The 41,001-nt window shown below is 63.9% G+C and carries 45 protein-coding genes and 1 pseudogene; 22 read left to right on the forward strand and 24 right to left on the reverse strand.

The genetic code is table 11. The features are described from left to right. From ACQR35_RS14145 to ACQR35_RS14160, 4 genes and pseudogenes are all read left to right on the forward strand, one after another. A pseudogene (locus tag ACQR35_RS14145) lies at nucleotides 1–157 on the forward strand (integrase core domain-containing protein); the annotation flags it as partial. Nucleotides 158–305: 148 nt separating this feature from the next. After that, the gene (locus tag ACQR35_RS14150; RefSeq protein ID WP_430270396.1) at nucleotides 306–1,094 is read left to right on the forward strand and encodes a hypothetical protein; all 789 of its coding nucleotides are present in this window, start codon (nucleotides 306–308) and stop codon (nucleotides 1,092–1,094) included. Between the two features lie 25 nt (nucleotides 1,095–1,119). After that, nucleotides 1,120–1,848, forward strand: a complete 729-nt coding sequence (locus tag ACQR35_RS14155; RefSeq protein WP_430270397.1) for a hypothetical protein — start codon at nucleotides 1,120–1,122, stop codon at nucleotides 1,846–1,848. After that, nucleotides 1,848–2,948, forward strand: coding sequence for a C40 family peptidase (locus ACQR35_RS14160; RefSeq protein WP_430270398.1), 1,101 nt, complete (start codon nucleotides 1,848–1,850; stop codon nucleotides 2,946–2,948). Before ACQR35_RS14155 ends, ACQR35_RS14160 begins: the two co-directional genes overlap by 1 nt. Before the next feature lie 405 nt (nucleotides 2,949–3,353). Here the strand turns inward: ACQR35_RS14160 and ACQR35_RS14165 are convergent, their stop codons facing one another. The 8 genes from ACQR35_RS14165 to ACQR35_RS14200 all read right to left on the reverse strand — a co-directional run bounded on the left by ACQR35_RS14165 (nucleotide 3,354) and on the right by ACQR35_RS14200 (nucleotide 9,143). Then, nucleotides 3,354–3,821, reverse strand: coding sequence for a recombinase family protein (locus ACQR35_RS14165; protein ID WP_430270399.1), 468 nt, complete (start codon nucleotides 3,819–3,821; stop codon nucleotides 3,354–3,356). Between the two features lie 59 nt (nucleotides 3,822–3,880). Continuing rightward, on the reverse strand, nucleotides 3,881–4,492 hold the full coding sequence (locus ACQR35_RS14170; RefSeq protein WP_430270400.1) for a copper resistance CopC family protein: 612 nt from the start codon (nucleotides 4,490–4,492) through the stop codon (nucleotides 3,881–3,883). Nucleotides 4,493–4,583: 91 nt separating this feature from the next. Next, nucleotides 4,584–5,222, reverse strand: coding sequence for a hypothetical protein (locus ACQR35_RS14175; RefSeq protein WP_430270401.1), 639 nt, complete (start codon nucleotides 5,220–5,222; stop codon nucleotides 4,584–4,586). A gap of 52 nt (nucleotides 5,223–5,274) precedes the next feature. Then, entirely contained in the window at nucleotides 5,275–5,652 is a 378-nt protein-coding gene (locus ACQR35_RS14180; protein ID WP_430270402.1) for an ArsR/SmtB family transcription factor, read from the reverse strand. Beyond that, a complete protein-coding gene (locus tag ACQR35_RS14185; RefSeq protein ID WP_430270403.1) occupies nucleotides 5,636–6,898 on the reverse strand; it encodes an MFS transporter in 1,263 nt (420 codons plus the stop codon). Before ACQR35_RS14185 ends, ACQR35_RS14180 begins: the two co-directional genes overlap by 17 nt. A gap of 79 nt (nucleotides 6,899–6,977) precedes the next feature. After that, complete coding sequence (locus tag ACQR35_RS14190) at nucleotides 6,978–8,219, reverse strand: cation diffusion facilitator family transporter (protein WP_430270404.1); 1,242 nt, start codon at nucleotides 8,217–8,219, stop codon at nucleotides 6,978–6,980. Continuing rightward, nucleotides 8,216–8,581 (reverse strand): ArsR/SmtB family transcription factor, encoded by a 366-nt coding sequence (locus ACQR35_RS14195; protein ID WP_430270405.1) that lies wholly within the window; start codon nucleotides 8,579–8,581, stop codon nucleotides 8,216–8,218. The genes ACQR35_RS14190 and ACQR35_RS14195 overlap by 4 nt, the downstream gene beginning before the upstream one ends. Nucleotides 8,582–8,684: 103 nt before the next feature. Then, nucleotides 8,685–9,143, reverse strand: a complete 459-nt coding sequence (locus ACQR35_RS14200; protein WP_430270406.1) for a peptidase — start codon at nucleotides 9,141–9,143, stop codon at nucleotides 8,685–8,687. A gap of 340 nt (nucleotides 9,144–9,483) precedes the next feature. Here ACQR35_RS14200 and ACQR35_RS14205 point away from each other — a divergent pair, with 340 nt between their 5' ends. Genes ACQR35_RS14205 through ACQR35_RS14215 form a run of 3 tightly spaced genes read left to right on the forward strand, consistent with a single transcriptional unit; the run spans nucleotide 9,484 to nucleotide 11,302 of the window. Next, on the forward strand, nucleotides 9,484–9,810 hold the full coding sequence (locus ACQR35_RS14205; protein WP_430270407.1) for an ArsR/SmtB family transcription factor: 327 nt from the start codon (nucleotides 9,484–9,486) through the stop codon (nucleotides 9,808–9,810). Beyond that, the gene (locus tag ACQR35_RS14210) at nucleotides 9,807–10,568 is read left to right on the forward strand and encodes a cation diffusion facilitator family transporter (protein WP_430270408.1); all 762 of its coding nucleotides are present in this window, start codon (nucleotides 9,807–9,809) and stop codon (nucleotides 10,566–10,568) included. The genes ACQR35_RS14205 and ACQR35_RS14210 overlap by 4 nt, the downstream gene beginning before the upstream one ends. Further along, a complete protein-coding gene (locus ACQR35_RS14215) occupies nucleotides 10,568–11,302 on the forward strand; it encodes a ZIP family metal transporter (RefSeq protein WP_430270409.1) in 735 nt (244 codons plus the stop codon). The genes ACQR35_RS14210 and ACQR35_RS14215 overlap by 1 nt, the downstream gene beginning before the upstream one ends. Before the next feature lie 409 nt (nucleotides 11,303–11,711). Here the strand turns inward: ACQR35_RS14215 and ACQR35_RS14220 are convergent, their stop codons facing one another. Both ACQR35_RS14220 and ACQR35_RS14225 read right to left on the reverse strand, forming a co-directional pair. Beyond that, entirely contained in the window at nucleotides 11,712–12,680 is a 969-nt protein-coding gene (locus ACQR35_RS14220; RefSeq protein WP_430270433.1) for a cytochrome c oxidase assembly protein, read from the reverse strand. Nucleotides 12,681–12,711: 31 nt separating this feature from the next. Beyond that, nucleotides 12,712–13,131, reverse strand: coding sequence for an ArsR/SmtB family transcription factor (locus ACQR35_RS14225; protein ID WP_430270410.1), 420 nt, complete (start codon nucleotides 13,129–13,131; stop codon nucleotides 12,712–12,714). A 402-nt stretch (nucleotides 13,132–13,533) separates the two neighbouring features. Here ACQR35_RS14225 and ACQR35_RS14230 point away from each other — a divergent pair, with 402 nt between their 5' ends. The 4 genes from ACQR35_RS14230 (at nucleotide 13,534) to ACQR35_RS14245 (ending at nucleotide 16,592) form a co-directional block, all read left to right on the forward strand. Then, complete coding sequence (locus ACQR35_RS14230) at nucleotides 13,534–14,451, forward strand: cation diffusion facilitator family transporter (protein ID WP_430270411.1); 918 nt, start codon at nucleotides 13,534–13,536, stop codon at nucleotides 14,449–14,451. Beyond that, a complete protein-coding gene (locus ACQR35_RS14235; protein ID WP_430270412.1) occupies nucleotides 14,451–15,140 on the forward strand; it encodes a DsbA family protein in 690 nt (229 codons plus the stop codon). The genes ACQR35_RS14230 and ACQR35_RS14235 overlap by 1 nt, the downstream gene beginning before the upstream one ends. A 90-nt stretch (nucleotides 15,141–15,230) precedes the next feature. Continuing rightward, nucleotides 15,231–15,839, forward strand: coding sequence for a hypothetical protein (locus tag ACQR35_RS14240; RefSeq protein ID WP_430270413.1), 609 nt, complete (start codon nucleotides 15,231–15,233; stop codon nucleotides 15,837–15,839). Nucleotides 15,840–15,989: 150 nt separating this feature from the next. Next, a complete protein-coding gene (locus ACQR35_RS14245; protein WP_430270414.1) occupies nucleotides 15,990–16,592 on the forward strand; it encodes a copper resistance CopC family protein in 603 nt (200 codons plus the stop codon). 85 nt (nucleotides 16,593–16,677) lie between these two features. Here the strand turns inward: ACQR35_RS14245 and ACQR35_RS14250 are convergent, their stop codons facing one another. The 6 genes from ACQR35_RS14250 to ACQR35_RS14275 form a co-directional block, all read right to left on the reverse strand. Next, complete coding sequence (locus tag ACQR35_RS14250) at nucleotides 16,678–17,136, reverse strand: hypothetical protein (protein WP_430270415.1); 459 nt, start codon at nucleotides 17,134–17,136, stop codon at nucleotides 16,678–16,680. Between the two features lie 165 nt (nucleotides 17,137–17,301). Continuing rightward, complete coding sequence (locus ACQR35_RS14255; RefSeq protein ID WP_430270416.1) at nucleotides 17,302–17,913, reverse strand: recombinase family protein; 612 nt, start codon at nucleotides 17,911–17,913, stop codon at nucleotides 17,302–17,304. A gap of 106 nt (nucleotides 17,914–18,019) precedes the next feature. Further along, complete coding sequence (locus ACQR35_RS14260) at nucleotides 18,020–18,832, reverse strand: AAA family ATPase (protein ID WP_193594591.1); 813 nt, start codon at nucleotides 18,830–18,832, stop codon at nucleotides 18,020–18,022. Beyond that, on the reverse strand, nucleotides 18,829–20,256 hold the full coding sequence (locus ACQR35_RS14265) for a Mu transposase C-terminal domain-containing protein (protein WP_430270417.1): 1,428 nt from the start codon (nucleotides 20,254–20,256) through the stop codon (nucleotides 18,829–18,831). The genes ACQR35_RS14260 and ACQR35_RS14265 overlap by 4 nt, the downstream gene beginning before the upstream one ends. A 41-nt stretch (nucleotides 20,257–20,297) precedes the next feature. Further along, nucleotides 20,298–20,903: a recombinase family protein gene (locus ACQR35_RS14270; protein WP_193594589.1), complete on the reverse strand. Its 606-nt coding sequence runs from the start codon at nucleotides 20,901–20,903 to the stop codon at nucleotides 20,298–20,300. A gap of 177 nt (nucleotides 20,904–21,080) precedes the next feature. Next, the gene (locus ACQR35_RS14275) at nucleotides 21,081–22,034 is read right to left on the reverse strand and encodes a LysR family transcriptional regulator (RefSeq protein WP_430270418.1); all 954 of its coding nucleotides are present in this window, start codon (nucleotides 22,032–22,034) and stop codon (nucleotides 21,081–21,083) included. 106 nt (nucleotides 22,035–22,140) lie between these two features. Here ACQR35_RS14275 and ACQR35_RS14280 point away from each other — a divergent pair, with 106 nt between their 5' ends. Together ACQR35_RS14280 and ACQR35_RS14285 are read left to right on the forward strand one after the other, a co-directional pair. Continuing rightward, nucleotides 22,141–23,328 carry a TDT family transporter gene (locus tag ACQR35_RS14280; RefSeq protein ID WP_346958967.1) on the forward strand — a complete coding sequence of 396 codons (1,188 nt, stop codon included), beginning with the start codon at nucleotides 22,141–22,143 and terminating at the stop codon, nucleotides 23,326–23,328. 69 nt (nucleotides 23,329–23,397) lie between these two features. Then, nucleotides 23,398–24,024 (forward strand): DUF3105 domain-containing protein, encoded by a 627-nt coding sequence (locus ACQR35_RS14285; protein ID WP_316963966.1) that lies wholly within the window; start codon nucleotides 23,398–23,400, stop codon nucleotides 24,022–24,024. Nucleotides 24,025–24,233: 209 nt separating this feature from the next. On the opposite strand, the gene ACQR35_RS14290 is transcribed toward ACQR35_RS14285, so the two are convergent. From ACQR35_RS14290 to ACQR35_RS14325, 8 genes are all read right to left on the reverse strand, one after another. Next, a complete protein-coding gene (locus ACQR35_RS14290; RefSeq protein WP_430270419.1) occupies nucleotides 24,234–25,418 on the reverse strand; it encodes a TniQ family protein in 1,185 nt (394 codons plus the stop codon). After that, the gene (locus ACQR35_RS14295) at nucleotides 25,415–26,329 is read right to left on the reverse strand and encodes a TniB family NTP-binding protein (protein ID WP_430270420.1); all 915 of its coding nucleotides are present in this window, start codon (nucleotides 26,327–26,329) and stop codon (nucleotides 25,415–25,417) included. Before ACQR35_RS14295 ends, ACQR35_RS14290 begins: the two co-directional genes overlap by 4 nt. Further along, nucleotides 26,326–27,999 (reverse strand): transposase, encoded by a 1,674-nt coding sequence (locus ACQR35_RS14300; protein ID WP_430270421.1) that lies wholly within the window; start codon nucleotides 27,997–27,999, stop codon nucleotides 26,326–26,328. The genes ACQR35_RS14295 and ACQR35_RS14300 overlap by 4 nt, the downstream gene beginning before the upstream one ends. A 260-nt stretch (nucleotides 28,000–28,259) precedes the next feature. Continuing rightward, complete coding sequence (lspA, locus tag ACQR35_RS14305; protein WP_430270422.1) at nucleotides 28,260–28,769, reverse strand: signal peptidase II; 510 nt, start codon at nucleotides 28,767–28,769, stop codon at nucleotides 28,260–28,262. After that, a complete protein-coding gene (locus tag ACQR35_RS14310) occupies nucleotides 28,766–30,712 on the reverse strand; it encodes a heavy metal translocating P-type ATPase (protein ID WP_430270423.1) in 1,947 nt (648 codons plus the stop codon). Before ACQR35_RS14310 ends, lspA begins: the two co-directional genes overlap by 4 nt. Further along, nucleotides 30,709–31,119, reverse strand: a complete 411-nt coding sequence (locus ACQR35_RS14315) for an ArsR/SmtB family transcription factor (protein WP_430270424.1) — start codon at nucleotides 31,117–31,119, stop codon at nucleotides 30,709–30,711. Before ACQR35_RS14315 ends, ACQR35_RS14310 begins: the two co-directional genes overlap by 4 nt. Nucleotides 31,120–31,741: 622 nt before the next feature. After that, the gene (locus ACQR35_RS14320) at nucleotides 31,742–32,257 is read right to left on the reverse strand and encodes an N-acetyltransferase family protein (protein WP_430270425.1); all 516 of its coding nucleotides are present in this window, start codon (nucleotides 32,255–32,257) and stop codon (nucleotides 31,742–31,744) included. Continuing rightward, the gene (locus ACQR35_RS14325; RefSeq protein WP_430270426.1) at nucleotides 32,254–32,604 is read right to left on the reverse strand and encodes an ArsR/SmtB family transcription factor; all 351 of its coding nucleotides are present in this window, start codon (nucleotides 32,602–32,604) and stop codon (nucleotides 32,254–32,256) included. The genes ACQR35_RS14320 and ACQR35_RS14325 overlap by 4 nt, the downstream gene beginning before the upstream one ends. 146 nt (nucleotides 32,605–32,750) lie before the next feature. Between ACQR35_RS14325 and arsB the strand changes: the two genes are divergently transcribed. The 9 genes from arsB to ACQR35_RS14370 form a co-directional block, all read left to right on the forward strand. Then, the gene (arsB, locus tag ACQR35_RS14330) at nucleotides 32,751–33,782 is read left to right on the forward strand and encodes an ACR3 family arsenite efflux transporter (RefSeq protein WP_104109122.1); all 1,032 of its coding nucleotides are present in this window, start codon (nucleotides 32,751–32,753) and stop codon (nucleotides 33,780–33,782) included. A gap of 54 nt (nucleotides 33,783–33,836) precedes the next feature. After that, a complete protein-coding gene (locus ACQR35_RS14335; protein WP_430270427.1) occupies nucleotides 33,837–34,259 on the forward strand; it encodes an arsenate reductase ArsC in 423 nt (140 codons plus the stop codon). A 14-nt stretch (nucleotides 34,260–34,273) separates the two neighbouring features. Further along, nucleotides 34,274–35,245 carry a thioredoxin-disulfide reductase gene (gene trxB / locus ACQR35_RS14340; RefSeq protein ID WP_430270428.1) on the forward strand — a complete coding sequence of 324 codons (972 nt, stop codon included), beginning with the start codon at nucleotides 34,274–34,276 and terminating at the stop codon, nucleotides 35,243–35,245. Nucleotides 35,246–35,316: 71 nt separating this feature from the next. Beyond that, nucleotides 35,317–36,825: an FAD-dependent oxidoreductase gene (locus ACQR35_RS14345; protein ID WP_430270429.1), complete on the forward strand. Its 1,509-nt coding sequence runs from the start codon at nucleotides 35,317–35,319 to the stop codon at nucleotides 36,823–36,825. A gap of 16 nt (nucleotides 36,826–36,841) precedes the next feature. Next, entirely contained in the window at nucleotides 36,842–37,504 is a 663-nt protein-coding gene (locus ACQR35_RS14350; protein WP_430270430.1) for an arsenate reductase ArsC, read from the forward strand. Nucleotides 37,505–37,513: 9 nt separating this feature from the next. After that, on the forward strand, nucleotides 37,514–38,035 hold the full coding sequence (locus ACQR35_RS14355; protein ID WP_430270431.1) for a universal stress protein: 522 nt from the start codon (nucleotides 37,514–37,516) through the stop codon (nucleotides 38,033–38,035). Nucleotides 38,036–38,050: 15 nt separating this feature from the next. After that, nucleotides 38,051–38,470 carry a low molecular weight phosphatase family protein gene (locus ACQR35_RS14360; protein ID WP_430270432.1) on the forward strand — a complete coding sequence of 140 codons (420 nt, stop codon included), beginning with the start codon at nucleotides 38,051–38,053 and terminating at the stop codon, nucleotides 38,468–38,470. Nucleotides 38,471–38,770: 300 nt separating this feature from the next. Further along, complete coding sequence (locus ACQR35_RS14365; protein ID WP_104108478.1) at nucleotides 38,771–39,493, forward strand: hypothetical protein; 723 nt, start codon at nucleotides 38,771–38,773, stop codon at nucleotides 39,491–39,493. A 586-nt stretch (nucleotides 39,494–40,079) separates the two neighbouring features. Then, on the forward strand, nucleotides 40,080–41,001 hold a 922-nt coding region (locus ACQR35_RS14370), incomplete at its 3' end, for an ISL3 family transposase (protein WP_430269863.1).

Consider the following 41,001-nt stretch of genomic DNA (forward strand, 5'->3'; position numbering starts at 1 on the left):
CAAAGGAGTGTGCTGGGACAATTCCGTGGCCGAGTCTGTCTTTTCGTCACTGAAGAACGAGTTCTACCACCACTACAGCTTCCCCACCCGGCAAGACGCACGGCGGGCAACGATGCGTTACATCGAGGTCTTCTACAATCGGCACAGACCCCACACCCACAATGACGGCTTGCCACCAGCTGCGGCCATGGCCAAATTCATGACCCAAAACCAGCAGCTACCCGCTGCTGCCTAACCAAAAAGAAACTAACGAACTGTCCCGGATCCTTGACACACCTCAGGCTGTCGAGGGGGTTCGTCCCTATGTGAAGATTCACCTGGCTAGGTATGGGTTCTTCCAGGATGTAAATGACGTCTTGCAGGATATCCGTATTGCAGCGTGGGAGGGGACGGTGAGCAGCAGCTACCGGGTCTTTCCCGGGGTCAAGTTTGATGCCTGGGTTCAGGGGATCGCCTGCAACCTGTGCGCCGACCATATCCGCCGGAGTATAGCCAGGTCGACTCTGCCGCTGTTTGACCAATGCGAGTCTGGGTTCCAGAGCCAGATTGATGTCCAATTGGCACGCCTCGATGACCAAGTCACGAATCATGTCTGGGCCACGGATGTTTTGCAGTTCGTCAAGGCACACGTGCCCGAGCGCACTTGGGAGCTGGCGGTTGCCAGTCTTGCTGACGAGAAGGCGCAATTCACGGCAACCAACAATGATGCGTCCGCCGGCATGAGGTGGCAGGCCGTTTTCGTAGTTCGGCAGATGGCTCTGACGACGAGTCGGGCCCTGGATGTCGATCCACAACTGGTTGTTGACCTGGCCTCACTGCGTAAGGCTACCGTCGCATCGCTTTCAAATCCGATGCTCCAACTCATCGCGGAGCGCATCGTCCTGCCGTCGGTACTGGGCGAGGAACGTGCTGCGGTGGTCGCTGAGGTCGCGCAAGAGGCTGGTGTCAGCGTGCGCTACGTCAAGGTGCAGGTTGGCCTGGCACGCAAGCTGGTTCAAGCAGCCGAGGAAATTTTGCGGGCAGGGACAGGGATCGAAGGTGCTGTCATTGAAGCGGCAATCAGCCCGACGGCCCATGCCGTGTCCAAGGCTTAACTCCTCAAACAAATGAGGTGTGACCATGAAATTGAAATGGCTGGCACATAGGAACGGGACAGGCCGACACCGGCCATGGATCCTGCTGTTGGTGACTGCTGTGGTTATCGCCGGGATTGCGGCGGTGCTCTCAATCCGCCCCCCGGAGGTCGCCCCCGTTGCAAGTACCCCGGTGTCATCGGTTCCGGCTGCGGTCGCAAGCCCCACGGCCACAGCAACCGCGGTGGAACCGTCGACCATGACAAGCTCGCCCCCGGATCAATCAGCTGTCCCAGCTGGCGAGCCTTCAACTTTGGACTATCGTGTGCTGGCCAACATTGCTGCCCGCACCATCTACACATGGGATACACGAACGGCCACGTATTCTGAGACGTACGGGAGGCTTCGCAGTTGGTGGCAGGTGCTGCCGGATGGTTCAAACCCCCTGACCATCTTCGCGCAGCAGTTCGAAGCCACGGGGACTAATGCAGCAGCCTATGCGTCGTTGACTGGAGCGAAGGGGTATCGGACCGCGCAGCCTGTGAACTCATCGTGCGACGAGCAGCTGGCACAATATGTCCAGCAACCTCCACCCTGGGTGGGATTGCACGTGTGCACCGTGACCTTGAGCGTCGTGGAGCATGCGACATCTGGAGTTAACAAATACACTGCACCGATCAGCATCGTCGTCAATTGTCCGCCTGCCGTATCTGCCACGGCGGACCGCTGCGAGATGGTGGCTTTCTACGCTGCGCCTGAGCGAATTGTTTACTGATGCCAGCCCCGGCGCTCCTCCTCGGCATGGTCAAGAAGCGTGCTGCCCTCAAATTAGCCGGTGCGGCGTTCTCTGCGATGGTGCTGTGCTGCGGTATGGCGCTTTGCGGGTCCATTGCCCTGATAGCTTTCGGCGCTCAAAGCTCGACGGCGGCATGTACAACGGTCGCAGCTGGCGGCGCGGGCCAGGCAGTGACGATCTCTGTGCCAGACCTGGCGCCCATCAGATTGAGCCAGTCGCAGGCGACTGTGGCCCAGGCTTACATAGCAGTGGGCCGCGCCCGGTCAGTCCCAGAAAACGGGATCGTGATTGCGTTGATGATGGCGTTGCAAGAGTCCAATATGCAAATGCTGGCCAACTCATCCGTCCCTGAATCATTGCAATATCCGCATGACGGCGTGGGCAGTGACCACGATTCGGTCGGTAGTGCCCAACAGCGCCCGTCGGCAGGATGGGGGAGTGTCGCGGAGCTCATGCAACCCGCCTACAACGCTGAAGCCTTCTATGGCGGGCCACAGGGGCCCAACCAAGGATCTCCTCGAGGGCTTCTTGATGTCCAGGGCTGGGATCAAATGGACAAGGGTGCAGCAGCTCAAGCGGTTCAAGGGTCTGCTTTCCCAGAAAGATACGCCCAGTGGCAGTCAAGCGCGGAAGCCATTGTGAAAGGCCTTGGATCGTCAACCGCGCCGGCGGACTGCCCTGCAGACACAACGCGGCCGTCACAACCAACTATGCCAGCCGACTTGAGTCAGCTTCGGCGCGAGATCATTGCGTACGCCCAGGAGGGGGTCGGTGGCACATATGTCTGGGGCGGCACTGCCTATAAAGCGTGGGACTGCTCCGGCTATGTGCAGTGGATCTATGGGAAGGCGGGGATCCAGCTGCCGCGCACGGAACAGTGGACAGCTGGCGCGGCCACTAGGAGTCCACTGCCGGGTGACCTCGTCGTACAGAACCCCGACGGACCAAACCACTGGGGCCACGTCGGCATCTACGCCGGGAACGGCATGATGTACAGCGCACTGAATCCTGCCGTTGGCACGTTGCTACACCCCGTGGCGTGGAACAGTGGGAGTGAATACTTTAGGTTGGTGCCCTAGAAATGGCTTGCATCTATGGAAAAGACGAAGCCGCCGTGACCACTAGGGACTACGACGGCTCCCCAAACCACCAATCGGCATTCTGCCGGGGGACTATGCCTCCACAATAGTGTTGTTGTCACGATTGGACGAGACGCTTTATAGCGGGATGACTTTTTGAGACGTATCGCGCCCCGCAGGTCATTTTTAGAAGTCGCTGGCACAAATTTCAGTACTCGCCTGCACTGCGTTCCCGTGTCCGCAGAGGCATCGGTACGGAAGTTCACGTTTAGTTTGTGTCGATGCTGATTCTGGCTTTGAACGGTGGAACTGTCCGCCGGGATCCGTGGGATCGCGGATGGCGCCGCCGATGTTGATTCTGGCTTCGTGTTGGGTGGGCTCCGTCAGAAGTCGACTGCACATTTCTCAGGAGCGTAGTGGTTCGGCTGCCCTGCGTTGTCCGCGTTCAACGGCCCGGTAGATGGTTGACCGGCTGATGGAGAATAGTTCGGCCATTTCAGTCATGGCGTATTTCCCCGCATCGTGCAGTTCCAGGAGATGGGCTTCTTCTTTCACGCTGAGTTTTGGCTGTTTTCCCCGAAGACGGCCGTTAGCCTTAGCGAGCTCCATTCCTTCGCGGGTGCGCATCCTGATGAGGTCGGCTTCGAACTCGGCGATCATCGCCAGGACGTTGAATAGCAGTTTGCCCATGGGGCCGGTGGGGTCATGGACGGAACCACCACTGCTGAGTTTGATGTCGCGGCTGGCAAGGTCGCCGGCTATTTCGTGGGCGTCCCGGACCGACCGGGCCAGACAATCAAGTTTGGTACGACGAAGATATCTCCAGCCCGGTGTCAGTTTCAGAAGTCGTCTGCACGGGATGTCAGAAGTCATCTGCACTCTGCGGGGCCGGGCGCGGTGCCTGGCCGTGGCACCACGCCCGTGCGTGTCAGCTATTTTTCGGGGTTCGGCTTCTTCCGGCTGGTCATGACATACACCAGGGCGCCGGCGAGTCCGATGATGAGGGCGCCGGCCGCGATCAGCCATCCGGTCATGTCCGCGGCGGCTTTCTGGGCCGCGGGTTCGGCGGGCTGCGCCGCTGCGCCGGGGCCGGCTGGTTCCGGGGTTCCTGTTGCCGGGGTGGCGAGGGCTGATGGGGCCGTCGTTCCGGTTTCGGCGGGGGCGTAGGTGAAGCTGAAGGTCCCTTCGATGGGGTGTCCGTCGGCGGATACTGCGCGCCAGTCCACGGTGTGTTTGCCGGGGTGGTCGATGTCGGCGGCGGTGCTGATGGTGGCCCCGTCCACGGTGATGTCTCCGCTGCTGGCGGTGTGGCCGTCGGGGGCGGTTACCTTGATGATGTTGGCCCCGGCGATTCCGGTGGTGGGCGGTTTGGTCAGGGTGATGGTCACTTTGCCGGGGTTGGTGGTGACCGTCTGACCGTCGGCGGGGCTGGTGGAGGCCAGGGAATCGTGGGCCTGGGCCGGGACTGCGCCCAGGAACGCGGTGAACGCCAGGGCCGTGGTGAGCGCACCGGCGATGCGGGCGCGGCGGAAGGAAGAAATCACGGGGGTGTCCTTTCGGGACAGCCTGGACCGCAGGAAAGCGGCAGGCAAAAGGTATGGGGTGAAGGCGGTTCGGGTCCGGCAGCCGCAGGATTCAGAACGTCTGGAGGGGCCGGGCCGTCCGGAACGGCGGGCCACGTGGCTGGGCCGGCGATGTACTGGCGGCGGGTATCGGGGCGGTTGCGGACCGCAGCGCAGGGATCCGCGGGGTGGGCGGCATGGAGACCGGGTGCAGGATGCCGGCCAGGGGCCGGAGCCAGGCGCGCAGTTGCCAGAGTGCCGCCTCGCCGCGGGCCAGGATCAGCGCCGTTACCGCCGTGGCGAGGACGTGTGCCGCGGTCATGGCCGCCCCTGCGCCGGCAGCCATGTCATCTCCGGCCGCGGCCGCAGCGGTGCTGGCTGCGAGGGCGCAGTCCGGGATGGCGAACGTCTGGTGGTGGGTGTGTGCGGCGACACCGGCAGGGGCGCAGTGTCCGTCGAGGCTGGAAAGGCCGGTGAAGGCCAGGTGCAGGAGGCCCTGGCCCGCGGCGAGGATTCCGCCGATGGCGGGCAGAGACAGCCGGTAGCGGGACAGGGCCATAACCGGTGCCATGACCAGGACGGTCAGCAGGGTCATCACTGCCGCCGGCGGCAGGTGGCCGCCGGCGGCGGCGTGGGCCCCCGCCGCGAGGCCGAGGACCGCCGCGGTGATCACGCAGGTGCGCAGAAACCGCAGGGGCGCAGTGGCGCTCATGGGTGTGCTCCTGGGGTACCTGGGGTGAATTTGGCCGGCATGGGGAGAGGCGTCAGTCGTGGGCCGGTTCTCCGGTGATCAGGTGGTCGGCGTGGTTGATGGTTTCGCGGATGAGCCGGACCAGGTGCCCGTCGTGGAGGGAATAGATGACGTGCCGGCCGTCCTTGCGGGTGTCCACGAGGCCGCTGAGCCGGAGTTTGGCTAGGTGCTGACTGACCACGGTCCGGGGCGCCCCGGACGCGTCGGCGAGTTCGGTGACGGTTTTCGGTCCGGTGGAGAGCTGCCAGAGCAGGTGCAGGCGGGTGGGTTCGGCGAGCATCCGCAGCGTGCCTGCGGCTGTTTCGAGCAGCTCCGTGCCCGGGGTGACCGGGTGGGCCAGGGAGGGTTCCCCTGGGACGGTGTTCAACGCGCTGCTAGGCCTGCTGCTCAACGGTCTGCTCCTCAGTGGCTGGTTCCTGGGATGCCGCGGCGGTGTGCCGTGGCCAGGACAGGAATGCACCTGCACTTCCTATCATCGCAACAATTGTCAAAGCCAGCGCGGCCCAGCCCAGTCCCGCGGCAGCCCCGATCCAGCCGGCCAGCGGGTAGGTCAGGATGTAGCAGGCGTGGGAGAGGGAGAACTGCGCGGTGAAGACGTACGGCCGGGTTTCCTCGGTGGAGGCATCGCGCAGCAGCCGGGACGAGGGCGTGAGGATCGTGGAGTTCGCCGCCCCGAGCAGGAACCACAGCCCCAGCAGCAGCCACCACCCCGCGCCACCGACGCCCAGGAAGGTCAGGAGTGTGGCACCGGCCAGCACGGCAGGGATCACGGCGGCGCCGGTGAGCATCACGGCACGGTCACCGAACCGGTCCAGGACCCGGGGTGCTGACAAAGCGACGATCATGGACCCGACACCGAAGCAGGCCAGTGCGAGGGCCAGGTCGGTGTCGGGGCGGTGCAGGACGTCGCGGACGTAGACCACGGTGTTGACGAGCACCAGAGCCGTCGGGGCTGCGACCACGAGGTTCAGTGCCAGCAGGGAACGCAGACGCCGGTTGCGCCAGAAGATCCGTGTACCCAGGGTGGTCCGATGCCACAGGGACGTCTGCGGCCCGGCCAGCGCGGAAAGCCGCGGCAGGACCGTGATCGTGACCATGAAGGCCGAGAACAGGAAACCGGCAACTGTGCCGATGAACAGGTTGTTGTAGCTGATCAGCGTCAGCAGCAAGGCCGCAAGGGCCGGGCTGACCAGGGCTTCCATGTCATAGGCCAGCCGGGAGAGGGACAACGCGCGCGTGTAATCCCGCTCCTCCTTCAAAATGGTCGGGATCAGCGACTGGAAGGCCGGGGTGAAGGTTGCGGAGGCGGACTGCAGCAGGAAGATCACCACGTAGATCTGCCAGGTCTCTGTAATGAACGGCAAAGACAGTGCCATCGCCGCCCGGATCAGGTCAGCCCCGATCAGCACCGGCTTTTTGGGCAGCCGCGCCACCAGCGCGTTGATCACCGGGGCGAGACCCACGTAGGCGAGCATCTTGATCGTCAGGGCCGTTCCCAGTACCGCGCCGGCGTTCCGGCCGGCCAGGTCGTAGGCCAGCAGCCCGAGGGCCACCGTGAGCAGGCCGGTGCCGATCAGGGCCACGATCTGGGCGGCGAACAGCCGCCGGTAGGTCACATTCCGCAGAACCGCTAACATTCGGCCAACTCCTTTAAGTGCATACGTGCGTGTCTATGCACCCATCCTAACCGACTTTCGTCCCGGCACTGTTCCGCGGTCAGAGCCGGCGCTCCCACCCGTGACTGCCCTGGCCGGGATGCGGGTGCAGCGGCGGCGTTTGGGGAAGCACACCTGAGGCGGCGGGGGTGCTGCTGACGGTGCGGATGGGCATGTCGTCAAGGTTGGGCAGCGCGACGCCCAGGCCGGTTTCGGCCTGGGCGACGACCTTTTCCGCCTCGGCCAGTGAGGTGTTGGCAACCATGATGGTGGCCGCGCCCTGGAGGCGGTGTCCGACCCACCGCAGCTGCAGCCTGGGCACGGCGAGAACGCCGGGTGTTTTTTCCAGGGCGGTCTGGGCGCGGTCCAGCAGTTCGGGTTCGATGCCGTCCATGAGCCGGCGGCCGATGCTGCGGACGGTGCCCCAGAGCAGGATGATGATGGCGACGGAGATCAGCAGTCCAACGATCGGGTCGGCCAGGGGGAATCCCAGCATGACGCCGCCGGCTCCGACGACAACGGCGAGGGAGGTGAACCCGTCGGTGCGCGCATGCACGCCGTCCGCGACGAGTGCGGCGGAGCCGATCTTCTGGCCGACCCGGATGCGGTAAACCGCAACCGCCTCGTTTCCGATAAATCCGACGACGCCGGCGGCCAGCACCCACCCCAGATTGTGCAGGGGCTGCGGATTGAAAAGCCGGTCGATGGATTGCCATGCGGCAACGACCGCGGACAAGGCGACCACGGCGACGATGAAGAGCCCGGCCAGGTCTTCGGACTTGCCGTAGCCGTAGGTGTGGCGGCGGCTGGCGGCCCGTCGGCCGAGAATGAACGCAACCCACAAGGGCAGTGCTGTCAGGGCATCGGAGAAGTTGTGGATGGTGTCGGCGAGCAACGCGACCGAACCGCTCATAAGGACAACAATCAGCTGCAGAATCGTTGTGCCGAGCAGGATAAAGAGGCTGATTTTCAGGGCCCGGATGCCCTCCGTACTGGCCTCCAGGGCGTCGTCGATCGAATCCGAGGCGTCATGGCTGTGCGGGACGAAGAGTCCGTAGAAGAATCCCTTGATCCCGGTGGGGTGGGCATGGCCGTGGTCGCCGTCGGCGTGATCGTGCCCGTCGTGGGGGTGGGCATGGCCGTGGTCGCCGTCGGCGTGATCGTGCCCGTCGTGGGGGTGGGCATTCTCAGCGTGGCGAGGATCATGGCCGTCGTGGGGCTCCCCGGGGCGGCGGTTTTCGTGCACCGGCTGGTCGCCGTGGTTGTGTGTAACTGGGTCTGGGTGCTCATGCGGGGCGTTCATGGTGTCGTCCTGCTTCCGGAGTGGTGGTGGCGCGGCGTCCCGTCGAGGGAATGTTCGGCCTGAAGAATCGCTTCGGTCACGAGGTGGCGGGCATGGTCATCCTCGAGCTGGTAGAACACACGGGTGCCGTCCTGGCGTGTGGCGACCAGCCGGGCCAGGCGCATCTTGGCCAGGTGCTGGGAGACCCCTGCGGGGGTCTTGTCGACGATGTCGGCGAGGTGGTTGACCGACAGTTCGCCGTCGCGCAGGGCCATGATGATGCGCACACGCGTTGCGTCGGCGAGCATGGCAAAGACTTCGGCGGCCAGTCCGACGAGCCGGCTGTCAGGATCCCGACCGCATACTTTCATATCTGCATCCATGCGCACATTATGGCATATCCTGCACCGTGAGTCACCGCCCTCGCGGACTCTTCCGCGAAGCCGAGCGGTCCGGGTTGCCCGCTCCGCTGGGGGCCGGGCGTTTCTATAGGTCGGTCAGACCGATGCGCCGGTCATCCAGGCACGGTGACCGCTTTCCGGCCGGCGGGCCGACGGACCGCAGGCAGGTGCAGGAGGGCCCCTTGACCCCGGGCAGCGTGGTCCAGACGAAGCGTTGAACGCCGTTGTAGTTGCCGAAGTCCAGGACGGCACCGTCGAGCGCGGACGCGAGGTCGGCACTGACGCTGACCGCTATTTCCTGCCGCTCTCTGGCACCCGGGGCAGCCGAACCCTGATCGCTGTCCGGGTCTGCGGGCAGGAGCCGGCAGTCCAGCGCCTTTTTGGGACGTGTCCGGGAAAAGTACAGGCCCTGCTTGCGGCAGCCTCCGGCCCCTCGGTAGCAGTGGAGTGTCCCGCCGAAGACCTGGATCATTTCCAGGGCGTCGGCGGTGAGCAGGAATCGGGCACCGGAAGGTGTGACGGCACTGACCGGCGATGTCTTCACGGCGTCGGCACTCCTCTCCCGCCGCTCAGACCTCACTGCGGCCGGCATCGGGTATGCGGGCAAGGACGGCTTCCCCGTGCGTCCGCGGGGCAGGAACAGCCAAGACTTCTTGCAAAACGACTCCTCGGAATTATCGTGGATACGCTTATACGTGCGTATATGCGCACTTATTAGTGTAGTGGAAGGCGCCCCGGTTTGGAAACCGCGCCCGATCTGCACCCAGTGCGCTCGGGTCCCGGGGGCGTTGGCCATGGCAGCGCTTGGGGCTCTGCTGACGATGGCGACCCGGGGGTGGTGGGGGCAAAATTGCCTCGATACATCGGGGCTGTACTTTGAAGTCATGGAAACACTCACCCATGCCCCGGTGCTGGCACGGTTCGGCTACGCCGTCTCGGACCCGACCCGGGCCCGGATCCTGCTGGCACTGGCCGCCGCGCCGGCCCACCCGTCCGATCTGGCCGACACCCTTGGCGTCTCTCAGCAGAGCATGTCCAACCACTTGACGTGCCTGCGCGGCTGCGGACTGGTGGTGGCAGTTCCCGACGGGCGCCGGAGCCGGTACGAGCTCGCCGACGAGCGGCTGGGCCACGCGATCGGCGACCTGCTCGGCGTCGTCCTGGCCGTGGACCCGGCCTGCTGTGCACCCGACGGGACGTGCCTGAAATGACCGCCCTCAAGCTCGGACCCAGTCCCGTCCGCCGTGCGGTACTGGGCCGGCGGATCAGGTTTTTTGCCGCGGCCACCATCAGCTACAACGTCATCGAGGCCGTCGTCGCCCTCTGGGCCGGCGGCGTCGCGGAGTCCTCAGCCCTGATCGGCTTCGGCCTGGATTCCGTAATCGAAGTGGCATCTGCCGTCGCCCTGTCCTGGCAGTTTGCCGCCGGGGATCCGGAACGGCGGGAGCACCTGACCCTGCGGCTCATCGCGATCTCCTTTTTCGCCCTCGCAGCCTTCGTCACCGTGGATTCCGTCAGCTCGCTGGCCGGCGGCGGCGAAGCGCGGCACTCCACGCCCGGCATCATCATCGCCGCCCTCAGCCTGGCCATCATGCCAATGTTGTCCTGGCTGCAGCGCCGCGCCGGACGGGAGCTCGGATCCCGGTCGGCGGTGGCCGATTCCAAGCAGACCCTGCTCTGCACCTACCTGTCCGCCGTCCTGCTCCTCGGGCTGGTCTTGAACAGCACGCTGGGCTGGTGGTGGGCCGACGCCGGCGCCGCACTGGTCATCGCCGTGATCGCCGTCCGCGAAGGCATCAACGCCTGGAAGGGTGACGTCTGCTGCACCCTCCCGCAGGCCGTTGAGGGACCCCGCGCCGAAGCAGCCGGCCCGGCGGCGGCTTCCGTCGACGGCTGCTGCGAGGGGTCCGAGTCTGGGCCCGGACCGCAGAGCGTCACGTCCGCGGCTAAGTTCCAGAACACGGCATAGTGACAGGAGCACCGTCGGCTGTCGTCGACGCGGCATTTTTGGTGGCCTTTCCGATCGCTGCCTCGATCGTTGGCTCCATCATCGCCGTTCTGCGTCCCCCGGGGCCGAAGACCACCAGTGCTGTCCAGCATTTCGCCGCCGGGGTCGTGATGGCAGCACTGGCCGGCGAGGTGCTCCCGGACCTGCGCAACGAAGGAAGCCTGATCTGGGCTGTAGCCGGATTCATCGCCGGCACTTCTGTCATGCTGGCCCTTGGCGCCCTCGGAAGGCGACTCGAGGAGAGACAGAAATCGCCCGGATCCGGGATACCGGTGGGCTTGCTCATGGCTGTGGGAATCGATCTGCTCCTGGACGGCATCCTGGTAGGGCTGGGGGCCTCGCTCGGTGCGCGGCAGGGCCTGATCCTGACGATTGCCCTGACCATCGAGATCCTCTTCTTAGGCCTCTCAGTCACCATCAACCTGACCCGGAACGGGCTTTCTCGGACCCGGGCGGTGGCCACGACCAGCAGCTTGGGCCTGCTCACGGGCCTTGGTGCTGTTGGAGGAGCCGCTGTCATCGGCGGGGCCAGTCACCAAAGTCTGGCACTGATCCTCGCCTTCGGTGCCGCCGCTCTTCTCTACCTGGTGGTCGAGGAACTTCTGACTGAAGCCCACGAGCACGCCGAGACCGCCTTTCTTGGCGCTATGTTCTTCGTGGGCTTCCTCACCATCTACGTCCTGGCCGCCTTGTGAGACGAGAAGTCCGTGCCCGCTCGGAGTTCGGAACCGTGAGGCAATGAGGCCGCGGCGGTCGGTCTTTGCGTCGTGACGCTCCCGCGACGGTCAGCGCGACCTGCCGGGTCGCGATGGCCGCCGCCGTCACCGAACTGCCCATCGATAAGTACAGCCGTGGCGCTACGGAGAAGACCGGTAGCCTGTTGCCGTGACGTAAGGCAGATCATCCGGGGCAGCAGAAGGAAATTGGCCTGTCGTCGCACTGGGCGCACCAATGTCGCGGCCGACTCCGCGGCGTTTTGTCAGGGTCCTCGACGGCACCGCCTTCCGGAGCGGCCGGGCCGCCCCGGCAGCCGACCCCGGCCGAATGCGTCCAGGAAGTGTTCGCCGTTCGCCGCTGTCTTCGGCACGCCGCGGCGGGAGGAGGTCACCGCTGACGTTCGGGGCGGCTGGCTAACTGCTGCAGGTAGTCGTTATATGCATCCAGCTCCGGGGTTCCCTCGGTCGCTGCGGATCGGTCGGCCCGGGCCCAACCTTTAGCTTCATCACGCTGCCAGCGGACCAGGATGAACATGAGCATCAGGACTCCGGGCAGTTCCCCGTATGACCAAGCCAGCCCGCCGGCGACTCCTTGGTCGGTCAGGGCATTGATATTCCATTGCCGGGGAGGTGTGGAGAAGAAGTCGATCATCGGCGCGGTGGCCATCATGAGGACGACGCCGAAGAACGCGTGCAGGGGCATTTCGGCGAACATGTCGATCATCCGGCCGAAATGACTTTGGCGCGTCGGCAGCGGGTCCGCTGAGATCAGCGGAATCGTAAACAGGATGCCGGATGCCAGGAACAACAATTCGAGTCCGACGTGCCCGTACCAGCTGGGCAGGAGGAGATCGGCGGCACCGGAGAAGTACACGCCGTAGAAGCTGAGCAGAAACACCGGCACCATGAATGCAGGGTGGATTGCCAGCCGGCCCCAGCGGGAGCGGAGACCCCAAATGGCCGCACGCAAGGCAGCCCGTCCCGGTCCCCTGTGTGGTGTGGCCCGCAGCAACAGCGTCCCGGGTGAACCTATGACCAGCAGTGGCGGCACGGCCATCATCAGTGTCAGCTGCTGGAACATGAAGATTGAGAACATCCGGAGCCCGTACCCTTCGATCCCTGCGCCCATTACCACGATGATGGCCAGGGAGCCGGTCAGGAACGATGCTGTGCGGACCGGCGACCAGCGCCGACCCTGCCGCCAGAGACTTATGGCACCGGCGAGATACAGCAGCGCACCGATCACGGCCAGGGCCGGTATCAGCGGAATGGGCTGCAGGTTGGGGGCGAGATACTCCGCCATGGAAGGAGGCAGCGTCGGAATCCAGACAGGGCCATCAATTTCGGGTTCCGGCATCATGCCACCAAGATCCCGCACGACGGCCACATCAGCGACCGGCGACCAGTTCCAGACTGTCCCGGCCGGTATGTCCGACGTGCGTGAGTCCAAGGTCCAGAAGCATCCGGACGTGGGCATCCGCCAACGAGTAATAAGCCATCCTCCCCGATCGGCGGACAGTTACCACTCGGGGACCCCTCAGCAGCCTCAGCGCGTGTGAGACGCCTGATTCGCTCAAGCCCGTGGTTGCTGCCAAATCGCAGACGCACATCTCGCCCTCGAGCAAGGCGATCAGAATCCGTACACGGCCCGGATCCGAGAGCAAGCCAAAGACGACGGCGAGGTCCGCCACGTCGGACTCCGCCGGCATCCGGGAGCGGACCTGTTCGACCTTGTCGGCATCCACCAGGCGTAGGGAGCATTCGCTGTCTCGGGCCGCAAGCACCGGTGGATGTGGGCTTCGGGTCATATTTCAAGATTACCTCTACCTGCTAATGCTTCGCATTTACCTTCATGGCGGAGAACCGTCCACTGCGCTCTTCCGTTTAACGTGTGAACAACTCTACATATATTCTTGTGATGTGGATCGGCCATAGGCCGGAACGTTCTGTTTCCTGACCGGGGGCAGGGGCGGAAAACGAGATGAAAAGGGCCCAGTCATGACTCCCCGTGACCCCACCCCGGCCAACCGACGGGGAACCACCGCGCAGCATGAGCCCCGACCCGCAGCTGACGCCTCTATAGTGCCGGGCATAGCGTCGCGGGCCCTCCCTTCTTCGAGTTCCTCTGCTCTGCGGTCCCCAGCCACGATTCTCAAATATGACCAGCAAAATACCCTTCCCGCAGAACCACACAACCTGGAGACGCACGCATGAGCGGACACGATCACGACCACGGCGCGGCCGCTGCGGGTAACCGGAGCAAGCTGATTCTGGTCTTCGCCATAACGTTCACCGTGATGATCGCGGAGATCATCGGCTCGGTCCTGACCGGCAGCCTGGCGCTCCTGGCGGACGCCGGCCATATGTTTACCGACTCGACCGGGCTGCTGATTGCCCTGATCGCCGCTTCACTGGCCCTGAAACCAGCCACGGCAAAGCGGACCTGGGGGTACAAACGCGCCGAGATCATTGCCGCGGCAGGGCAGGCTGCCCTGTTGCTGGGTGTCGGCGGCTTCGTCATCATTGAGGGCATCCGCCGCCTCATCGAGCCTCCCGAAATCGGCGGCTCAACGATGCTGTGGTTCGGTATTATCGGCTTGGCCGGCAACGCCGTCGGGTTGGTTGTTCTGGCCTCGGGACGGAACCATAACTTCAACATGAAGGCCGCCTTCCTGGAGGTGCTCAATGATGCCCTCGGCTCCGTGGCCGTCATCGCGGCCGCCATCATCATCGCCGTCACCGGCTGGGTCCAGGCCGACGCCGTCGTGTCCCTGCTGATCGGCGTGCTGATCATTCCCCGCACCCTGAAGCTGCTCCGCGATACCGTCAACGTGCTGATGGAAAACGCCCCCCAGGGTCTGGACATGGACGAGGTCCGTAAGCACATCCTTGGGGTTCCGCACGTCCTTGACGTCCATGATCTGCACGCCTCACTGGTCGCCTCGGGCACCGCCGTCCTCTCCGCCCACGTCACCGTCGAAGACACCTGCATGACGGACGGACACGCCGCCGCGATCCTGGCCGATCTGCAGAAATGCGTGGCCGAGCACTTCGACGTCAGCGTCGAGCACTCCACCTTCCAGATCGAACCTGCCGCCCACCGCGACTTGGAAAGCATCCACCACTGATGACACGCACAACAACCGCCCCCGCACCGCCGGACCCCGCGAAGAAGATCCGCCTGGTCCTCTGGATCCTCCTGGGCGTCATCGTTGCAGCCGGCGTGATCTGGTACGCGGTCTTCACCGCAGCCAAGCCGGCGCCGCCGGCAGCGCAGCCGGTGGCCGACGCGCAACTGGTTCGCGAGGACAGCCACCGCGTCACCACCCCGACCACGGAGAAAGCGCAGCTGGTCGAGTTCCTGGACTTCGAATGTGAGTCCTGCCGGGCGGCGCAGCCGCTCGTGGAGGACCTGAAGAAAGAATTCGGTGACCGGATAACCTTCGTCAACCGGTACTTCCCGCTTCCCGGACACAGGAACTCCGGAACCGCGGCCCTGGCCGTGGAGGCCGCGGCGCAGCAGGGCAAGTACGAGCAGATGTACACCAAAATGTTCGACACCCAGCCGCAATGGGGCGAAAAGCAGGACTCCCAGGCACCCCAGTTCAGAACTTACGCGCAGGAACTGGGCCTGGACCTGGTCAAGTACGATGCCGCCGTAGCGGACGAAAAAACCATCGACCGGATCCGCAAAGACGTCGCCGACGGCAAAGCCCTGGGAGTCACCGGCACCCCGACCTTTTTCCTCAACGGCCAGCAGCTGACCCTCAGCACCGAGGCGGACTTCCGGCAGAAACTCAACGACGCCGCCAAATAGGCACCCCCGCCCCGGGCGGAATCCCTGCCGAGAGCCCGCGGCGGACCTGCGCGAGCAGCGCCCCTGGAAGAAGGAAAGGAACGGCGCGCCATGACCCGACAACCCGCGCCGTTCCGGCTGCCGCGCAGCGCCGCCGTCACGGCGGTCATCCTCGCCCTGGCCGCCGGGGCCCACACGGGAGCCGGCGGGCAGCTCCCGCCCGCGCCCGTGATGGCCGCCTGCACGGCCCTGGTTCTGCTCGGCGTCGTTATGGTGACCCGGTGGAAACTGACGACCCCGGCACTGGCCGGGATACTTTCAGCCGGGCAGTGGATGCTGCACGCGGCATTCTCCGTACTGTCCGGTCCAGCCTCTGCCGTGCCGGCACCGGGACCTCATCTGCACACGGCCGCGGCAGCCGGGGTCCGCATGGCCGCGGTGCATGACCTGCCGCATAGCCACCTGCCGGCGGACCTTGACCCGCCCATGCTCGGCGCGCACATCCTGGCCACGCTGGTCACGGCGGCACTCCTGGCCCGGGGCGAAGCGGCGCTGTGGGCCCTGGCAGCCTGGCTGCGGCCGCTCGCCGGGATACCGGCTGTCCCGATCCTGCGCACGTCACCGACGATCCCGCCAGCTCCCCGCCACGCCCCGATCCGCCCGTGGCGGACCCTCCGCCGGCATCCCCTGCGGGGCCCGCCGGCAGCCGACCGCCCCTGACGACACCGCCAATTCCCCGCGGGCCGCGGGCCCCGCAGCCGTTCCCCGGGCATCCCCGGGGCCACTGCCTACCCCGCCAGAGCCGCCCCACCGGTGCACGTTATGCGGATCTGGAGCCCAGACCCACCCCTCCGAAAGAAAAACACCCTTATGCGCGCACGATTCTCCTTCACGACCCGCCTCCGGCTGGCCGCCATCGCAGCGATCCTGATCCCCGCCGCCACGGCCGCCTCCCCGGCGCTGGCCCATGACTCACTCTCATCGACCAACCCGACCCCGGACGCCGCCATCACTCACGCCCCGGCAACCGTGTCCCTGACACTGTCCGAGCCGCCGGCCGACTCCAAGAACCTGAACCTCAGCACCATCACCGTCACGGACGGCGCCGGCAAGACCGTCAGCGACGGCAACGTGACCGTCTACGGCCCGACGCTGTCCACTAAACTCTCCGAGGGAGACCCCGGAACCTACAAGGTCCTGTGGCGGGCCGTCTCCTCCGACGGGCACCCGATCGAAGGAAGCTACACATTCACCGTCCAGGCGCAGGCAGGACAAACGGCTACACCAGCGGCCACAACCGCGCCGGCAGCTGCGCCTTCAGCATCCCCGGCCACGTCCGTGGCCGCGGAACGCGCCGAGGGCCCCAATAACGACGGCGCCCCGCTGGTCCTGGGGATCGCGGCAGTAATTCTCGCTGCGGCGATCGGCACAGTACTTTTCCTGCGGAACAGGCGGAAGAACACCGGCGTCTGACCCCGGCACCCGGCAGCCTGGCCCGCCCAGGCCAGGCTGCTGGGCACTCGGTTCGTTAATTTCCGACCGGAAGGGCAGTCAACGGCTAGCCCGCGGCGGCCCGCCGGCTCCTGGCACGAACCGAGCGCAGACCCATGCCAACGACCGTCGCGACGGCCATCGCGCCAACGCACACCAGTCCCACCGTGAACAACACCGGAGCGAACGCCGGCGACGGGGCTGCCGCGTCCACGGCAGCGATGACCGAGCCCCAGTAAGCCGCCGTGGCGGCCAGCCAGAGCGCACCCGCGGTCGCGACAATCCGGGGCCAGCGACCGAACCAGGGATTCTCACCACTGTAGGAAAGTGCCGCGGCAACCATGACGACACCCGCGACGGCCAGGAGCTGGCCCCCCAGAATATAAGGACCGGCGACAAGACCGACGGGAACGCACAGGCCTCCGATCATGAACAGTCGACGGGCACCAAGAGGCATCCCGCCCGCCGGCACCGGTTCAGCGGGTGCCTGTCCATTTACTCTCGGGGTGTCCTGTTCGGCTGTCATGGCGTTCCCTGTTCCTCGTGTGAGCCTGTTTTGGACTGCCACGATGCTTACTTTGAGGTTCCCGGTGTCCCGGAAGATGTCTCGGGCCGCCGCTGGCGGCCCCCGAAAACAGTACAGGAACCGATGGATCCTGCCCGTCGCTGGCGGGGTCGAAAACGTTGATCTCTAGCGGGAAAGCAGCTTCTGGCCGTCCGGGCGCAGTTCACCCGCCGGCGACACGTGACGGTAGAGAGTCTGGCGGGTGACGCCGAGTTCGGCACAGAGCTCGCCGACTTTGGTGTCCGACTTTCCCATGGAGGCCAGGGCCAGCCGGAGTTTCGCGGGGGTCATCTTGTAAGGTCGTCCGCCGTTGCGGCCACGGGCCCGGGCGGAGGCAAGGCCCGCGAGAGTGCGTTCGGAAATGAGTTCGCGTTCGAACTCGGCCAAGGCGGCGAAGATCCCGAAGATCAGCTTCCCGGAGGCCGTGGTGGTGTCGATCGCAGCGCCCTGCCCGGTGATGACCTTGAGGCCGATGCCGCGATCAGTCAGATCGTGGACGATATTGACCAGGTGGCGCAGATCCCGTCCCAGCCGGTCGAGTTTCCAGACGACCAGGGTGTCGCCGTAGCGCAGGGCCTTGATGCAGGCGGCCAAGTGCGGGCGGTCATCCTTCTTGCCGGAGGCCCTGTCTTCGTAGAGGGAGCCCGCATCGACGCCGGCGGCCAGGAGTGCGTCGCGCTGCAGGTCGGTGCTCTGGGAGCCGTCGGCTTTGGAGACGCGCATGTATCCGACGAGCACGGTCTACTCCTTCGTCATATATACGTTCGTTTAAGTGACAGCGTGATTCCAAATCGTGTGACTGTTAGTTCGGAATGGCGGCTTTTCTGCAGGTCGGTTTGGCGGTTTAGGTGATTCCGATGACGAGTGTTGAGCGTGCAGCTTCGATGACGTCGTCGGTGATGGTGTTGAGCTCGTTGATTTTCATGACGCGCTCGACCTGTATGAAGAGCCGGTCGATGAGGCGGAAGTTTCCCCTGGTTATGCGGGCGACGGCGGCAATGGCCTGGGCGTCAGTGAAGTCGTCAGGGTCCAAGGCTTGCCCTAGCTTGTGCCAGCGGCGCTGCAGGACGAAATGCAGTTCTTCCTGTTCGAGGGGCCGGTATTCGTGGGCGAATCCGACACGGCTGTAGAGCTGGGGGTAGCGGCTGAACCATTTTTCGATCCCGGGCATGCCGATGAGGATCAGGGCTACGTTGTCGCGGTCATAGCGGTCGCGCAACAGTTCAAGGGCTGTGGCGTTGAGGCGTTCTGATTCGTCAATAATGAGCAGCTCGACATATTTATTGACGCGGGTGTGGGGCCCTGTCCCCTTGCCGATGTCTGACAGGTGTTGGTCCACGCAGATCGACACGCGTGTGCTGGTGTGCTCGATGTCCGCGTGTATCTGTTTGGGGGTGGTGAGCACGGCGGGGGTGTAGAAGACGGTGCGGGAGCGGGAGAGTGCGGCGTAGACCTGGTGATCGGATTCTTCCCGGGGTCCCCACTCCTCCAGTAGCTTCTGTGCCTTGTGCCAGTTGGCATAGCGTCTGGCGGAGAGGGTCTTTCCGATTCCGGCCTGCCCGTAGCAGATGCCGATCGTGTGCTGGCGGCGCACCGCGTCCGCGAACTCCACAAACCGGCGGTGCTCTTTGGTGGCGATGAAGCTTTGCGTGGTCACAGGTCATCCTCCAGGTATGTGCGTAGCTTTGGGCGCTTCGTGGGTTGCTCGACAGAGGGCGGCGCCGAAGCTGGCTTCGGTGACGCTAAATCCGGTAAGTGCCGGGCCACGACGGCGATGCGCTGGTTTATTTGTCCGCGCAGTTCGCGGCGTCTGGCCGAGCGTGCGGCCTGGATGTCCTTGAGGGTGAGGGTTGAGGTTTCGTGGTCGGGGTCTACGGCTTTGCAAATGAACTGGTTCTTGTGGAAGATGCGGATCTCTGTGATGTCCCGGGGGTCGTAGCGGACAATGACGGGTTCGCGGACGTAGGCGGCCAGCAGTGGGGAGACGTACCTGAGTCCTTGGAAGTGCACGCCGTCGCGGTGGACGATCCGCGGTTTGGCAACGGTCAACAGGAGCAGGTTCAGTTCGTCCATGGTTGCCGGGAGCCGGGGCAGCCAGCCGTCCCCTACCCAGGCTTGGTGCGGGGTCGCCTTGATCTCTGGATGCTTCCGCTGGTGATAGTCCTCGATGATGAAGCGGCCGATGGCGGCATCCAGCTCTTTGAGGGTCAGCACCGGCGCGGGCGGCGTGTAGCCGCGGGTCAGGTGTCCGGGCAGTTCGGCCAGCAGCTCCGTATTGACGGTGCCGAAGAAGCGTTCAATTTTTCCGCGTCCCTGGGGTCTTGCGACTGTTGAGTAGGTGATTTCGAAGTGGAGGTCCTTCGCCGTCTGGGTGAGGTGGTGGCTGGTGAAGTCTGAGCCGTGGTCGACGTAGAGGACGTCGGGGATCCCGCACATCGGCCACCCTGTGCCGGCTTTGGGCCAGATGGCCTGCCGCAGTGCCAATGCGGTGTTCAGGGCCGATGGCGCCCCGAGGAAGATGGTGTAGCCGCAGATCGCTCGGGAGTAATCGTCCACGATGGTGGTGAGCCAAGGGCGCGCCGGTTTCATGTTCGCGTTCAGCACGAGGATGTCCAGTTCGGTGTGGTCGGCCTGCCAGATCGCGTTCGGCCCCTCGGCCCGGTGCCGCCATGCCAATTCATAGGTGTCACGGTAAGCGGCCGTTCCCAGCTGGGCGAGTGTCTTCATGCCTGGGTCAAGGCCCGCGGTGATGGAGCGGACGGTGCTGTAGGAGAGGGGTGGCCAGCCGTGGTCGGCGGCGACGCGGTTGGCTTTGCGGGCGATGGCAGCCACAGATAGGGGCGGGTTCACCAAAGCCAGCCCTTCGACGAGTGCGACCAGCTCGGAGGTGCTCCTGCGTCGGGTGGTCCCTCGGTTTGCACTAGCCAGTCCGGCGATGCCGTTGCGTTTGTGGGCCGCGTGCCAGCGCTGCAGTGTCCGAAGTCCGATGCCTTCGTGCTCAGCAAGGGCAGTAAGGGGCACGCCGTCTTCGATATGCCGGCGAAGGATTCGCCAGCGCACCAACGCTGTCTGGTCAGGCATGGAGGCAGTGTTACCGGTGAGGGTACCGCTGCCTCCGGCCGTCACCGGACTGTTTTCTGCCCTGAACGGCGCCGCGGCACGGCAGGGGCCGGTTCGCGCCGGAGTGCCCGGTAGACGGTGGTCCGGCTGACGCCCAGAACCTCGCCGATCTTCTCGACCGTCATGTCCTTTTGCTCATACATCCGGCGGGCGGTCCGGAGCTTGTCCTTGGTCAGCAACGGGGGCCGGCCGCCAACGCGCCCGCGCGCCCGTGCCGCCTGAAGCCCTGCGCTAGTCCGCTCACGGATCAGGTCCCGTTCGAACTCCGCCAGCGCCGCGAACACATGGAAGACGAGACGTCCGCCCGAGGAAGTTGTATCGATCGCCTCCTGCAGGGACCGGAACCCGATGCCACGCTCCTGGAGATCGGCGAGCTGGTCAATCAGATGTCGGATAGACCGGCCAAGCCGGTCCAGCCGCCACACAACCAAAGTGTCCCCGGGCCGCAGCTGATCCAGAACCTTGGTCAGTTCCGGCCGGGACTCCAGAGACCCGGAAGCCGTGTCCGTGAAGATGCGGTAGCAGCCGGCCGCCTTCAACGCGTCCTGCTGCAGAGCCGCGTCTTGGTCCCCGGTCGATACCCGGGCGTAGCCCAACAGATGTCCCATGCGCCCAAATGTACCAATACCCGTCAACCAGCAGAAGAACCGGCACATAGAATTCGGCACTAAGTTCCGCTACAAAATTCGGGGGTGCATTGAACCTCTTCAATGAGTCGGCTGGGTTGTAGCAAATACGGTCGTTTTAGGCAGCCGAACCTCCCTACTTCGCGAAGTCGCCTGGTTTCATGACTTACGGCGGGTGCCGGCTCCCGGGACAGCTCCGGCGGCGATGGCTGCCAGGTCACGGGCCGGTCCGGGCGGTGGTGTGGGGCCGGTCTGCCAAAGGGCGGTCAGGGTGCGGCGCAGGGGTAGCCCGCGGACGGGAACGGCGATGAGCCGTTGCAGGGCGAGGTCGTCGCGGACGGCCAGTGCGCTGAGTACTCCGGGGGCTGTGCCGGCTGCGATGGCGGAGCGGACGGCAGCTGTCGTGGAGAGTTCCACCAGCGGATCTGCCAGGGGCGGGGCCCCTGCGGTGGTAAGCAGGTGTTCGAGGGCGTCCCGGGTTCCGCTGCCGTGTTCCCGGGTGACCAGCGCGGTTGTAGCCAGTTCGGCTGCTGTGACGGGGGTCCGGCGCCGGGCCCAGGGGTGGTCCGGGGCGACGACCACGACCATGTCATCGTTCTGTACCGCCGCTGCGCTCAGGTCCGGGGGAAGGTGCGGGCTTTCGATGAAGCCGATGGCTGCCTGACCGGATCGGACCAGGGCTACGGTGGCTTCACTGTTGTTCACCGTCAGCTCCACGACGGTGGGGACGAGTCCGAGGCTCTCCTGCTGGCGGCGCAGCGCGACCAGCCAGAGCGGCAGCAGGTGTTCGGCGATGGTCTGGCTGGCCGCGACCTTTAGTTGCCGGGCGGTGTCGGATCGGAGCGAGGCGATTCCGGCGTCCAGGCGTTCCGCGGCTGCGAGGACCTCCGCCGCCCACCCTGCGACCAGTGCACCTGATTCTGTCAGGGTGGATCCCCGCGGTGTCCGGGTCACCAGGGCGGATCCGATCTGGGACTCCAGGGAACGCATCCGGGAGGAGACAGCCTGCTGGGACAGTCCAAGGCGTTTCCCGGCGGCGGAGAGGGATCCCAGATCATGGACCGCGGCGAGCATTTCCAGGGCGGAGAGATCCGGTATCCGGGGGCTGAGCATCGGGGAATCTCCTTCAGAAACGTCACATGTGGTACAAGTCCGGCTTGTACCCTGACAAGTGTATGCCCCCTACTGCGGCAGGTCCCGGTCCGGGAGCATGGAAGGTATGGAATCTCTGCTGCTGACCGCCGACGAACACCACTCCACACCACCGGCACAGACCCGGGGCGGCCGCACCGGGGGCCGGCGCGTCCTGCGCCGTCTGGATAGGCCCTCGGAGCTGTTCGCGAACCTGACCCCGAACTGGTTCGCCTCCATCATGGGTACCGGGATCGTCGCGACCGCCGCCGCGACGCTGCCCCTGCAGTTTCCCGGCCTGCGCACTGGCGCCACCGTCGTCTGGGCTCTGGCGTCCCTGCTGCTGATCCTGCTGAGTGCCGCGACCGGGGTGCACTGGATCCGGCACCGGGAAACCGCCCGAAGCCACCACAGCCATCCGGTGATGGCGCACTTCTACGGCGCACCGCCCATGGCGCTGCTCACCGTCGGCGCCGGTACCCTGCTGCTGGGCAAAGACGTCCTGGGCGAACAGCTGGCACTCGGCATCGATACGGTGCTCTGGATCGCCGGGACCCTGCTGGGGCTGGCCAGCGCCGTCGCTGTCCCGTACCTGCAGTTCAGCCGGCACCAGGTCACACAGGACAGTGCGTTCGGCGGCTGGCTTATGCCCGTCGTCCCGCCCATGGTTTCGGCCTCCACCGGGGCCCTGCTGCTGCCCTACGTCCCGGCCGGGCAAGCACGCCTGACCCTGCTGATGGGCTGCTACGCGATGTTCGGACTGAGCCTGCTGGCCTCCATCATCATCACCACACTGATCTGGAACCGCCTCGCCGGGCATAAGATCGGGGCCGCCGCGGCAGTGCCCACCTTGTGGATCGTGCTGGGCCCGCTGGGCCAATCCATCACCGCCGCGAACCTCCTGGGCGGGAACGCCCACCTCGCCGTGTCCGGGACCCTGGCCCGGGCGATGGAAGCCTTCGGCGTCTTGTACGGGGTGCCGGTTCTGGGCTTCGCGCTCATGTGGGCCGCCCTCGCAACCGCCATCACGATCCGCACCGCCCGTCAGGGCCTGCCGTTCTCCCTGACCTGGTGGTCCTTCACCTTCCCCATCGGAACCTGCGTCACCGGCCTGACCGGCCTCGCCGCCCACACCCACCTCGCCGTGTTCGACGCAATGGCCGTCGCAGGCTACACCCTGCTGGTCGCCGCGTGGATCATCGTCGTCGCGCGGACCTTCCACGGCAGCATCCTCGAAGGCACCCTCTTCCAGAAGCCCGCAACGACCGCACCGTAGGCGGGCCGCAGCGGACCAGCAACCCGTCACGCAAACAAGCAACCGTTAACAGCGCCCGAAGGTGGCCTCATGAAACCCCGGACAACACCCGGTTCACAGCAACGCTCACCCACCAACACAAAAGGGTCCAGGTCGCCCGCCCGATTGCAGCGGCCATTGATCGCCGTCGGCGTGCCACTCCTCCTCGCAGCCGGCGCGCTCACCTACGGGCTCACCGCAAACGGCAGCGGTCAACCGACCCCGTCAGCAGAGAAGGGCCCGACCATGATCGAAGGAGTCATCAGCTATGCCGGCCTGAGCAGGAACCACGTCCAGACCGCGGTGACCTATCCGCAACGTCCCGGCGTCGGCGGAGACCACTCACCGGTGTGGACGAACTGCGGAGCCTACGACCGGCCCGTGCAGGAAACCCGGGCAGTGCACTCCCTTGAACACGGTGCCGTCTGGATCAGCTACCAACCCGGGCTTCCCGCCGATGACATCGCCAAACTCGCCCGGCTTGCAACCAACCAGAGCCACGTGTTGGTCAGTCCCTTTCCCGGACAGGGATCCCTCATCGAAGCAACCGCCTGGGGAAAACAACTAAGCGTCACAGACCCGGCAGATCCGCGGCTGTTCGCATTCATCAAAGCATTTCAGCAGGGTCCGCAGACACCCGAACCCGGCGAGACCTGCAGCGGCGGAGTCAACGGATAAATCAGGAGACATACCGCCGCTCGACCGGTCAGCCCCCAACGCGCGCTGTCCCATGATCTGCCGCTCACCCGTTGATGGCTCCCGGGCGGGACGACAAACCGCCAATCTAAACTGCGATTTAACCGCCAACTCCGACTAAAAGTCACAAAATCGAAGTGGAATCGGAATATGTCACTTAACCCGTTATTTATTCTACGTCAGGCAAAGGGTCATTGATTCTCTGTTTGTGACAAAAAGTCCAGGGGTATCTGAAGCTCGGCGAAGGTTTCCCGGAGACTGCCCACGGATTCTTCACTCCGGCATCCGTACCGTGCGAAGTCGTAGAGCTGCTGCGCGACGAGCGGGTCTACTTTGGCTGCTGCGATGCAGACTTCCAGTGCGTCCGTTGTCTGCTTCCAGAGCTCATCGAGAGTCGGCTTCTCCTGGGCGGTTGCTGTCAGTGGTCCACGCGGGGTTCCGTCGCTGATCCGGGGGTTCGGTTCGGGACGCAGGAGGTGCGCGGAGGTACCCAGAGCAGTCAGTGAGCCCGCTTCGATCAGTTCCATCGCGGCGGCGGCTGCTTCGAGCAGCTGCTGCTGGGCAGTCCAATGAAGGGTCTCGAACGGCTGCCACGAATACAGGCCAGCCCGAAACGGGTGACCGCAGTGTTCCCAGACACGACGAACGTCGTCCAGTTGCCGGCCATATCGTCCCTGCGCGGTGGTGAGTTCGTCCAGGAGGGTCCGCAGCAACCGGAACCAGATGCCGGCGTGAACCGGATACCGGGGAAGGTCAACGGAACCGGTCGTTATTGCCTGCCAGGTCCGCCGGTCCATGAGGGACACCGACTCCGGCAGCGGCCGCTGGTCATGGGCGGGAGTTGCCCACAGAATGTAATCCGGAGGGTGTCCTTCGTAGGTTTCGAGCCGGCGCCCGTGTACCAGGCAGCTGGCCATGAGCGGCAATTGCCAGACGAGCAGGAGCGCCGGGCTGGATTCCAGGCAGTCCGGGCATCCCCGCCGCGCCCCGATTTCCGGCAGCCATGGCAGCCACTTCCGCGGAGTATAGATATTGCGCCGATTCGGTGGCAGGAGCACCGAGAGCTGGTGCACATAGGTTTCGTAAGTGCCGGGGGCGGGGTCGAGGCTGTCGATGAGCCATGGCACCCATCCGGCCATGGTCATGGCGTTTACGCGTTGTTGGTCAAGGCCGGTGCGCTTGGCTAGCTCTTCGAGCAGGTGCGTCGGCGGGTTCAGATCCAGCTCGGGGTCGCTGAGTTCCCTTTGGCCCAGTCCGTGTTCGAGCAGCGCGTAGGAATACATGCCGTAGCTGGCGGCGATCCGACGCAGCCAGGAGGACAACGATTCCATTTCTACAGGTGCCGGGTGCAGGGGCCAGCGTTCCGGTGGTCTCATCTGAGTTCGCGTTCGAACTTCCGGCGCCGGACGCTGGGACCGTCGTATTCGGCCAGCGTCAGCGTCCGGTGGTTGATGGATTCTTCGCCGCTGTCCACGGCGGCTACTGCGGCTTCGGTCAGGAGCGACGTGAGCTCCCCGATGGTGCCCTCGCTGCGGGTGAGGAGGTAGCGGGCCATGTCATCGGCCGCCAGATTCGAGCGCGTGCGCAGCGGGAACGAGGATGCGAAGCTGGCCAGCAGGGACAACAGGTCGGCATCGGCCTCCCACAAGGGCAGCGTCACGGGCTCAAACCGGTTTTCGAGCTGGTCATCGGAACGGATCGCAAGATAGGCCTCACGGGTCCCGACCCCCACCAGAGGGATCCGCAGCTCGTTTCCCAGGAAGCGCAGCAGATTCAGGAATTCACGCCGGACATCGGCCCGGCCGGCCAGCACATTATGCAGTTCGTCAATCACCAGAATCCGCACACCGACGCGCCGCAGCACAGCGAGGGTGAGCTGTTCCAGGTCAGCTACGCGCCGGCGCGGTCCCGGGGGCGCACCGAGCGCGGCGAGGACGGCCGTGTAGAACCGCGGGACGGACGGTTCGGAGGACATCTGGACACACAGGACCGGAATGTGTTCCTGATCTGCGGTGGAGTGTGCCGGGTGCTGGCGGTGAAACCGTTCAATGATCATGGACTTGCCGTTGTTGGTCGGTCCGATCAGCAGGAGGTTAGGCATGCGTTGTTTGCCGGGCCAGTCATAGAGTGTTCCGAGCCGGGTGAGAGTCTGCACGGCCCGGGGGTAGCCGATCCAGCGGTCCGCCCGAATGCGCCGGATCCGTTCCTCCGCCGGCAGGCGCGCCATAGCCTGCGCCCAGGGCTGGAGATGGGACAGATCCGGTGGCGGGTAGTCATCGATGTTCACCACTGCTCGACCTCGTCAAAAGGACGGGGTGCCGCCTCGTCCTTCGTGGGCGGGAGCATTTCATCAGGTGGAGCCGACGGGTTCTTCACGGGTCCGGCGGCCTGGAGGTGGCGCCGCCGTTGCAGGTCCCGGCGTGACCTGCGGGTTTCTTTTTGGGCCGTGGCGGTGATCTCGCGCATCTGATCCATCATGCGGAACAGTGCTTCCTCGTTGACCTGGTCATGTCCCTGTTGACGGAGCCGCGCCAGCGCCTGCCGGTGTTCCCACAACGTCACCGCCGGGTGGGAAACGGTGCGGTATGGGACTTCCACATAGGCCGTTCCTTCCGGTTCCAGCACCCAGACCCTGCTGATGTCCCGCGGATCCCGCCGGATGATGAATTTTTCCTCCCGGTCCCGCCGTGCGATCCAGGGTTTTAGCACGTTCGCGAAGTAGTGGACATGGTCGATGACGAAACCGGTGCGGGTGATTCGGCGCCGGATGACCGGCAGGAAATCCACGAGAAACGCGGCGGGATGCGCAACGACAGGCTGCGCACCGAACTCTCTCACGCCCTCGTCCCAGCGCCCGGCGGGTGTCTGGTTCAGGGATCCGTGGATGCTGCCGTGGTAGCCGGCGACAGCCAAGGCCAGCCAGCGTTCCAGCTCCGTCAAGGTCAGGGCGGACCTTTTGTCCGCATCGTAACCGCCCCGCTGTCCCGGGTTCGAGAAAGTCGTCCCGGGCAGTTCATGGACCCGCTGCATCACCGTGCCGATGATGCGCTCCACGATGCCGCCGTAGTGCGGTCGCCCGAGTGGCCGGTAACTGAGTTTGATGCCGTGCTGTTCGCAACCGCGGCGCAACGCCTCGCTCTTAAATTCCGAAGCGTTGTCTAAATAGAGTGCGCAGGGTTTGCCGCTCATCGGCCAGGCCGCGTCCACGGCCAGGGCTTCCAGCCAGGGCCGCTTGTCACATGCCATGTGCGCGATGCACAACCCAACCGACACCGCAGACGGCGCCTCCAGGGTCACGACCATTCCCAGAATGCACCGGCTGTAGTCATCGATAGCAACCGTCAGAAAGGGCCGGCCGATGGGCTGCCGGTCCCTGTCATCGACGACAATCAGGTCAATCACGGTGTGATCGATCTGGACCTGGTCCAACGGGGCCACGATGTCCGGCACCTTCCCGCCGGCCGACTGCAAGGACCGGGCGGCGTCGCTGCCCTCACGCCTGCGCCTGACTTCCACGGGATGCAGCGCCTCGATCCGGAGGGCGACAGTATTCCTTGCCGGCGCGGTCAACCCCTGCGTCTTGCATTCGCGCACAATTTGGCGGTGCACGACCGCGAGGGACGGCTTTTGCTTCGTCAGGTAAGCCTTCCGGATGACTTCCCGGATCACGGCTTCCACAGGCTCCGGCAGGCGCCTGCCTCCCCGGCCACCGGCGGAGCGGCCCGGGGCCAGGTCCGTCAACAGGCCGGCGCCCTTTCGACGCCGTCCGATGAGGGTGTAGACCTGCCGTCGCGACAATCCCAATTCTTCGGCCGCGCTGTCCGCCGCCCCGTGGGTGACCGTGGCCATCGCCGCCAAAGGGGCGATGACCTCGTCCTGCTGGCGCAGGCGCTCCCAAGCCTCATCCGACATGCCCAACAGACCCCGCTCCAGGATCTGCGGGTCATTCGATGTCATGACGAGCGCGGACGGTGCAGACGACTCTTGACCATGATTCAGGCTAGTGCAGGCGGCTTCTGATGGAAATGCCGGCAGTGCAGATTACTTCTGACAAACGGATGTCAACAGTCCTGTGCACCGGGGCCATACTTCCGCATGAAGTGGTGCAGACGACTTCTGAAAACGACACAGCGGCTGGTGTGCCCGGTGGAGGACCGTCTTACGGGACGTCGGCGGTTCAGTTTCGCCAGCATGTCAGCGCGCATGCGCAGAGGTGGTCAGCCGCCGTCCTTGGAAGGGGCGGCACGAAGCGCTCCGAGTGCATACAGAACAACTCCCGCTGTGACAAACACATCTGCCAGGTTGAAGGTGGCGAACCACCCGGTGTGCAGGTAGTCCACCACGCCGCGCCCGTCCAACCGGTCCATGAAATTGCCGAACGCCCCGCCGAGCAGCAACGTTGCACCCGCCCGGGACATTCTGCTCATGGCTGGTGCCGAGGAAACCGCATACCAGGTCAGTCCGGCGATGATCAGCCCGGTGACCGCCACGATGACCCAGGCGGGAAGGTCCGCGCCAAAACTGAACGCGACGCCCGGATTATAGAGCAACCGGAGGTTGATCAGCCCCAGGTCGATTACCTGGCCGTTGGAAAGCAAGCTTTCGGCCAATGCCTTGAGGGCCAGATCCACGCAGACCAGCACAACGGCTCCAAGCAGCATCGCGGCCCTGACAATACGTGCGGTTCGAACCTGCGCCGAGGAACGAGCCACAAGTTGGCCGGTCATGCCGAGGGTTCCAGGATCGAGGCTGGCTGCACGGTCTGTAGCGCGGTTTTGCGGCGGAGCCGACCGGCCCGGACACCGTTGGCAATCACGACGATTTCGGCCAGTTCGTGGATCAGGACCACCGCTGCCAAGCCGAGCACCCCAAAGAGTGCCAGAGGGATCAGTGCGGCAATCAGCAGCAGCGACAGGCCCACGTTCTGGAGCATGATTCGACGGGTGTTGCGTGCATGGTCCAGGACCTGTGGCAGGTGATTCAAGTCTCCGCCCATCAGCGCGATGTCTGCGGTTTCGATGGCCACGTCTGTACCCATGGCCCCCATGGCAATGCCGGTATCTGCCGTTGCCAGGGCTGGCGCGTCATTGACTCCGTCCCCGACCATTGCGGTCGGCTGCCGGGACTTGAGGGTGCGGATGATCTCCGCCTTGTCCTCCGGGCGCAGGTCCGCATGGACTTCGGTGATGCCCGCTGCCTTGCCCAGGGCCGTTGCGGTGATGACGTTGTCCCCGGTGAGCATGACCGTGGTGTATCCGGAGGCCGTGAGCTTGGCGATGACCTCGCGGGCCTCGGGGCGCAGTTCGTCACGGACGCCGATGGCACCGATGACCTGTCCGTCGTCCTCGATGAGCACAGCGGTGGCTCCGGCGCGCTGCATCCGCTCTATGTCCGGGGCCAAGGCACCGGGATTGATCCAACCTGGGCGGCCGAGCCGGACACTTCTGCCCTCTAGCTGCCCTTCCAGGCCCGCCCCGGGAATCGTGTCCACGTCGGTGACCGATGCCCGGCCGGTGGTCGAGGCGAGGATGGCGCGGGCGAGTGGGTGTTCGCTGCGGGCTTCCAGGCCTGCTGCGAGGGCAAGGACTTGTTCCCGGGTCGCGGAACCGGGGCCCATGACCTCGATCACCGAAGGCTTGTTCCGGGTCAGGGTTCCGGTCTTGTCCAGGGCGATGGTGCGGATCTTCCCCAGGGTTTCCAGGGCACCGCCGCCCTTGATGAGTACACCGATCCGGCTGGCAGCGCCAACGGAGGCCACCACGGTCACGGGCACGGAGATGGCCAGCGCGCAGGGCGAGGCAGCCACCAGCACGACCAGGGCGCGTTCGAACCACAGGGCCGGTTCCCCGACGATGAAGCCGAAGACGATGATCAGGGCCGCGGCGATCAGGATGCCCGGGACCAGTTTCTTGGCGATGGAATCGGCCAGACGCTGGCCCGGACCCTTGCGGGACTGCTCCGCTTCCACGATGTGCACGATCTTGGCCAGCGAGTTGTTCTCTGCGGTGCTGGTGACTTCAACCTCAAGCGGGCCGGTGCCGTTGATGGAACCGGCATAGACCTCGGAGCCGGGGCCGGCCTCGACGGGGACCGCTTCGCCGGTCAGTGCCGAGGTGTCCAGGGAGGTGCGTCCGGTGATTACCCGCCCGTCGGTGGCCAGGCGTTCCCCGGGCCTCACAACCATGCGGTCCCCGGGGATCAAGGTGGAGGGGGACACGGTGGTTTCGATGCCGTTGCGCAGGATTCGTGCCTCGGCCGGAATCAGGTCCAGCAGTGCCCGGAGGCCCCGCCGGGTCTTCGCCAGCGAGTATTCCTCAAGTCCCTCCGAAATTGCGTACAGGAAGGCCAGCATCGCGGCTTCCTCGAACTGGCCCAAGGCGACAGCGCCAACGGCGGCGATTGTCATCAGCGTACCGACGCCGATCTTTCCCTTGAACAGGCGTCGGAGAGTAGAGGGCACAAACGTCCAGGCGGCAACCAGCAGCGCACCGAGCTCAAGCGGAAGCGTTACGAACCGGGGGCCTCCGGCCAGCGAGATGATCCATCCGGCGAGCAGCACCACCCCGGCCACCGCAGCAGCTCGGACCTCGATTACCTGCCAGAACCCCAGAGCTTCTTCGGCTTCACCGGTTTCGGTTGTCTCGTCGCTGCATCCGCAGGCGTCGCTCATCGGGCGTTCTCCTTTTCAATCATTGGGGCTGTGGGGCTGTGGGGCTGTGGGGCTGTGGTGCTGTCGGGGCCGTAGTTCGGGCAGAGGCTGACAGCGTTGCCGGTGGCGGCAAGCAGGATCTCGGCCTGGGCGAGCATATCCATCAGCTCCGGGCGGGACAGCGAGTAGTACACGCTGCGGCCCTCGGAGCGTCCCTCGACCAGGCCGCAGTCGCGCAGGCAGGCCACGTGCATCGAGGCCGTGGACTGGGCCAGGCCAAGTTCGCGGGTGAGGTCACTGACGCGCACCTCACCGTGGGCCATGCGCTTGACGATCTTCAATCGAATCGGGTCACTAAGGGAATGGAACAAGGCAGCAGCGGGGTCCAGCCCGCACGCGTCCACCGGAGCATCTTGATTGATCAGCATTGCATGATGATATCTCAATTTGCTGATCATAGGTTGACATGCCCAGCCGCAACGGGCCACCGTAGCGCCCATCCCGATAGAACATGAGCGCTTGGTGCGGTCGGTTCATGATCGCAAATCTTGAACAACCGTCGCGGTCAAGGTTCCCCCTTGCGGACAGTGCGGCGAAGTGCGGAGGGCTGTGGATAGAAGTGCTGACGACTTCGGAAACTGACAGTTTTGAAAATTTCAGAAGTCGTCAGCACACGCTCCGGTGAGGGACCGGCTTGCGGGCCGGCTCTGGATACCTATCCGGACAGACCCCTTGCGGGACGGTGCGACTATTCTCGTGGCGAAGAAGAGTACTTGCAGGTTCCCCGCGAAACAGTATGAACCGAGAGTCATTGCGTTTGGGGTGCGACATTTACCTCTGAAAAAAATGAGATTTAGCGCTGAAAACCACAGCGCTCGGTGTCCTGAACTGGCAATGATCTGGATGGGGCGGCGATATAGTTGCTCGTTGGCCATTAGGGGGAAGCGATGCCGACTTCTCTTGATTCTCCGTTTCGCCATGCTTGCCCCGGGCAGCCTAACCAAGGTGTCGGGTACTGATGCACGTTTTGAGGAAGTCGATTTGTGGAGGTTAGAGGCGCAGTTCGTAGAGGATGGTGTCGCGCCATTGCCCGGCCGAGGGGCCATGGCTCATCTTGGCTATTCGTTCGCGGCGCCCAATCTCGCGAAATCCTGTTTTGATGTGGAGTGCACGGCTGGCCGTATTTTCGGTGAAGATTCCGGATTGGATCGTCCAATAGCCGTTAGCTTTGGCTCGCGAGATCAGGTCTTGGAGCAGCTGGGTTGCGATGCCCCTACCTGCTTGGGTTTGATCAATGTATACGGAGTGTTCGACGACGCCGCTATAGACGGCCCTGGTCGAGGTGGGTGACGCGGCGGCCCATCCAATGACAATCCCCTTGGCGTCTTGAGCGACGATGCAGAGTTCCGGGATCCTGGTGGACAGAAATTCATCCTTGGCTGGCACGTGTTCTTCGAAGGTTGCGTTACCGGTGGCTATTCCCTGGGCGTAAATGCCCTGGACGGCGTCCCAGTCACTGTCAACCATGGGGCGGATCTGCAGCTCAGGCCCTTGGGCTAAGGTCACAGCCCGGTGATGATCAGGGCGGCGCGTTCAAGGGCTCCCGGCACAACGGAGTAGTACGCCCAAGTGCCGCGTTTTTCCCGCTCCAACAATCCGGCATCGACCAGGATCTTCAGATGGTGGGAAACGGTGGGCTGACCCAAATCCAAGGGTTCGGTGAGGTCACAGACACAGGCTTCACCGCCGTCGCCCGCCTTGACGATGGAGAGCAGCCGCAGCCGGTTCGGATCAGAAAGCGCCTTCAGGATCCGTGCAGACTCCTGAGCGTCTGCAGTGTTGAGCACGGGACGCCCGCTGGGTTCGCAGCAGACTTGCTCGGTGCCTGTCTCGATCGTTAATGCAGTGTTCATGTAACCATTATGCCCTTAGATTGACAATTGTCGATATAGGGGTAAATACTTCTTGTATCGACAATCGTCAATCTTACGCTTAACTGGCTAGGAGCCTTGTGAGTACCAAGACCACCACCCCTTCCTTTTCCGGCGAGGCCGCCGTCATGGGCAAGCTCTCCACTCTGGACCGCTATCTTGCGGTGTGGATCATTGCCGCCATGGCAGCTGGGCTGCTGTTGGGACGTTTCGTTCCCGGCCTGAACACAGCCTTGGACTCGGTGAAGATTGGTTCCGTTTCACTGCCCATCGCCATCGGCCTGCTGGTCATGATGTACCCGGTCTTGGCGAAGGTTCGCTACAACGAAACCGGCCGTGTTCTGGCGGACCGGAAACTGATGATCACTTCGCTGATTATCAACTGGGTTGCGGCGCCGGCGTTCATGTTTGCTTTGGCGTGGATCTTCGTCCCTGACCTACCGGAGTATCGGACGGGCTTGATCATTGTGGGACTGGCCAGGTGTATTGCCATGGTCATGATCTGGAATGATTTGGCTTGTGGTGACCGCGAGGCCGCCACCGTGCTGGTGCTGATCAACTCCGTATTTCAAGTCTTCGCTTTCGGCGTCCTGGGTTGGTTCTATCTTCAGGTTCTACCGGGCTGGTTGGGACTTCCGACGACGTCGGCTGACTTCTCTTTCTGGGCCATCACCGTCTCGGTGCTGATCTTCTTAGGGATTCCTCTGTTGGCAGGTTTCCTGACCCGCACGATTGGGGAGAAGGCTAAGGGCCGTGACTGGTACGAGGGTAAGTTCTTGCCCAAGCTGGGCCCGTGGGCACTGTACGGTCTGCTCTTCACGATCGTGCTGTTGTTCGCACTCCAGGGAGAAGCCATCACCTCCAAGCCGCTGGACGTGGTCAGGATCGCGCTTCCGCTGCTGGTGTACTTCGTGGTCGTCTTCGCCGCGGGCATGGTGATCGGCAGGGTCCTGAACCTGGGTTACGCGAAGACCACCACCCTGGCCTTCACCGCCTCGGGCAACAACTTCGAGCTCGCCATCGCTGTCGCGATCGGAACCTATGGTGTCACTTCCGGACAGGCCTTGGCCGGCGTCGTCGGACCCCTCATTGAGGTGCCCGTACTGGTTGCCCTGGTCTACGTCGCCCTGTGGGCACGCAAACGATTCTTCACCAACTAGCCATTGCCGCTTTGCCTCAACGTCCCTCAAACTTTCCTTCAGGAGCATGATCCAATGAGCAACACTGAAACCATCAAGAAGCCCTCCGTACTCTTCGTTTGCGTGCATAACGCTGGCCGGTCACAGATGGCCGCCGCCTACCTGAGCACCCTCTCCAACGGTGCGATCGAGGTCCGATCCGCGGGTTCCCAGCCTGCCGCCTCGGTTAATCCGGCCGCTGTGGAGGCCATGGCGGAAGAGGGCATTGACATGTCCACCGAAATCCCCAAGATTCTCACCACAGGCGCGGTGAAGGAGTCCGACGTCGTGATCACCATGGGCTGCGGGGACACGTGCCCGATCTTCCCCGGCAAGCGCTACGAAGACTGGGAACTCGAAGACCCGGCAGGGCAGGGTGTGGACTCCGTCCGCCCGATCCGGGATGACATCAAGGCCCGCATCCAGGCCCTCATCGCCGATCTTCTCCCCGCCAACTAGAAAAGGGCCCTGTCTTGACTGAACAAATCATCATTATTGGCTCCGGCCCCGCTGGTTACACGGCCGCGATCTACGCCGCCCGCGCCGGGCATGCGCCGCTGGTCATCGCCGGCGCCGTTACCGCCGGTGGGGCGCTGATGAACACCACCGAGGTGGAAAACTTCCCTGGCTTCCCGGCTGGCATTCAGGGCCCGGAACTCATGGACAACCTCCAAGAGCAAGCCGAACGATTCGGTGCCCGCATCATCTTCGATGACGTCACCGCCACCACCCTGAACGGTCACCTCAAGTCCGTCACGACGGCAGGCGGGGAGAGCTTTGAGGCGCCGGCCATCATCTTGGCCACCGGCTCCGCCTACAAGGAGCTCGGCCTGCCGGAAGAGAAGAAGTTCACCGGCCACGGCCTGTCGATGTGCGCGACCTGCGACGGATTCTTCTTCCGCGAACAAGACATCGTTGTTGTTGGTGGCGGCGATTCCGCCATGGAAGAAGCGACGTTCTTGACCCGCTTCGCCAAGTCCGTCACGCTGATCGTTCGCCGTGATGAGCTCCGGGCCTCGAAGATCATGGCGCAACGGGCCATCGAGAACCCGAAGATCCGCATCATGTACAACAGCGCCGTCACCGCCATTCACGGTGAGGACAAGGTATCCGGTGTCACCGTGTGCGACACGGTCACCGGCACGGAGCAAGACCTTGCGGTTACGGGTGTCTTTGTCGCCATCGGCCATCTGCCCCGCACCGAGCTGGTTGCTGGGCAGATCGATTTGGACGAGAACGGGTACATCCGGGTTCAGGCACCAACTACGCACACGAACCTCGAGGGCGTGTTTGCCTGCGGCGACGCCGTGGACTCCCGATACCGGCAAGCCATCACCGCCGCCGGTACCGGGGCCGCCGCCGGCCTGGACGCCAAGAGCTACCTCGCTGCCTTGGAGGACCGCCACAGCACCACGGCCAGCATCGCTGAACCCGCCCTCGCCTAAACACCGCCTGGCAGGGCCCTCACCAACCGCTTACGAAACTAATTGTGAATATCTCAAGGAGAACCACGAACGTGACGACTCAACGAAACGACCTGCCCGTAGCCATCATCGGCGCCGGCCCGATCGGCTTGGCCGCAGCCGCGAACTTGATCGAACGCGGCATCTCGCCCCTGATCTTTGAAAAGGGCGCCGGCGTGGGTGCGGCCATTCGCCAGTGGGGGCACATCCGTCTGTTCTCCTCCTGGGAGCACAATATCGATCCGGCTTCACGGCGCCTGCTCGAGCCCACCGGCTGGACCGAGCCGCGCCTCACGGCCCTGCCCTACGGCGCCGAGCTCGTGGAGCAATACCTCAACCCCCTTGCTGCCGTGCCGGCGATCAGTGCTGCGCTGCGTACATCCTCGACGGTGACGGCTGTGAGCCGAGTCGGCATGGATAAGACCCACTCCCGTGACCGTAACGAGCAGCCCTTTTTGGTCCGGGTCGCAACCGCTGACGGGACCGTGGTTGATCACCATGTACGCGCCGTGATCGACACCTCCGGCACGTGGGCGCAGCCCAACCCGTTGGGGCAGGCAGGCCTTCCCGCCCCCGGTGAGACCGAAGCCATCACTGCCGGCCTGATCACCGGGCCCTTGGCTGATGTCACCGGTGCTGACCGTGCCCGCTTCACCGGCAAACACGTGCTCGTCATCGGAGCTGGGCACTCCGCCGCGAACACCCTCATTTCCCTAGGCCAGCTGGCCAAGAATGAGCCCGGTACCCGCATCAGCTGGGCCGTGCGCGGCGCTGACGCGTCCCGCCTCTACGGCGGCGGGGACCTCGACGGCCTGCCTGCCCGCGGTCAGCTCGGCACCCGGCTGCGCGGCCTGGTGGAAGAGGGGCACATCGAGCTGCACACCTCCTTCACCACCACCGCCTTCTCCACTACGGATCAGGGATTGGCCGTCACTGGCAGCACCCCGGACGGGGACGTGACATTGAACGTGGACCTACTGATTCCCGCCACCGGTTTCCGTCCCGATCTGGATATCCTGCGCGAGATCCGTCTGGAACTGGACCCGATCGTGGAGGCACCCCGGGATTTGGGGCCGATGATCGATCCCGAGTTCCATTCTTGTGGCACCGTCCCAGCCCACGGGGCCAAGGTCCTGGCACACCCGGACAAGGACTTCTACATTGCCGGGATGAAGTCCTACGGCCGCGCCCCGACCTTCTTGATGGCTACCGGCTACGAGCAGGTCCGTTCCATCGTCGCCGCCGTGGCCGGAGACCAGAGGGCCGCCGATCAGGTCCACCTTGAACTGCCCGAAACCGGTGTCTGTTCTACCGATCTTGGTGGTAGCTGCGATCTCCCAGCAGTAACCGGCACAGAGCAGGACATGGCAGCAGATTCTTGCTGCGCCACACCTGAGCCCGTCGTTCTTGGCCTGCCCACCGTTGGTGGGTGCGGTGCCCCCGCCGAAGACACCACCGCGGCGCAGGAAGCAGTATCATCATGCTGCGCCGCCCCGGAACCTGTCCTTATTGGAATCCCTACAGGACTGGCCCACGGCCGCTCCGCCACCATCACCGACTAAAGGAAATGAGTCAGCCATGACCGAGCCCCGCAAGAGCGTACTGACAGGCCTCAGGGACGACACCGCCGTCTTGGAGCGGATCAGTGAAGACCTGACACAGAAATTCACGGGCATCTTCGCCGCAGAGACGGTCGAGCGCTACGTTTTCGAGTCCTACACGGCCCTGGCCAGGACATCACGGATCCGCACCTACCTGGCATCGACCACGGCCCGTTTCGCAGCCGACCGGCTCAGGGCCTTGGCCCAGGCCAAGGGCGCCATCGCTCACGACGTGCCCGAAGTTCTCTTTGTCTGTGTTCATAACGCCGGGCGCTCCCAGATGGCAGCGGCGTTGCTGAACAAGCACGCCCAGGGCGCTGTGCACGTCCGCTCCGCAGGGTCCGCACCCGTGGCCGAGCTCGAACCCTCCGTCGTGGCAGCAATGGAGGAGGCTGGCATTGATCTTTCCGAGGAATTCCCCAAACCACTGACCGATGACGTGGTGCGGGCCGCCGACGTCGTGGTCACCATGGGGTGCGGGGATTCGTGCCCGATCTACCCCGGCAAGCAGTATCTTGATTGGAAGATCGAAGACCCGGCCATGAAGGACTTGGCAGGGGCCAGAGAAATCCGGGATGAGATCGACCTGCTGGTCCGGGAGCTCCTGACCGAGCTCACCACCGTCAAAAAGGAAAACTAAGAGGGCATCATGAGCGAGCAACCAGCCAGGGCAGGGTTTAGTGGTTCACCAGTCATCGTCGGGGTCATCCCCGATCAAGACCCGGCAGTGTGGGCCAGGGCCCTGGAACTGGCCGAAAGCCGCTCGGTACCACTCATCGCGGCGTTCGTGGACCCTGCCAGCTACCTGATCGAATGGACACCAGGGAACAAGGTCCTGCCGATCTCACTGGAACCCGTCATTGAACCAGACGATGAAACCGCTGTTGCGGCAGCAGAAATCAAAGAAACCCTCACCACCGCAGCAGCAGGCCATGACGTGGACTGGTCGTTGCGGATCATTGGCGGCGACCCCGCCCTCGCCCTAGGCCGCCTGGCCGAAGCGGTCGGTGCGGCCACCATCGTCATCGGTGCCCGGCGCCCAGGATTCATGGCGAAAGTCGATGAACTCGTCTCCGGTTCCCTCATGCACCGCCTCCTCACCACCCAAACCGTCCCGGTCCTGGGTATCCCTTCCCCCGATGTGCAACGTCACTTCCACTCCCATGGCTGAAAGTAGAACCACTCGATGAGCAACAAACCAGGCGTACTCTTTGTGTGCGTGAAAAATGGTGGCAAGTCTCAAATGGCCGGCGGCCTCATGCGCCACCTCGCAGGCGACACCGTCACCGTCTACACCGCAGGAACGAAACCCGGTCCATCCTTGAATGCCCAGTCCGTGGAATCCCTGACCGAGCTTGGCATCGACATCAGCGGCGAACGAACCAAGCCCATCACGGCCGAGATGCTCGCCAATGTCGGTCTGATCATCACCCTGGGCGGCGAGGCCGTGGTGGATCCTGTCCAGGGGATTGAGATCCGCAACTGGGACACCGATGAACCCTCCAGACGCGGCATCGAAGGCATGGAACGCATGCGCCTAGTCCGCGACGACATCAGGGGTCGCGTCGAAGCCTTGGTCGAAGAAATCAGCGCAACCAACAACTAATAGCAGGGCACACTCATGCTCCATTGGATGGCGATGCCCAGCAGCTGGCCTTGACCGCCTCTGCTGGTTTTCTCCTGTTGCGCCGCTGTTCCTAAAACGGACCGTTTATGACACACCGGTGCGGATTTGATCGCTTCGTGGCAGTGTCCTGTGATCAGTTGATGTTGCACCTGCGCCCGCAAAACAATTCCTCAGTGCGCCATTTTAAGTCGATGTGAGGCGGCGAATGTCTTCGGGAACCAGGGGGGAGGCCGGAGAATTATTCGGATCAGGTACCGTGGGATGCGAGGAGGTACATTCATGACTGTGAAAGCTGCACACATGGTGTCAAAGGGCTATATCCGGGAGTGGGCAGACGCGAAGAACATTGTCGACGTGCTTGATCTCCAGGACGGTCGAGGGTATCGCTCCTCATACAACAAAGCCACAGTCGTAAGCTACGGCTACGACGCCAAAATCCTCACCCGTGACCTCGAGTTGGACTACTCGCATATTGAAAACAGTGGAACCCCGGCGATCGTCAAACTGCGTAACGGAGACCCATTGACGGCGGCTGAACAAAGCGCCGTCATCGCGTTCCTTGACATGCACCTTGATCGGGGGAGGTATGCGGATAAAACTAAGATTCGTGTTCCCGCCATGGTGTTGAAAGCCGGAGGACGAATCGAAGATGCAGAGCTTGCCCTCGGAGATATGTTGCTCCTGTCACAGTCCTTTCAGGATGTCCTCAGGCTGACCGCTCTTGGGCTTGAACATTGGCCGTGGCAGATAAGAGAAGAAATGGGCCTTGCAACCGGAGACGGCGGGGTCCTCCTTTGGCGGCAACCCGACGGTGCTGAAATCTCCACAGTCTCCTTTCCACTCTCCCCGACCCAACTGCTTGTGATCGGTCAAGACCTCGCTGAAGATGCTCCTCTAAATTCGCGGCTTGCAGGGAACAGCAGGCGGTGGATCGTCGGAGAAAAGGGAACGCTCGATTTAAGTATGGCGGCGGTTATTGCGGCTCGACGATCTCAGGGATGATCTTCCCGCTTTGGGTGCTGCCATACTGGCAACGGTCACAATCGATTAGACCATGGATACCCGTTCTTGCATCCAACCTCGGTAAGGATTCTTCTGGATTCTGTTGCATGGCATGCTGAGGGTCTGACTTGAAGCTGTCTGCAGTTGGTGGCGAACAAGAGGATACAACCGACTCGCCATAAACACGCCAGAATCAGCGACAATTGCCGACTGTTTAGTACCCTTCATTGTTGCAAGTGACCCTCTAGAGCAAACGATAATGCGGAGTATTGGCAAGTCAAAATCATCCTCTCAGCCTAAAGCGGGGGTCATCGGTTCGAATCCGATAGGGGGCCCAGAAAGCCCGGAAACACGCGGTTTTTAGGTACGAAAATGGCCCCTTTTAGGGGTCATTTTCAACTTAACCCGCCATAAACACTCCATAAACCCTCCAGATTGAGGCCCGTTTTCCCGGCTCTTCCGAATCCAGAGTGTAGTCAGCGCTGCCGGGTGTGAAGTCCGGGGCGGGGAACTTGGTTCGGTGTAGGTGAGGGCCTTGGTAGAGAATCAGATTGTCTAGATCGAAATTTTCTACAGCAAGGCCCTCGTGTTCAACGCTACCTTTCAATGCCCTGACCTGACTACTTTTTGCCGTCTTGATGGCCTCGGACTCGAGGTGACCGGGCAGTATGTCCGTCCGGATCGTGCTGTTCTTGCTTGCCGTGTTCTCGCTCCTGATCAGTGGTGCCACAGGTGCGGATGCCAGGGCGTCTCCCGGGATACTGTGACGCGCGAACTGGGTCATGAACCTTTCGGTTGGCGACCCACCACGTTGCTGGTGCGTATCCGCCGTTACCAGTGCACCGGTTGTGGGCATGTGTGGCGCCAAGACACCACGAAAGCGGCCGAGCCCAGGGCTAAGCTCTCCCGTCGAGGGCTGCGTTGGGCGTTGGAAGGGATCGTGTGCCAACACCTCACCGTGGCCCGGATCGCTGAAGGCCTTGGCGTCACCTGGAACACCGCGAACAAGGCTGTTCTCGCCGAAGGAAGACGTGTGCTGATCGATGACCCACACCGCTTTGACGGGGTGAAAGTCATCGGTGTTGACGAGCATGTTTGGAGACATACTAGGCGCGGGGATAAGTACGTCACCGTCATCATTGACCTCACACCGATCAGGGACGGAACCGGTCCTTCCCGCTTGTTGGACATGGTCGAAGGACGTTCGAAACAAGTCTTCGCCACGTGGCTGCAGGGACGCCCACAGGCATGGCGAGACAGTGTTGAGGTCGTCGCCATGGATGGGTTCTCCGGCTTCAAGAGCGCCGCGGCCGACGAGCTGCCCGACGCTGTCCCGGTCATGGACCCCTTTCATGTCATACGCCTGGCAGGGGATGCGTTGGACCACTGCCGCCGACGCATCCAACAGGCAACGTGCGGGCACCGCGGACGTGCTGGCGACCCGCTCTATAAAGCACGACGCACATTGCACACCGGTGCAGATCTACTGACTGAGAAACAAAAAACAC

It is taken from the genome of Pseudarthrobacter sp. J1738, assembly GCF_050490315.1.
In the GTDB taxonomy this organism is placed as follows: Bacteria; Actinomycetota; Actinomycetes; order Actinomycetales; family Micrococcaceae; genus JBNPEO01.

Bases quoted from the DNA above. Each gene is read 5' to 3' on its own strand.
- ACQR35_RS14185 (WP_430270403.1), bottom strand. From the start codon at position 6,898: ATGTTAGCGGTTCTGCGGAATGTGACCTACCGGCGGCTGTTCGCCGCC.
- ACQR35_RS14365 (WP_104108478.1), top strand. From the start codon at position 38,771: ATGACTGTGAAAGCTGCACACATGGTGTCAAAGGGCTATATCCGGGAG.
- arsB (WP_104109122.1), top strand. From the start codon at position 32,751: ATGGGCAAGCTCTCCACTCTGGACCGCTATCTTGCGGTGTGGATCATT.
- ACQR35_RS14165 (WP_430270399.1), bottom strand. From the start codon at position 3,821: ATGACTTCTGACATCCCGTGCAGACGACTTCTGAAACTGACACCGGGC.
- ACQR35_RS14190 (WP_430270404.1), bottom strand. From the start codon at position 8,219: ATGAACGCCCCGCATGAGCACCCAGACCCAGTTACACACAACCACGGC.
- ACQR35_RS14360 (WP_430270432.1), top strand. From the start codon at position 38,051: ATGAGCAACAAACCAGGCGTACTCTTTGTGTGCGTGAAAAATGGTGGC.
- ACQR35_RS14335 (WP_430270427.1), top strand. From the start codon at position 33,837: ATGAGCAACACTGAAACCATCAAGAAGCCCTCCGTACTCTTCGTTTGC.
- ACQR35_RS14220 (WP_430270433.1), bottom strand. From the start codon at position 12,680: ATGCCGGAACCCGAAATTGATGGCCCTGTCTGGATTCCGACGCTGCCT.
- ACQR35_RS14225 (WP_430270410.1), bottom strand. From the start codon at position 13,131: ATGACCCGAAGCCCACATCCACCGGTGCTTGCGGCCCGAGACAGCGAA.
- ACQR35_RS14325 (WP_430270426.1), bottom strand. From the start codon at position 32,604: ATGAACACTGCATTAACGATCGAGACAGGCACCGAGCAAGTCTGCTGC.
- ACQR35_RS14245 (WP_430270414.1), top strand. From the start codon at position 15,990: ATGCGCGCACGATTCTCCTTCACGACCCGCCTCCGGCTGGCCGCCATC.
- ACQR35_RS14155 (WP_430270397.1), top strand. From the start codon at position 1,120: ATGAAATTGAAATGGCTGGCACATAGGAACGGGACAGGCCGACACCGG.
- ACQR35_RS14205 (WP_430270407.1), top strand. From the start codon at position 9,484: ATGGAAACACTCACCCATGCCCCGGTGCTGGCACGGTTCGGCTACGCC.
- ACQR35_RS14230 (WP_430270411.1), top strand. From the start codon at position 13,534: ATGAGCGGACACGATCACGACCACGGCGCGGCCGCTGCGGGTAACCGG.
- ACQR35_RS14195 (WP_430270405.1), bottom strand. From the start codon at position 8,581: ATGGATGCAGATATGAAAGTATGCGGTCGGGATCCTGACAGCCGGCTC.
- ACQR35_RS14240 (WP_430270413.1), top strand. From the start codon at position 15,231: ATGACCCGACAACCCGCGCCGTTCCGGCTGCCGCGCAGCGCCGCCGTC.
- ACQR35_RS14315 (WP_430270424.1), bottom strand. From the start codon at position 31,119: ATGCTGATCAATCAAGATGCTCCGGTGGACGCGTGCGGGCTGGACCCC.
- lspA (WP_430270422.1), bottom strand. From the start codon at position 28,769: ATGACCGGCCAACTTGTGGCTCGTTCCTCGGCGCAGGTTCGAACCGCA.
- ACQR35_RS14265 (WP_430270417.1), bottom strand. From the start codon at position 20,256: ATGCCTGACCAGACAGCGTTGGTGCGCTGGCGAATCCTTCGCCGGCAT.
- ACQR35_RS14250 (WP_430270415.1), bottom strand. From the start codon at position 17,136: ATGACAGCCGAACAGGACACCCCGAGAGTAAATGGACAGGCACCCGCT.
- ACQR35_RS14310 (WP_430270423.1), bottom strand. From the start codon at position 30,712: ATGAGCGACGCCTGCGGATGCAGCGACGAGACAACCGAAACCGGTGAA.
- ACQR35_RS14350 (WP_430270430.1), top strand. From the start codon at position 36,842: ATGACCGAGCCCCGCAAGAGCGTACTGACAGGCCTCAGGGACGACACC.
- ACQR35_RS14270 (WP_193594589.1), bottom strand. From the start codon at position 20,903: ATGGGACATCTGTTGGGCTACGCCCGGGTATCGACCGGGGACCAAGAC.
- ACQR35_RS14210 (WP_430270408.1), top strand. From the start codon at position 9,807: ATGACCGCCCTCAAGCTCGGACCCAGTCCCGTCCGCCGTGCGGTACTG.
- ACQR35_RS14175 (WP_430270401.1), bottom strand. From the start codon at position 5,222: ATGAGCGCCACTGCGCCCCTGCGGTTTCTGCGCACCTGCGTGATCACC.
- ACQR35_RS14160 (WP_430270398.1), top strand. From the start codon at position 1,848: ATGCCAGCCCCGGCGCTCCTCCTCGGCATGGTCAAGAAGCGTGCTGCC.
- ACQR35_RS14290 (WP_430270419.1), bottom strand. From the start codon at position 25,418: ATGAGACCACCGGAACGCTGGCCCCTGCACCCGGCACCTGTAGAAATG.
- ACQR35_RS14235 (WP_430270412.1), top strand. From the start codon at position 14,451: ATGACACGCACAACAACCGCCCCCGCACCGCCGGACCCCGCGAAGAAG.
- ACQR35_RS14275 (WP_430270418.1), bottom strand. From the start codon at position 22,034: ATGCTCAGCCCCCGGATACCGGATCTCTCCGCCCTGGAAATGCTCGCC.
- ACQR35_RS14280 (WP_346958967.1), top strand. From the start codon at position 22,141: ATGGAATCTCTGCTGCTGACCGCCGACGAACACCACTCCACACCACCG.
- ACQR35_RS14355 (WP_430270431.1), top strand. From the start codon at position 37,514: ATGAGCGAGCAACCAGCCAGGGCAGGGTTTAGTGGTTCACCAGTCATC.
- ACQR35_RS14285 (WP_316963966.1), top strand. From the start codon at position 23,398: ATGAAACCCCGGACAACACCCGGTTCACAGCAACGCTCACCCACCAAC.
- ACQR35_RS14300 (WP_430270421.1), bottom strand. From the start codon at position 27,999: ATGACATCGAATGACCCGCAGATCCTGGAGCGGGGTCTGTTGGGCATG.